Origin of the sequence: Sulfitobacter sp. SH22 (genome assembly GCF_965641905.1) — a bacterium.
Taxonomy (GTDB): domain Bacteria; phylum Pseudomonadota; class Alphaproteobacteria; order Rhodobacterales; family Rhodobacteraceae; genus Sulfitobacter.
The window spans coordinates 3,340,001-3,397,671 of the sequence record NZ_OZ282573.1; the positions used below are offsets into that span (position 1 = coordinate 3,340,001).

Genomic DNA, 57,671 nt, shown 5'->3' on the forward strand with positions numbered 1-57,671 from the left:
GCGAAATCTATTTAGGTAGAGCGTCATCCGAATACCCTCGGGGGTAGAGCACTGGATGGGTAATGGGGCCCCACAGGCTTACTGATCCTAACCAAACTCCGAATACCGAGGAGTACTAGATGGCAGACACACGGCGAATGCTAACGTCCGTCGTGAAGAGGGAAACAACCCTGACCTACAGCTAAGGCCCCTAATTCATGGCTAAGTGGGAAAGCAGGTGAGACGACCAAAACAACCAGGAGGTTGGCTTAGAAGCAGCCATCCTTTAAAGATAGCGTAACAGCTCACTGGTCTAAATAAGTTGTCTTGCGGCGAAGATGTAACGGGGCTCAAGCCATGAGCCGAAGCTTAGGATGCATTTATTGCATGGTAGCAGAGCGTAGTGTGACATAATTCCATGTCTCCTTAACCACTTCGGTGGGATTGGAGACGCGGAGTTTTCTGTGAAGCGGGCCTGTGAGGGATCCCGTGGAGAGATCACTAGTGAGAATGATGACATGAGTAGCGACAAAGAGTGTGAGAGACACTCTCGCCGAAAATCCAAGGGTTCCTGCTTAAAGCTAATCTGAGCAGGGTAAGCCGACCCCTAAGGCGAGGCCGAAAGGCGTAGTCGATGGGAACCAGGTTAATATTCCTGGGCCAGATGGAAGTGACGGATCTCGAGGGTAGTTCATCCTTATCGGATTGAATGGGCTGCTTAGAGGTCCCTGGAAATAGCTCCATCGTTAGATCGTACCCTAAACCGACACAGGTGGATAGGTAGAGAATACCAAGGCGCTTGAGAGAACTATGTTGAAGGAACTCGGCAAAATACCTCCGTAAGTTCGCGAGAAGGAGGCCCGGTCTGTACGCAAGTATGGGCTGGGGGCACAAACCAGGGGGTGGCGACTGTTTATTAAAAACACAGGGCTCTGCGAAGTCGTAAGACGACGTATAGGGTCTGACGCCTGCCCGGTGCCTGAAGGTTAAAAGGAGGGGTGAGAGCTCTGAATTGAAGCCCAGGTAAACGGCGGCCGTAACTATAACGGTCCTAAGGTAGCGAAATTCCTTGTCGGGTAAGTTCCGACCTGCACGAATGGCGTAACGACTTCCCCGCTGTCTCCAACATAGACTCAGCGAAATTGAATTACCGGTCAAGATGCCGGTTACCCGCGGTTAGACGGAAAGACCCCGTGCACCTTTACTACAACTTCACACTGGCATTAGGCCGAACATGTGCAGGATAGGTGGTGGGCTTTGAAGCGTGAACGCCAGTTTGCGTGGAGCCTCCCTTGAGATACCACCCTTGTTCTGCTTGATGTCTAACCGCGGTCCGTTATCCGGATCCGGGACCCTGTGTGGTGGGTAGTTTGACTGGGGCGGTCGCCTCCTAAATCGTAACGGAGGCGCGCGAAGGTTGGCTCAGAGCGGTCGGAAATCGCTCGTTGAGTGCAATGGCAGAAGCCAGCCTGACTGCGAGACTGACAAGTCGAGCAGAGTCGAAAGACGGCCATAGTGATCCGGTGGTCCCAAGTGGGAGGGCCATCGCTCAACGGATAAAAGGTACGCCGGGGATAACAGGCTGATACTGCCCAAGAGTCCATATCGACGGCAGTGTTTGGCACCTCGATGTCGGCTCATCTCATCCTGGGGCTGGAGCAGGTCCCAAGGGTACGGCTGTTCGCCGTTTAAAGAGGTACGTGAGCTGGGTTTAGAACGTCGTGAGACAGTTCGGTCCCTATCTTCCGTGGGTGTAGGATACTTGAGAGGAGTTGCCCCTAGTACGAGAGGACCGGGGTGAACGATCCACTGGTGGACCAGTTGTTATGCCAATAGCAGTGCTGGGTAGCTATGATCGGACAGGATAACCGCTGAAGGCATCTAAGCGGGAAGCCCCCCTCAAAACAAGGTATCCCTGAGAGCCGAGGTAGACCACCTCGTCGATAGGCCAGAGATGTAAGCGTAGTAATACGTTCAGTTGACTGGTACTAATGGCTCGATAGGCTTGATTTGATCCAGTAGAAGCAAGACTTAGCAGCGCTCAAGTAGCAAAGCGGTAGTGCATTATACTAATCATTCAAAAGCATACACACATACATAACTGTACTGACTTGGACATTTATTGAATTTATTCGGTTTGGTGGTCATAGCGTAAGCAAAACACCCGATCCCATCCCGAACTCGGCAGTTAAGTGCTACTGCGCCAATGGTACTGCGTCTTAAGACGTGGGAGAGTAGGTCACCGCCAAACCTAATAAGTTCAATAAATGATTATCTCTCTTACGATACAATATACAAAACGCCCGATGTGTTCATTACACAACGGGCGTTTTGCTGTTTAAAGGGCGCTTTTCTAACGCATGCTGGCAGAAGCAGGGACCACCCGTACTCCACTCTTGCGTCCACTGACCCAACAGGCTGGGCGCAAACCGGACGTTCGCTCCAAAATGCACTAAGGCCGGCAGAGCGGACTAAGCAGACCCTTGTCTCATTTTATTCAAGTACTGCTTTCGATCCATACCTGCCGTTCAACCAACAACTGCCTGTGACGATCCGGCCTTCAGCAAGCTGTAATTGGCGTAAAGCGCAGAAGTCCTTAAACCGAACAGACGCAAGTCCGACACCGAACTGACCTATGTCAACCCGATGCCCTTCGCCAAATGCTAACTTAGGCTGGCTCCACACCGGAAGGTAAATGGCCAATGTCAAAGCCAACATCATTTGAGCAACACCACATCATTGGGGGTGGCATCGCCGGGCTGGCAACTGCGGTCTATTTGATCCGTGACGCCGGGGTCGACGGCAACAACATCCACATCTACGAACAGCTCGGCGTTGCAGGGGGATCGCTGGACGGTTCGGGCGATGCAGAGTCCGGGTATATGATCCGCGGTGGCCGCATGTTCGAGGAACACTTCGCGTGCACGTTCGACCTTCTGGACACGATCCCGTCGGTGAATGATCCAAGCATCAGTGTCACAGAGGATATCATGGCATTCAATCGCATGGTCCCCGGATCGTCCAATTGTCGTCTCGTTCGGAACGGGCTGCCAGCAGAGGACCGCTATGACCTAACGCTCACTGCGCATGACATTGTCGATATTAACCGCCTTATCCTGCAGCCAGAAAGCCGGTTGGCGGGGCAGAGCATCGAGGATTGGTTCAAACCTTCCTTCTTCGAGAGCAATTTCTGGCTGATGTGGTCCACGATGTTCTCATTCCAACCGTGGCATGCGCTGACTGAAATGCGGCGCTACCTCCGGCGTTTCATCCATCTTTTTCCGGGTTTTACACGCATCGCCGGCATCTTGCGCACGCGGTATAATCAATACGATTCCCTGATCGTGCCCATCGTCACATGGCTGCGGCATCGCGGCGTCAGGGTCGCCACCGGCGCGCGGGTCACTGATGTCACAATTGAGGGCGCTCGGCAGGACCGTCGTGTCACGGCGCTCGTTCTCGCCGATGAAAGTCGCGTACAGATCAGCGAAGATGACTGTGTCTACCTCACCTTGGGGTCGATGACGGACGCGACCACCCAAGGGTCGAACGACCGCGCACCGGACCTGCAGGATAACGAAGGCGCTGCCTGGACGCTTTGGCGCAAGCTGGCGGCAAAAAACGAAGGATTAGGTCGCCCCGAGGCGTTCTGCGGCAAGGTGAGCAAGACCGAATGGCATTCGTTTACCGTGACACTGGATGGCCCGGATTTCTTCGAGTTCATGGAAGATTTCACAAACAACAGGACTGGCACCGGAGGACTTGTCACTTTTGCGGGTTCAGGCTGGACGCTGTCGATCGTGCTGTTTCACCAACCGCATTTCCAAGGCCAAAAACACGGCACCTACACCTTCTGGGGCTACGGTTTGCGCAGTGACCGGCCCGGCGATTTTGTCAAGAAACCGATGCGGGAAGCGACCGGCAACGAGATCATCGCAGAGCTTTGCGGGCATCTGAAACTCTCCAAAGCGCAGGCCGCTTGGTTCGATGACGCGCGGGTGCTGCCGTGTCGAATGCCCTACATTACCAGCCAGTTCATGCCCCGTCAGCCCGGCGACCGCCCCGATGTGCGCCCCAGCGGTGCGCGGAATTTTGCAGTGATCGGCCAATTCTGTGAACAGCCCCGCGATTGCGTTTTCACGGTGGAATACTCCGTTCGATCCGCGCGCAGCGCCGTGGCTGGGCTAACGGGCCGCGTCGATCCACCGCCCCCCGTCGCCCGCACCGACCTTGACCCGATGGTTCTGATACGGGCGGCGCGTGTCCTGATGGGGGTGTGACCATAGTATTTGTCCACGAATACATTTTGGGCGCGCATCCGACGATTTCTTCGTTTGGTCCCTTTTTGTCTGGCATGAACGTCCGCATCCCGACCCTAACGGTCATCTTGGCGCAATCCAGCATCGGTCAAGTTGGGCTCATTGCTGCCGCTCGCGGCGCGCTGCGCGATCATCCGCTTTGCGCCGTGAAGGCCAACGCCCACGCTCGGCGCTCACGACATTGCATGAGGCGTTTCCTGCCCGTAGCGATGATTCAGGCAGTCGGCAGGTAAAAGGGTGTTGGGGACGGTCCGCCTTTTGCAGCGAACACTTGGCAAGACCAATTTGCATAACAACCGAGATTGATCCGGAAATCTGGGACGTCTTCACCGACCCCGGAGAGTTCGACAGCGCGCTGATCAATCTTGCCCTGAACGCCCGCGATGAAATACCTCGGCTAGCGAGGCCATTGAAATCTGGTTAAGCGCTGTTGCTGCATGGCGGCCGGTGATCCGCTCGAGATCAACCTGCCATACTATCGCCATATATATTTGGGAAAAGGTAGAAGGATAACTTTTTCTTAATGGTCGTGGAGGGTCAGTTGAAAATCCTTGTTGTTGACGATGATCCCAATGTGACCGAATTGCTTCCCGTCATTCTGGCGAATGAAGGTTTTCGGGACGTGCATTGTTTTTTGTCATCGACAGAAGCCTTTGCCGCACTGAAAAGACCGCATTCAACATTTGAATGTCTTATACTTGATATCGACATGCCTGACATGAACGGCATTGAGCTATGCGCGCAGGCCCGGGCCTTGTCCAGCTATCGAAACGTGCCCATCATCATGCTGACCGCACGGCGTGATGAAAAAACGGTCCGCGCCGCCATCAGCGCAGGTGCGAGCGACTACATTACAAAACCATTCGATGTTCTTGAGATCGGCGTGCGTGTTCGCATGTCGGCAAAGCTCGTCCAGGCGCGCCGCGCGCTCGAAGACCGGCTGGAGACGAAAAGCAGCAGTGGTGCCTCTTCAGCAGCGGGCAAACCGAGCGTCACCCGGAATGAGATCATGAATCTATTCGCTGAAGAACTCTACGAGTCGAAACCACCTCGTACCAGCGCCGCCGGAACGAAATAGCCGTACTGGATAACAGAATGTTTCGGTGTCACTGTAACCATTGCGTAGCGTGACATCAGGCAATCAATTTTGACCGAAACCTGAACGCAGTCAGGGCCGTGGGGGCTTTTTTGTACCCCGAGCTTGCTACGTTATTCATCAGAGAGTCAAATGGTGCCCAGGGGCGGAATCGAACCACCGACACGAGGATTTTCAATCCACTGCTCTACCCCTGAGCTACCCGGGCACGCCAATGAAACCAAAGGCTTCTAAGTCCAATTTAATGAAGTGACGTAAAACTATCTGAATAGCATTTCGTCGCTGCATGTTGTGGTCGGGGTGTGACCATCAAACGTCGTTAAACTCAGTCGCAGCTAATCTTACATACGGGGGCGGGTGTCAAGAGCGTCCTGCAGAGTTTTTCCATGATTGGGGAAACATTTAGCACGGGCGAATTATCGACCCAACTGTCAGAGAACCTTCGGCATTTGATAAAGCAATTGGGGGTTGAAAGGAGGGGGCGCATAGGGCCTGAAAATCCCGGGGGGTTTAGTACCCTTTAGGCCCGCCCCCCGCTGTCGCCTGCCTTTGGAAGTGAAGGGCACATCACCTCTGGGCCTTGGCATATTTCCTGAATACTGTAGTGGAAATATGTTGGCCTTCCGGCGGACATGACACAGAACAAGGATCACAGAATGCCCCTAACAATCGACATCGCCCGTTTTACCAACCTCAAAGTCGAAGACCACGGGGACGGGCTTTGGGGTGTCACGTTGAACAGGGCCGCAAAACGCAATGCTCTCGACATTGCGACGATCGAAGAACTGGTTGATTTCTTTTCGGTGGCACCGCGGGCTGGCGTGCGTGCGGTAGTTCTGGCGGGGGAGGGCGATCATTTCTGCGCCGGCCTTGATCTGATTGAACATCACGACGAAGACCGCAGCCCGGCTGATTTCATGCATGTATGTCTGCGCTGGCACGAGGCTTTCAACAAAATGGAATATGGCGGCGTTCCGATCATTGCCGCGTTGCAAGGTGCTGTTGTGGGCGGCGGGCTCGAGCTTGCCAGTTCGGCCCATGTGCGCGTGATGAACGAAACGACCTATTTCGCATTGCCAGAAGGGCAGCGTGGCCTGTTTACAGGCGGCGGTGCCACGATCCGGGTCACTGATCTGGTCGGCAAGTCGCGCATGATCGACATGATGCTGACCGGGCGCGTCTATCAGGGCAAAGAGGCGATGGACGTGGGGCTGGCGCAATATATCGTCGAAGGGTCCAGCTATGATGCGGCATTCGCGCTGGCCCGAAAAGCAGCGCAGAACCTGCCGCTTTCCAACTTTGCGATCTGTTCGGCTGTCAGCCACATGCAAAACATGTCGGCGATGGATGCCGCCTATGCCGAGGCCGTGGTGGCAGGGGTCGTGAACACGCAACCCGATGCCCGCGCGCGGCTGGCGGCCTTTGCAGATAAAACGGCGGCCCGTGTCAGACGTAATGACTAGGGGCGATCAGAGCCCTGCCGCCAGATATTTCTAGTTTCAAACGCCACCTCCAAACGGGGTGGCGTTTTGCTTTTGGGCCGGTGAATCGGCCTTGTGCGGTCAGGGAAAAGCGGGGGGTGCACCTAATAGTTGTGCATGTTGGCGCAGTAAATAGGCAGTCTTACGCTTCGCCTTTTGCGCGCGCGTCTAAAAAATAAGCAAAAAATCATTTTTCGCCCAATTGGTGGGCGGTCGTGTCGATCACGGTCCCGTGTGCCTTTATTCTATCTGGTAAATGCTCAGATTGCAGACACATCCTAGCGTCATGCCGAACTGGCTGCATCGGCGCACAGAGGGCGATCCTGGCAGATACTTCCCCCCGTGCGACGACCACAACAATACTGCTGCGGCCCCTAGATATATTGTTCAGGGCTTTTGCGAAAGTGTGTTTTCCACACCCGAGCACGCAGCAACATCAGGGGATACGAAATGGAATATTCAAAAAAAATAGCGGCTTGCGCGATGACAGCCTTGTTGGGCACCACGTCGATGGCGATGGCCCAAGACTGTGCCGATCCGGTCAAGATCGGCGTGCTGCATTCGCTGTCCGGCACGATGGCGATTTCCGAGACGACATTGAAAGACACCATGCTGATGCTGGTGGACGCGCAGAACAAAAAAGGCGGCGTTCTGGGCTGCCAGATCGAAGCGGTCGTTGTCGATCCGGCATCCGACTGGCCACTGTTTGCTGAAAAAGGTCGCGAACTTTTGACCGTGAACGAGGTCGATGTGATCTTTGGCTCCTGGACCTCTGTGTCGCGCAAATCTGTGTTGCCCGTGCTGGAGGAACTTAACGGTCTGATGTTCTATCCGGTTCAGTACGAGGGCGAAGAATCCTCCCAAAACGTATTCTACACCGGTGCCGCGCCCAACCAGCAGGCGATCCCGGCGGTTGATTATTACCTCGAAGAATTGGGCGTCGAGAAATTCGCGCTGCTGGGCACCGACTATGTGTACCCGCGCACCACCAACAACATCCTGAAATCCTACCTCATGTCCAAGGGCATCGCCGAGGAAGACATCTTTGTGAACTACACGCCTTTTGGCCACTCTGACTGGGCGACGATTGTAGGCGATGTTGTGGCGCTGGGCGAAGACGGCAAACAGGTTGGCGTGATTTCGACGATCAACGGCGACGCGAACATCGGCTTTTACAAAGAACTGGCCGCCGCAGATGTATCCGCAGACGACATCCCCGTCGTTGCCTTTTCGGTGGGCGAGGAAGAACTCTCCGGTCTGGATACCACGAACCTTGTCGGGCATCTGGCCGCGTGGAACTACTTCATGTCGGCTGACACGCCTGCAAACGCTGAATTCATCGAGACCTGGAAGGCGTTCATCGGTGACGACAAGCGCGTGACCAACGACCCGATGGAAGCGCATTACATCGGCTTTAACATGTGGGTGAACGCAGTCGAACAAGCCGGCACCACAGATGTTGATGCCGTGCGCACCGCCATGTACGGCCAGACTTTCCCGAACCTGACCGGTGGCATGGCTGAAATGTTGCCAAACCACCACCTGACCAAGCCGGTCCTGATCGGCGAGATCACAGCAGACGGCCAGTTTGACATCATCAGCCAGACCGATCCGGTTGCGGGCGATGCATGGACAGACTTCCTGCCCGAAAGCGCCGTTCTGACCTCGGATTGGAAAGAACTGGGCTGCGGCATGTACAACACGGAAACAAAGACCTGCGTTCAGCTGACATCCAACTACTAAAACTTGGCAACGGGCGCGGGATTGATCCTGCGCCCGTCTGACTTCTTGACCAAAGGTATCCCATGCTGCGCCATTTCTTGACTCTCTTTATCTGGCTTGGGCTTGCGGGAATGGCCGTCGCTCAAGACCTGCAACCGAGCTTGCAAGCCCATGCTGGTGAAATTGCCGATCCCTCGCGCAGCTCTGTGTCTGTCGCGTTGGATGATCTGGTCGCCTCGGGCGCGCCGCATCTCAGCGATTTTCTGGAGCAATGGCAGGACAAAGGCGTCTGGCAGCGCGATGCGGATGGCGTGTTCTTTTACGCAACCGAGAATGGCGATGATCTGTCCTTGCGCGATATTGATACAGCCCAAGAAACGACGGCCCCCAAATCCGGCTTTTCACAGTTGAAGCCAAACGGCGGGGTGCGGCGATTGATTGGCACTGCACTGGTGCAGTTTCAGCTGACCGACCCCGATCTGGCGCGGCGGACATCCGCGATTGAATCGATTGCCCGCAGGCCGGACGCCAGCCAACTGGCCCCGTTGCTGAAATCCATCGACCCCGAAACCGATGCCACGCTGAAAGCGCGCAAGATCCAGCTGGCGAATTTCATGTCGGCCAGTTTTGCACCCGATACAGGCGACAGGATCGCCGCCATTACATCAATGTCCAGCGACACCTCGATCGAGGCGCGGGCGGTGCTGAACCAGCTTTTGTCGGTCAAAGCGGTCGTTTCGCCGGACGCGCCCAAAGGCAACATTGCCCGCGTTCTGAAATCTGGCCGCGACCTGAGCGAGGCTGACGCCTATGCCCGGTTGGTTGACGCTAAACTCGCCCCGCCAGTGATTTCACCCGCGGCCATGCGGGATGCGCTGGCGGCAAATATTGACGGGGGCCGCGTGGGCGGCATCCCCACTGCGCAGCTTGATACCCAAACCATGCGGGAAAAGGCCTATGCGGCGCTGGCTGCCCAAGGGACCGTTCCGCCACTGGTAAGCCAAGACGCGAAAACAGACGCGGTCGCCGCGCATTCCTTTTACGAGGTGTACGAGGAGCAAGACCCCGCCGTCACGGATGCTGCACGCGCTGCCCTCGATAGTATCGAAACCCGCGTTGGTGCGGCGCAAGCGGTTGATCTGACGCTGGATGCGCTCTCGCTCGCGTCGATCTATTTTCTGGCGGCCATCGGGCTGGCCATTACCTTTGGTGTGATGGGCGTGATCAACATGGCGCATGGCGAATTCATCATGATGGGGGCCTATACCGGCTATGTCGTGCAGCAATTCGTTCCCGACTATACCCTGTCGATCATTGTCGCCCTTCCGCTAGCCTTTGCCGTGACCTTTGCGGCCGGTGTAACGATGGAACGCCTGGTGATCCGCCATCTGTACCACCGCCCGCTTGAAACGCTGTTGGCGACATTCGGGATATCGGTCGCGCTGCAACAACTGGCCAAGAATATCTTTGGCACCCAAGCCCGCCCGCTGACCTCTCCGGGGTGGCTGGATGGCGCGTGGGTCGTGTCGGACGTGATCCAGATCAGCTATATCCGCATTGCGATTTTCGTGATGGCGCTGATGTTTCTGGCGCTAATCCTGTTCGTGCTCAAACGCACCCGACTGGGGCTCGAGGTTCGTGCCGTCACGCAAAACCCCGGTATGGCCGCCAGCATGGGCATCAACCCCGACCGCATCAACATGCTGACCTTTGGCCTTGGGTCGGGGATCGCTGGCATCGCAGGCGTGGCGATTGGTCTGTACGCCAAGGTGACGTCTGAAATGGGGGCCGATTACATCGTGCAATCGTTTATGACCGTGGTCGTGGGCGGGGTTGGCAACGTCTGGGGCACGCTTGCGGGCGCGTCGCTGATCGGGTTCCTGCAAAAGGGCATCGAATGGTTCAACCCGTCCAACACGCTGGCGGCGCAAACCTATATGGTGCTGTTCATCATCCTGTTCATTCAATTCCGGCCCAAGGGCATCGTCGCCCAAAAAGGCCGGGCGGCGGCGGATTGACCCATGCATAAAACATTTATCTCGCAAAACCCGTCTGTCCTTTGGTTCATCGCTTTACTGGGCTTGTTCACCCTTGCCGTGACCGTCGGCTCCGAAGCATTCGGCACCGGGCTCATCTCGACCTCCATGGTCAAAACTTTGGGCAAGACGCTCTGCCTGTGCCTGATTGCCATCGCGATGGATGTGGTCTGGGGGTATTGCGGTATCCTGTCGCTGGGCCACTTTGCGTTCTTTGGCATCGGCGGCTACGCCATCGGCATGTGGCTGATGTATGCCCGCACCGAAGGCATCGTGCTGAGCAGCCTGTCCGGTCAGGCGATCCCGTCGACCAGCCAAGAGATCTCGGACGCCATCGGCAACCAGATATTCGGCGTGGTCGGGAGTTCTGACTTTCCGTGGCTCTGGGCCTTTGCCGATAATCTGTTCCTTCAGCTTTTGATGGTTATCGTCGTGCCCGGCCTGCTTGCATTAGTCTTCGGCTGGCTGGCCTTCCGCAGCCGCGTGACGGGCGTGTACCTGTCCATCCTGACCCAGGCGATGACCTTGGCATTGTCGCTGTGGCTGTTCCAGAACGACAGCGGCTTGCGCGGCAACAACGGCCTGTCCGGATTGCAAAACATACCGGGTTTTGAGGGGTCCTCCCAAGCGGATATCAGCCTCGCGTTCTTCCTTGGCTCTGCCCTTGCACTGGCGCTTGGTTATCTTCTGTTTGCATGGGTTGTGTCAGGTAAAATGGGCAGCGTCGTTCAGGGCATCCGCGACAACGAGGCGCGCGTGCGTTTTCTGGGCTACCGCGTTGAGGGGTACAAACTGTTCATCTTCACGCTCACGGCTGTGATCTCGGGTATCGCAGGGGCGCTGTATTATCCGCAGGCGGGCATCATCAACCCGGCCGAGCTTGCCCCCATCGCATCCATCTATCTGGCGGTCTGGGTCGCCATTGGCGGGCGCGGGCGGCTCTATGGTGCGGTGATCGGGGCGGCCTTCGTGTCGCTGCTGTCCAGCTGGTTCACCGGGGGCGGGGCACCTGCAATTGATCTGGGGTTCTACACGATCTTGTGGACCGATTGGTGGCTGGTGTTGTTGGGCGTGTCATTCGTTTGCGTCACGCTGTTCTTCCCCAAAGGAATCGGCGGATTGTTTGACTATCTGGTGAGGAAACCATCATGAACAACACCTTGCTGGAAGTGTCGGGGGTGTCGGTATCCTTTGACGGGTTCAAGGCGATCAACAGCCTGTCGATCCAGATCGCCGAACCCGAATTGCGCGCCATCATCGGGCCGAACGGCGCGGGTAAGACCACCTTTATGGATATCATCACGGGCAAGACCAAACCGGACGAAGGTGTGGTGATCTGGGGCGAACGCAACATCTCGTTGCTGGGCATGTCAGAGGCTGACATTGCCAATGCGGGCATCGGGCGGAAGTTCCAGAAACCAACGGTATTCGAGGCGCAAACGGTGCGGCAGAACCTTGCCATGGCGTTGAAAAACCCGCGCGGGCCCCTGGCCGTTTTGCTGCACCGCAAGACGCCAGCCAATGCCGCGCGGATCGAAGCGATTGCCGAGGAAATCGGCCTGTCCGACAGCTTGCCCCGCATCGCGGGCGAACTGAGCCACGGGCAAAAACAGTGGTTGGAGATTGGCATGTTGCTGGCGCAGGAACCGCGGCTTTTGCTGGTCGATGAACCTGCTGCGGGCATGACGGTCGAGGAACGGGAAAAGACCACGGATATCTTGAAACGCGCCGCGCAAACCCGTGCCGTCGTGGTGGTGGAACATGACATGGAATTCGTGCGCCGTCTGAACTGCAAGGTCACCGTGCTGCACGAGGGGTCTGTTCTGGCCGAAGGCAGTCTGGATCACGTGACATCCAACCCCACCGTTATCGAAGTTTATCTGGGACGTGGTCATGCTTGAAGTCGAAAACCTTGATCTGCACTATGGTCAAAGCCGCATCCTTTACGGCATGTCATTCACCGCGCCGCAGGGGCAGATCACCACGATGGTCGGCAATAATGGCGTTGGCAAAACCAGTACGCTCAAGGCGATTGCGGGGCGTCACGCCGCATCCGGTGGCACGATCAAGGTGGATGGCAAGCCGGTGCGCCTGAACACTGCGTTTCAGGCCGCCAAGGCTGGCATCGCCTATGTCCCGCAGGGGCGCGAAGTATTCCCGATGATGACCGTGTATGAAAACCTTGAGACCGGATTTGCCTGTTTGCCCAAGGCTGAACATTTCATTCCCGACGAGGTGTTCGACCTGTTCCCGGTGCTGCGCGACATGCAATCGCGGCGCGGTGGTGATTTGTCGGGCGGGCAACAGCAGCAACTGGCCATTGCCCGTGCGCTGATCACCAAACCCAAGGTTTTGTTGCTGGATGAACCGACCGAAGGCATCCAGCCAAACGTGATCGAACAGATCGGCGATGCCTTGCGTCTGCTGCGCAGCAAGGGCGAGATGGCGATCTTGCTGGTCGAACAGAACGCCGATTTCGCCTATGCACTGGGTGACAGTTTCATCGTGGTCGAAGGCGGGCGCAACAGCCCGCGCAAGCTCAAGGAAAAATACTCAAAGGCGGATTTGATCGCGGACCTCGCGCTTTAGGCGCGCGGCCTAGTCATCATCCAGCCCAAGCCCGCCAGCCCCTTTGGCCGAGAGCGCCGATGACGGCACCGTCATTTTCAACGCCAGGCGGTCCAGCCGGTCATATTGATCGCGCGAAACCACTGCGTTTTGGTCTGCCGCATTGTGGGGCGGGTCAGGGGCATGGCGGGTGGGGCTGATCGTGACCTCGGCAATCATTTCCGGCCCGGCACGACCTGCCAAAACCTGAACGCAATCGCCTGACACGCGCAGCCAAGGGGGCGCGCCCAAGCTTACATCAAACGCCGTATCTAGCTGCTTTGCAGCCCGCACGACAAACGGCACCAGCATCAAGGGGCCGTTGATCGGGCCAAGGGACAGCACGCCAAAACCCGGCCCCTCTGGCAAACACGCGAAATCCGACAGCGTGGCACCGACGTGCAACCCACAAACGGGTTCATCTGCATGCCACCTGCCAATCGCGGGGATAACCTGTCGTGACATCGGGGTTTCAAGCTGATGCAAAACGGCATTTGCCCAGTTGAACTGATGCGCCGCCAGCCATGTGGCGGCACTGGCGCATTCCTCGGCCATGCCCCAATCCAGCCCGGCACCCCGCGCCGCGCGCAAGGACAGGGCGCTGATTTCGGGCATCGTCAGCCGGATCTGGTCCGCCGCCGTCACAGGTGCGGTTCCGCATGCAGGTCATCGGGGTAGGGGGCGTTTTGAAACAGGCTGATGCGCACCCAGCGGTCCGATCTGGGGTCAAAGCGCGACGCCCCGAAACACGCCAGCTTGCAGCGCAGCATATCAATCGGCAGCATGTCACCGTCGATCAGGTTGTCGCGGATTTCGGCAAAGGGCCGCGTTGCGGTCAACTGCACGCGACGCACCATCGCCCGATGATGGGGATGCGCCAGCAGCAGTCGCGCCACAGGGGCATCGCCTGCGAAATCGCCAAGCGTATCAAACAGCGCGGCGGCCTGCCGACCGATATCAAGCGGCAACTCGCGCTCGCTTCCCGGTTCTTCAAACCGTTCGCCCAAGCGTGGCTCAAGCTTGTCTTCGGACACATACCAGAACCGGCCAGCGGCCTTGCGATCTGCATAATCGACCGCAAGCGCCCAGTTGTAATTCTTGGCCAGCAACGCCTTGAGCTCATCAACCCGCTGGGTCCCGTCAATGGCAAATGCCGCCGTTTCATCTTCGCTCAGGCAGTCGGCCAACCCGTCAATCAGGTCGCCATGGGGTTCAAGCAACAGCGCCAGCAGGGCCTCTTGTGCTTCGATCCCCAAGACCTTCTGACCCCATTGCCACAGCGCATCCCACGGCTGGTCAGTGCCGCTGTCCCAATCGCTCGCGACATGGGCGGCGATCTGGGCAAGCCCTGCACGCAATGCCCCGAGCCGCGCTTGCTGAAGCGGGTGCACGCTGGTCCAAAGCGCTGCGTTTTGCTGGACGGCAGTCAGCGCCTGAATGAACCGTTCGACCTTGTCTGCCTGGGTCGCTTTCTGGGCGCGCACGCGGGCCAGCGCCTCTTCGCGGACCATCATCCAGTTATTAAGCAAGACCGGGTGGCGCACCAGAAACGGTGCCATGCCAAGCCCCGTTGAATTGCCCACCCCAAGACTGCGCCGCAAGCCTCCCGCAAGCGGCACCGCAGCCGCACCGCCGCGCAGCTGTGCCATGTGGTTTACCAGATCAACGGTAAAGGTGCGGATCAGCCAGACGGTCAGCATCTCTGCCTGAAACGGGGCGGCGGTCTCGGGGCGGTCGGTCAGGCTGTTGTGTGTCGCCGCCCCGAATTTCCCCGACCCGTAAACAGCCGTGGTGCGCATCAGATAGCCCGTTGCGGCCAGATCATCCGCACTGGGTTGGCGACCCTTGGACAGGCATTGAACGACAGTCTCGAACAGCCGCACCGACCGGTTGGCGCGGCTGAGCGTCAGCTCTTTTTGCGTGACACGTCCGGCTTCTTGCAGCGGTACATTCGCCGCGAGCCGGTCAAGGTCCTCCGCATCCGGCACCCCGTCAAACAGGGCAAAGGTCGCATCCCAGGCGGTGGCAATGACCCGATCCGACCGCATGTCGGCAGGCAGATCATGGGCAAAGGCAACGAGGCTATAGGTCCGTTCAGGGCCGATGGCGCGGTACATTGCGCGGCCCACACCGTTTGCATCAATATCAAACACAGGCCGGTCAAATTGCCAGGTCTCGCGCTGCATCCGGCGCAACAGGATGCGCAGGAAAGACAGGCGGGTCGGGTGGGCAAGACCCAGCCGCGCCAATCGCATCACCTGCGCCGGATCACGGCGAAACTGCGCCGCCTGCGGAACAGGGGACAGCGGCGCGCAGGTCATTTTGCGGGGCCAAAGCTGTCGTGGAAAAACCGCGCCCAATTGCCGCCCATCAGCGCGTCTGTATCCGCCTGCGAAAACCCGATGTCGCGCAGGCCCGCCGTCAGGTTGGGCATATCGGCGTTGCCGCCGAACCAGTCGGGCATGGGCGGAAAACCGGGCGCATCGGCGCTGCCTTCGCCATAGTCGATGCGTTTGGTCCAGCGTCCGGTGCGCATCCATTCAACGATGCTGTCGGGTTGATCCTGACACAGGTCCGACCCGATCCCCAGATTGTCGATGCCATAGCGCTCGGCGGTGCGTGCGATCATTTCGCAGAATGCGGCCAGCGTACAGGCACCGCCATTCTTCAGGTGATGCGGGTAGATCGAAAACCCCAGCATGCCCCCCGTGCCCGACAAGGCCCGCAAGACCGTATCAGATTTGTTGCGCAATGCCGCGTGCCAGTCAGCGGGGTTGGCGTGGGTGATGGCAATGGGGCGGGTGGAATGGTCAATCGCCTCAAGGGTGGATCGTTCGCCGGAATGGCTCATGTCGACGACCAGCCCGACGCGGTTCATCTCGGTCACGACCTCGCGGCCCATGCGGGTCAGGCCCGTGTCGTCCTCCTCGTAACAGCCCGTCGCCAGCAGCGATTGGTTGTTATAGGTCAACTGCATAAAGCGCAGGCCAAGACGGTGCAGCACCTCGACAAGGCCGATGTCGTCTTCGATGCAGGACGGATTTTGCGAACCAAAGAAAATCGCCGTGCGCCCGGTTTCGCGCGCCAAAGTGATGTCGTCTGCGGTGAACCCCTGAAAGACCAGATCGGGGTGGCGTTCGAAATGACGGTTCCAGGCTTCGATGTTGAGCACCGTTTCGCGGAAATTCTCGTGATAGGTGATCGTGGCATGGACGGCATCAACCCCGCCCGCGCGCATCTCGCGGAATATCTTTTCGGACCAGTTTGCGTATTGCAGCCCGTCAATGACCGGGCTCATGCGGCGGGCTTTCCTGCGGCGTTGATCCGGGTCAGCAGCGCATCGTCCACAGTGACCCCTTCGGCCTCGATCCGGGTGCGGTTGTCGGCGCGGCGCTGGCCGGGCAGGCGCGCACCGTCCTGATCGGTGATCGACGTGGCAAGGCGCAGCATCGCCGCATGAAACCCGTCCCCACCAAAGCCCGCCGGATCAATCGCGATAAAGAACTGTCCGGTGCCGGGCGGTCCGCCCTTGGTGCCCGAAAAGGGGCTTGCCTCGGTGCTGAGGTTTGCGCCCGACAGCGCGGCGGCCAGAATTTCGACCAACAGACCGACGCCGAACCCCTTGTACCCGCCCGAAGGCACCATCGACCCCGCCAGTGCAGCATCCGCATCCAGGGTCTCATTGCCGTCGGCATCCAGCGCCCAACCCGGTTCAATCGCCTTGCCCTCGCGGCTGCGCAGCAGGATTTCGGATTTGGCGATGGCGCTGGCCGATTGGTCAATCACCAGCATCGCGCCGCCAGCCCCGTCTGGCACGGCGATGGAAAACGGGTTTGTCCCCACAACTGGCTTACTGCCACCGGGGGGCGCGATGGATGCGGGCGCATGGGTAAAGCAAAGCCCGATCAGCCCGTCCTGGGCCAGCCGTTCCGCGTGATGGCCCAGCACACCGCAGTTATACGAATTATGGATGCTCAGTGCCGCAACGCCATTTGCCTTTGCGGCTTTGGTGAAACTGTCCCAGCCCGCATCAATTGCGGCATGGGCAAAGCCGTTATCTGCATCCACGCGAACGGCAGCGGGGCGCGGGATGGTCACCGATGGAATTGCGGTTGGTGATACTTTGCCACACAGCAGATGTTCGGCGTAGATCGGCACATATAACAACCCGTGGCTGCGTATCCCGTCCCTTTCGGCAAGGCGCGTTGAGCGGGCAACGGAACTGGCGGCGGCTTTTGTTGCCCCTGCCTCCATCAGCGTTTCACAGGCCAGCTGTTCTACGGCGTCGAGCGTCAATTTATGCTGCATGATCTCTCCCAATCGGGAGGATAATGACGGTTAATCCCTCTGGATCAATGAAATTGTGACATGGGGGGCGGACGGGGCCTGCCCCGGCTTCAGTCAACCACGGCCATATCGACGGCTTGGGAATTGACCTGCGCCCCCGAGGATCGCAAATGCCCGATCACCGGGCTGACATCCGAATAGTCGCGCCCAAAGGCCACAACGATGTGATCGGTGCCCACCAATGTCGCATTGGTCGGGTCATATTCGACCCAGCCTTGCGCAGCGCCGCACCACGCGCGGACCCACGCGTGCATGGCATCGACGCCTTCCAGCTTGACGCCGCCGGGGGGCGGCAAGGTCCGCAGGAAACCGCTGACATAGCCGGACGGAATACCAAGGGACTGCAAGGCAATGATCATGATATGGGAAAAATCCTGACACACGCCGCGACGCTTTGAAAATGCCTCGGCGGCGTCGGTGTCAACATCTGTCGCGGTCGCGTCAAAGGTCATCGCCCCGTGCAATGCCAGCCCCAGCTGGCAGATGATATCGGCGACGGGTGCCGACAGATCGCAGGTGTCGCGGGCGAAACGGGCGATGTCGGCGTTTGGCAGCAGGCGCGGGGCAGGCCCCAGAAAATGCAGCGGCGAAGCAGGCCCAAGGTCGCGCGACCGGGACAGATCAAGCGCAAGCTGCCCCAGCCCGCTGCCACCTGAATGGTGTCCGGCAGGGGCCATGACGCCGACCCGCGCAGACATGCGGATCACCATTTTCTGATGTTGCTCTGAGTGGGTGACAGAGCTGACGGCATTGCCGAAGAAATCAACGCTATCGTGGCGATTGTCGGGTGGGGGGAAGATGTCGATCAGATGCGCCGTCAGATGTTGCCGGTTCGCAATCTCGCGCGGCAGCACCCGCAAGGCATGACGCCCGTTTCCGGCGGCCTGCGCATAGCGGTGCGAGATGGTAAGGCGGATATCATAGCGCATCGGTCAGACCAGATGTGCTTGGGTCAGGGCATCGGCGATCGACCAGATATCGCGCTGGATTTTCAGCAATACCTTTGGCGTCAGCTCGGCCGGGGTGCTGGCCGCAAGCTGAGTTTCCAGCAACAACGTTTTGCGGGCCACTTCTGACAGGACATGGCTGCTGCTTTGCCCCGGGAGGTCGGAAATATGCCATTTGGCGCGGGACAGATGATAGCGGATCGAGCGGGGGTTCTGGTCGTCGACGCCCAGCATGTCGGCCACCGCAACCGGGTCCGCCAGAATGGAGAATCGCGCGCGATAGGACACCACGCTATCGCCGATCTCGAGCGCCAGATCCAACGCACCGTCGGGCGCGTCGGGCGACAGCAGTTTGGCAAGCAAATGCGCCATGTTGGATGCCCGTTCCAGCGAGATGCCAACGCTTAGAAAGCGCCACCCGTCCGACCGGTACATGTTCTCGTGGACCAGCCCTGCAAATCCGGTGATCTTGCGCAGCAAAACGCTGATCTCTTTGGGGATGTCCTCAAGCGGGACATGGCGGTTTTTCAGGCCGTCGGTTGTTGCAACCAGATCATGCAGCGCCATCATCCCGTCGGGAGAAAACCTGTCCCCGATCCGCCGCGCCGCAACAAGTGCCTGTTCAAGCGGGGATTCGAAGGTGGCGGCCATGGCACCGGAGCTTGCGGCCACACCGCCCATCAGGTGATCGCGCAGATAACGCAACAGCGGTGCATCTGGGTTGCCGCCGTCGTTAATGCGGGCAAAGCAGGCCCTGAACAGCCGCATGTTATGTTCTGCGCGTTCAACGTATCGGCCCAGCCAGAACAGGTTATCCGCCGCGCGGCTGGGCAGGGCAGCCCGTGCCGACAGACGCTGGGTCGAGCCGGACCCTGAGACCAGCAGGCTGGGGGTTTCGACCGTATTGCCGCCGGTGATCCAGACATCGGCCACCTTGCCGCCGCGCTGCATGGCAAAGGCGGTTGCATCATCCCCCGCACTGACCCGCGCATAGCCGCCGGGCATCACCTGCCAGCCTTGTGGGGTGCGGGCCACAAACAGGCGGATGCACATGGGCCGCGCCACCAATGCACCGTATTCATAGGTCGGGGTGGTCGAAAGGGTGATCACCTCTTGGCCGACCAGTTCGCGGCCCGACCGGTTCAGCAGTTCTGTCATCTTGCCCGCTTCTTGCGGGCTTGCGGTTTGGGTATCGGCCATCATCGGTTCGGTGGAAAAGGCGGAGCCGACGATCATCCGGTCCCGGTTGGCAATCACATGGTCGCGTTTGCTTTGCTCGCCGCACCACCATGTCGCGATATTGGGCAGTTTCAGCGCTTCGCCGAAATGCTGGCGGGCAATCTTGGGCAGGAACGCCATCAACGCGCGCGTCTCGAGCACGGCGGCCCCGATGGAGTTGACCATATTGACCCGTTGCCGGGCCAAGGCATCCACCAAACCGGGCGTCCCGATCAGCGATGTCTGGTCCAGCGCAAGCGGATCGGTCAGCGCGCTTGGGATACGGTTCCAGATGACGCTGACAGGTTTCGGCCCTGCAACGGTGCGCACCATAACATTGCCGTCTTGCACGATCAGGTCTTCGCCCTCGACCAGCAGCAGGCCCAGATACCGCGCGATATAGGCGTGTTCGGCATAGTTCTGGTTGCCCTGACCGGGCGAAAGCAGGGCGATTTGCCCGTCTGATTTGCCGCGCAGTTCGAACAATTGTTGCTGAAAGTCGCGAAAGAACCCGGCAATCCGCTGGATATTGGCGCTCGTGAAGAAATTCGGGAAAACCTTGGTCATCGCCACACGGTTTTCGATGGCAAAACCGGCGGTTGACGGTGCTTCGACCAGATCGCTGATGACCCACCATTTGCCATCGGGCCCGCGCCCGATTTCAAAGGACAGCAGGTTCAGGAAATGCCCCGACGCCGGTTCAACGCCGACCATGGGCCGCAGCCACGCGGGGTTCTGGGTCAGCAGGGTTGCGGGCAATTGCCCCGAGGACACCAGTTCGGCGGGGCCATATAGATCGCGCAGCACATAATCCAAAAGCTCGGCACGCTGGATAAGCCCTTCCGAGATGCGCTCGAATTCGTCCTGATCCAGGATCACCGGAACGGGGCTTAGGGGCCAATCACGGTCTTCGGATGCGGTGTCGTTATATTGGCGGAACCGCACACCTGCGTCGTGCAGATATTGGTTGCCGCGTGCAAAACGATGCGCAATGTCCTGATCGCCCAACCCCTGCAAGTGGTCCAGAAACGGCTGCCAGACCGGTTTCACGTTTCCGGCCTTGTCCACCATCTCGTCGCGCGCACCGGCCTGTTGCCGGTATGCGGTCAACAGGTCACGGGGCGCGCTTTGCGTTTGGGAGGTGGGGGATTTTTGCATCTGTTACAAACCGGGACGCCGCCGCAAATCAAGCGTCATGGGGAATTCGGGATGCGGCGTTTCATCAGGCGGGGTGAAGCTGCTGGTCGTATGGCCCATCGGTTCAAACCGCGAAAGACGCCGCGCCTCTGCCTCGTTGCCATTCACGGGGAAGGTATCGAAATTCCGCCCGCCGGGATGCGCCACGTGATAGCGGCAGCCGCCCAGGGAACGCCCCGTCCATGTGTCGTAGATATCGAACGTCAGGGGCGCGTCGACCTCAAGCACCGGATGCAGCGATACCGCAGGTTTCCACGCTTTGAACCGCACGCCGCCAACGCGTTCTTCGGTCTTGGCAGTTTGCTGAAGGGGCACGAACCGCTGGTTCGCCGTCACGCGATAGCGGTCGGGGTTGGGGCCGGTCAGCTTGACCTGCAAGCGTTCCACCGAACTGTCGGTATAGCGCACCGTGCCGCCGATCGCGCCGGTTTCACCCAACACATGCCAGGGCTCTAGCGCCTGACGCAGTTCCAGCGTCATGCCCTCATAGGTGACATCACCGCAGAAGGGGAAACGGAACTCGGCCTGCGCTTTGAACCACGCGGGGTCCAGCGCCATGCCGTGCCCCTTGAGGTCGTCCAGCACGTCCAGAAAGTCATCCCAGATACAGGCGGGCAGCATGAAACGGTCGTGCAGGGTGGTGCCCCAACGGGTCAGCTTGCCGCTGATCGGATGTTCCCAGCAGCGCGTGATGATGGCGCGGATCAAGACCTGCTGGGCAAGGCTCATCCTCGGGTTCGGGGGCATCTCGAAGCCGCGGAACTCGACCAGACCCAGACGGCCTGTGGGGCCATCGGGGGAATAGAGCTTGTCGATGCAAATCTCGGTCCGGTGGGTGTTTCCGGTCACGTCGATCAGGCTGTTGCGCAGCAAACGGTCGGTCAGCCATGGCGGGGGCGGGGTGCCTTCGGCCGGTGGCCAGATCTGGTCCAGCGCGATTTCCAACTCGTACAGCGCATCATGACGCGCCTCGTCGATGCGGGGCGCCTGGGATGTGGGCCCGACGAAGGTGCCCGAGAACAGATAGGACAGGCTGGGATGACGCTGCCAGAACAGGATCAGGCTTTTGAGCAGATCAGGGCGGCGCAGGAACGGGCTGTCGGTGGTGGTTGCCCCGCCAACAACAACGTGGTTGCCGCCGCCGGTGCCGGTATGCCGCCCGTCGATCATGAACTTGTCCGTGCCCAGACGGGTCTGGCGGGCTTCCTCGTAAACCGTTTCGGTGGTGTGCACACATTCCGCCCAGGACGCGGCAGGATGCACGTTGACCTCAAGCACACCGGGGTCGGGGGCCACGCGGATCACGTCGATGCGCGGATCGCTGGGCGGCGAATACCCTTCGATCAACACCTTGCGGCCAATGGTCTTGGCGGCGTTTTCCGTGGCCGAGATCAGTTCGAGGTAATCCTCGAGCGTTTCAACAGGCGGCAGGAACACGCACAGCTTGCCATCACGCGGTTCAACCGAGATCGCGGTGCGCACGGCACCGGTCAGGTCGCCCAGCGTTTGTTCCACCTGCGTCTGGCTGATGCTGGTATCTTCGGTGCGGCTGGCAATCGCCTGAGGGCGCTCCTGCTCAGGCGCGACCAGCGGTGTGCGCGGCTCTGACGGGTCTTGGGGATAGACGAAAGGATAGTCGCTGGCGGGGATATGGGGCAGGGTGCCAAGCGGCAAACGGTAGCCCACAGGGCTGTCGCCCGAAACCAGATACACTTTGCCACGGCGCAGGTTCCAGACCTCTGACATCCAGCGGCTTTCTGCACGGGCCTGCCAGCGTTGAACCGGCAAAACATAGCCCGCAGGCGCGGTCAGCCCGCGTTCAAACACCTTCGCGATGCGGGCGCGTTCTTCGGGGTCTTTCAGCTTGGAATTCTCGGGCGTGACGTTTTCGGGCAGGTTGCTTTCCTTGATGATCCACTCGGCAGGGTCCTCAAAGGCGGGCAGCACGTTTTCACCGGGTACGGACAGGCTGCGCGCGATTTCGACCAACAGCGCCTGTGCGTCACTGGGGCCGACATCTTCGTGCGTGTCCTCGCGCGCCAGCAGATCGACGTCTTTCCAGATCGGATGCCCGTCCTTGCGCCAGAACATCGAGAACGTCCAACGCGGCAGGGTTTCGCCCGGATACCATTTGCCCTGACCGTAATGCAGCAAACCGCCGGTCGAGAATTTATCCTGCAAGCGGCGGATCAGCTTATCTGCCAGCCCGCGTTTGGTGGGGCCAACGGCATCGGTGTTCCATTCGGACCCCTCAAAATCGTCAATCGACACGAATGTGGGCTCGCCGCCCATGGTCAGGCGCACATCGCCCGCCTCAAGCCGTTTGTCGATGTCCTGCCCCAGTTTGTTCAGCGCGTCCCACGATACATCCGAAAACGGCTTGGTGATGCGCGGGTGCTCTGCCGTGCGCCTGACCTGCATATCGAACGAGAAATCGACCTCGGCATAGGATGCGACACCGGCGATCGGCGCGGCGTTCTGGTAATGCGGGGTGGCGGCCAGTGGCACATGGCTTTCGCCCGCCAGCAGCCCCGATGTCGGGTCAAGACCAACCCAGCCCGCGCCGGGCAGATACACCTCGACCCAGGCATGCAGATCGGTGAAATCTGTTTCGGTCCCCGACGGGCCATCAAGGGCTTTCAAGTCAGGTTTCAGCTGGATCAGATAGCCGGACACGAACCGCGCTGCCAAACCCAGATTGCGCAGGATCTGCACCAGCAACCAACTGCTGTCGCGACACGACCCCGAGGCACGGCCAAGGGTCACCTCGGCGGTTTGCACGCCCGGTTCCATGCGAATCTCGTAGTTGATCTCGGACGCCAGTCGGCTGTTGAGCATCACTAGAAAATCGACCGTGACCATCGGATCGCGCGACACCGTCTTCATGAAATCCGACAACAGCGGGCCGACAGGCTCCGCTTGCATATAGATGCTCAGGTCGGGCGCTATTTCATCGCCATATGTAAAGGGGAACTTGGTCGCAGATTCCTCGACGAAAAAATCGAACGGGTTGTAGACCGACATGTCAGCGACCAGATCGACCTCGATCTTGAACTCCATCACCGGTTCGGGAAACACGAAACGCGCCAGCCAGTTACCATAAGGGTCTTGCTGGTGATTCACAAAATGATTTTCCGGCGACACCTTGAGGGAATGCGAAATCACCCGAGTGCGCGAATGCGGGGCAGGGCGCAGGCGGATAATCTGCGGCCCCAGCGTGACCGGACGGTCATATTTGTAATGCGTAAGGTGATAGATACTGGCGGTAATTGACATAAATTGGGTGCTCCTGAAGTCAGCATGGCGACTTGGGTGCAGGGCAGCAACACAATAAGGCTGCCATTCCGGCCACCTGTCGGCAATTTGACCGGATCGCATTTTGCTGGCTGCCGTATTGTGCTGTTGTTTCAGTCGGGTAGCAGGATTTTCAGGGTTCATCCCCAAAGACTGCGTTTCGCCGCTCTGCCTAATTTATCAGCAAAGATGTCCGGCGATTTCATGCCCTCCAAGGTGCCGTTGCGCAGGAAAGTTCAGGGCCGCCAAAAAAATCACCGCGCGCGACCACATCAAACAAAAATTCGAAAAAACCGAAACATCCCCGAACATAGCGCGCAAGACAGAGTCGGTCGCAATGATGGGCCGACAAATTGCGGCCCGCGGGTTTCATGCGAAACCGTGTCTAAGCGCCTGTTTATATGGGGATAATGGTGCTGAAGGGGAGGATTGAACTCCCGACCTCGTCATTACCAATGACGCGCTCTACCACTGAGCTACTCCAGCACGTTGGGCGGCTGATTAGACGCATTCTTAATATGGTGCAAGGGCTATCTGGACCCTGACTGCCCGCTGCGCTAGACAATCGACATGTCACAAGGTACCGCCCCTCCAAAGCCCAAGAACGCCAAGGCCATCCGCGAGGATCGCCTCAAGGCTGCGCTGAAGGCAAATATGGGTCGGCGCAAGGCGCAAGCACGCGCGCGCCGGGCAGAGAAAACGACAGACAACGGCCAAGCTGGCCAAGATACGGAAGGCTGAACGATGGATTCGATTGTGGTCAAAGGCGGCGGCGCGCTGTCGGGACAAATTCCCATCGCAGGGGCCAAGAACGCATGTCTGACCCTGATGCCGGCCTGCCTGCTGTCAGAAGAACCCTTGACGCTGACAAATGCGCCGCGCCTTTCCGACATTCGCACCATGACCGAATTGCTGCGCTCGCTTGGGGCCGAAGTCACCTCCATGCAGGACGGTCAGGTGCTGGCGATGTCCTGCCACGGCGCAATCAACACCCGCGCCGAATATGACATCGTGCGTAAAATGCGGGCGTCCAATCTGGTGCTTGGCCCGCTGCTGGCACGCGAAGGCCATGCACAGGTGTCGCTGCCCGGCGGCTGTGCCATTGGCGCGCGTCCGATGGATATTCACACCGACAGCCTCGAACTGATGGGGGCCCAGATCGACCTGCGCGACGGTTACCTGCATGCCAAGGCGGCGGGCGGAAAACTGAAAGGCGCTGTGATTGATTTCCCCTTTGCCAGCGTCGGGGCCACGGAAAACATCATGATGGCCGCGACATTGGCCAAAGGCACGACGGTGATCAATAACGCGGCCCGCGAACCCGAAATCGTCGATCTTGCCGATTGCCTGCGCGCCATGGGGGCGCAAATCGACGGCGACGGCACCAGCCGTATCGAAATTCAGGGCGTTGACCGTTTGCACGGTGCCACCCACCGCGTCGTGACCGACCGGATCGAACTGGGCACCTATATGCTGGCCCCCGCCATTTGCGGCGGCGAGGTCGAATTGCTGGGCGGTCGCATCAACCTGCTGCAAGCGTTCTGCGAGAAACTGGACGCCGCGGGCATTGATGTGATGGAAACCGAAAAGGGCCTCAAGGTTGCCCGTCGCAATGGGTCGATCCAGGCGGTGAATGTGACGACCGAACCTTTCCCCGGTTTCCCCACCGACTTGCAGGCACAGATGATGGCCCTGCTATGCACCGCGCAGGGTACCTCGGTGCTGGAAGAAAAGATCTTTGAGAACCGCTTCATGCACGCGCCCGAACTGATCCGCATGGGGGCCGAAATCGAAGTCCACGGCGGCACCGCGACAGTGACCGGCGTCAAAAAACTCAAAGGCGCACCGGTGATGGCGACCGATTTGCGCGCCTCGGTGTCGCTGATCCTTGCTGCGATGGCCGCCGAAGGCGAAACCAAGGTCAGCCGTGTCTATCACCTGGATCGCGGCTACGAACATGTCGTGGCCAAACTGCGCGGCGTCGGTGCCAACATCGAGCGGATCAAAGACCAATGACCCGGGATCAGGACGCACGTTTCGAAGACGGCCGCGAGGCACCCTTGAACCTTGGTGCCCTGGATGCCGAGGATCTCAAAGTGATCTCGTCGCTCACCCAAGACGCGGTGTTCCCTGCCTCTGAAATGCGCTGGCACCAGAAGGGCGCGCGTTTCGCCTTGCTGCTGAACCGCGTGCGCTGGGAAGACAACGGAAAAACCCGCCATGCGGCAGAGCGTGTGCAGTCGGTCCTGATGTTCAACAACGTGCAGCGTGTATCGACCCAAGGGGTCACCAAGGGCGACGCCGACACGATCCTGTCGCTGCTCCACATCGAATTCAAAGAAACCGACGCACCATCGGGGGATGTCCTTTTGACCCTCGCCGGTGACGGTGCGATCCGGCTGAGCGTCGAAGCGCTCGAGGTGACCTTGAAAGACGTGACCAAACCCTATGTTGCCCCGTCCCGCAAGCTGCCGGAACATCCGGCCTGACCTGCTTCTCTGGCTCTTAAATATCCAAAAACAACATTCCCTTGCAAAGCCCCGCCCGATATCGGGCAACCGGCTGAAAAGGACATCAAATGCCCCAGTTTCTAGACCATTCCCAGCCTGATTTCGAAGCCGCCTTTACAGCCCTGCTGTCGGCCAAGCGCGAAGAAAGCACGGATGTCGACGATACAGTCGCCGACATCATCGCGCAGGTCCGCGAAAACGGCGATGCCGCCGTGATTGCGCTGACCCAGCAGTTCGACCGCATCGCCCTGACGCCTGACACCCTGCGCATCACGGCTGCCGAGGTCGACGCCGCCGTGACCCAGGTCTCGGCCGAGGACTGCGCCGCGCTGGAGCTGGCCGCCACCCGCATCCGCGATTACCATGCCCGCCAACTGCCCGAAGACGCGGAATGGACGGATGCGGTCGGCGCGACCTTGGGCTGGCGCTGGACGGCTGTGTCGGCTGCGGGTCTCTATGTGCCCGGCGGGCTTGCCAGCTATCCGTCGTCTGTGTTGATGAACGCGATACCAGCCAAGGTTGCAGGGGTGGAGCGTCTGGCGATGGTGGTGCCGACACCTGACGGCATTCTCAATCCGCTGGTCCTGCTGGCCGCGCGCATCGCGGGTGTCGATGAAATCTACCGGATTGGTGGCGCGCAGGCTGTTGCGGCATTGGCCTATGGCACCGCCACAATTCCGCCCGTCGACAAGATCACCGGGCCGGGCAATGCCTATGTCGCCGCAGCCAAGCGCCGCGTGTTCGGCAAGGTCGGCATTGATATGATCGCGGGCCCGTCCGAGATTTTGGTGATTGCCGATGGCGATAACGATCCGGACTGGATCGCCCTTGATCTGCTGTCGCAGGCCGAACATGACGAAAGCGCGCAATCCATTCTGATCACGACTGATGCGAGCTTTGGCAAGGCCGTCGCGGCAGCCGTTGAAAAACGTCTTGAGACGCTTGAGCGGCGCAAGATCGCGGGTGCAAGCTGGCGCGACAACGGGGCGATCCTCACGGTTCCGGATCTGGCCGTTGCTGCCAAGCTCAGCAACCGCATCGCCCCCGAGCATCTTGAGCTATGCGTGGCGGATGTGGATGGTTTGAGCGCGCAAATCACCCATGCCGGCGCGATTTTTCTGGGCCAATGGACGCCCGAGGCCATCGGCGACTATATCGGCGGTCCGAACCACGTCTTGCCGACGGCACGGTCGGCGCGATTCTCTTCGGGGCTGTCGGTGCTTGATTTCATGAAACGCACCACACTTGCCCGCATGACACCCCAAGCCTTGCGCGCGATCGGGCCATCTGCTGAACGGCTTGCCCGCTCCGAAAGCCTCGAGGCCCACGGCCTGTCGGTCACCGCCCGTCTGGGCAAGCTGAATTTGTGACGCCGCGACCAGATTGAACAACCCATTTGGGCGGTCTATGGTCGCCCGAACCTAAGTATGAATTGAGAAGCCAATGTCTCGGATCACGCATATCGTGCTTGACGACGCAAACCTGCCGCCGCCCACGCCCGAGATCGAGCAGGAACGCAAAGTCGCGTTGTTTGACCTGCTCGAAGAGAACGTTTTTTCCCTGCCGCGCAGGGATGACCGCCCCGTGCCTGAAGGGCCCTATCATCTGGGGCTTTCGATCCGGGACAAACGTCTGGTGTTTGATGTGAACACCGAAAAGGATGAAAAAGCGGCGGAATTCCATTTGTCGCTGGGGCCGTTCCGGCAGGTCGTCAAAGACTATTTCCAGATTTGCGAATCCTATTTCGAGGCGGTCAAGAAATCCGCCCCCGCACAGATCGAAACCATCGACATGGCCCGCCGTGGCATCCACAACGAAGGGTCGCGGGTGCTCCAGGAGCGTCTGGAAGGCAAAGCCGAGATTGACACAGACACGGCACGACGTCTTTTCACCCTGATCTGCGTCCTGCATTACGGCGGATAGATGGTCGAAAAACTGCCCCAATCGGTGCTGTTTTGCTGCGATCACAACGCGGTCCGGTCCCCTATGGCCGAAGGGTTGATGAAAAAGTTCTACGGCACGGGCACCTATGTCCAATCCGTCGGCGTCATGAATGATCTCGAGATTGACGGCTTTTCAATCGCCGTTTGTCAGGAGCTGGATGTCGAACTGTCGCGCCACCGGTCGCGCAGCTTTGACGAGATGGAAAACTGGGGCGACGATCTAAGCTCGTTCGATCTGGTCATCGCGCTAAGCCCCGCCAGCCAGCGCCGCGCGTTGGAACTGACGCGTTTCTATCACCTGGCTGTGGAATATTGGCCAATCCTTGATCCCACAGGGTTGGGCGAAACCCGCGAAGCAAAGATGGCGCAATACCGCGCGGCCCGCGACCAGATCAAAGACCGGCTGATTGCCCGTTTCGGAGAGCCGACCTGCCCCGATAGTTAAACCTCAAGGGCGGCAGTTCACGCCGCGCTGCACAGGGTTTGCGCCGTGTTGCCATAGGCTTTCCATGCGGCCCAGAAAGCATTGTCGCTGGCGCGGTCGGATTGGCGTGCCTGTTGCAGAATATGGGGGTCTTTGAACACCTGAACGCCGCGGCGCTGGTCTGATGCCGAAAGCTCGCGGTCTGCAACCGCCTGGATGCAGCCACAACGCGCCCGGCTGGCCTGCTTGCGCCCGGCCGCCAGACAGGCCGAATTGATCGGTCCGGTGGCGAATAAAACCGCCCCGCCACCATAGCCGCCGCTGGGGTTATAGCCGCGCGGCCCGCCACAGGCTGCCAAAGCGGACAGCGCACAGATCATCGTAAGAATTCGTACCATTCGAGTGCCCCATTTTTGGCGCGCCGGGTTGATCCCGTTTGCTGGCCTTCTGCTGTGGCAACTATGCAGGAAAACAAAGGAGGGGGCAATTCACGAATGGTTTGTCCTGCCGCGCTTAGCGATCACAGAAACGGGAGCCGGTTTCTTTGCAGTGCTTAGCGGCATTTCCAGTGTTTTCGGCTGCGTCCAAAGGTATGCGCAGCGCCGTTTTCGCTGATGCGGCACATCGCGTCCATGCTGGGTGCAAGCCAAGCGTTTGTGCCTGTCGCAGGCGAAAAATCGATTTCTGCCGCGCAACAGCCCAATCATCCGCACGCAAGGCCAATCCGCCCCATTGACCAGCGCTCAAATCCGCACCATATCCCTCAACATGACACCACTTTCACACATCCGCAATTTCTCCATCGTCGCCCATATCGACCATGGTAAATCCACGCTCGCTGATCGCCTCATCCAAGAGACGAACACAGTCGCCTTGCGCGATATGAAAGAGCAAATGCTAGACAGCATGGACATCGAACGCGAACGGGGCATCACGATCAAGGCCCAGACCGTGCGGATCGATTATACCGCGCTTAACGGCGAGAATTACGTTCTCAACCTGATCGACACCCCCGGTCACGTCGACTTTGCCTATGAGGTGTCGCGGTCCATGCGCGCCGTCGAAGGGTCTTTGCTGGTTGTGGACAGCACCCAGGGCGTCGAAGCGCAGACTTTGGCCAACGTGTATCACGCGCTGGATGCGGATCACGAGATCGTGCCGGTCCTGAACAAGATCGACCTGCCCGCCACCGATTGCGACCGTGTGGCCGAACAGATCGAAGACGTGATCGGCATCGATGCCTCAGAGGCGATCCGCGTGTCGGCCAAGACCGGTGTCGGCATTGTCGAAACCCTCGAGGCCGTCGTGCACCGTCTGCCTGCCCCCAAGGGTACGCTGGACGCGCCGCTGAAAGCGATGCTGGTTGATTCGTGGTACGACAGCTATCTGGGCGTGATCGTTCTGGTGCGCATCATGGATGGTCAGCTGAAAAAGGGCGACCGCATCCGCATGATGCAGAACGGGTCTGTGCACCACGTTGACCGCATCGGCGTGTTCCGCCCTGCGATGACCGAAATTGACGTGCTGGGACCGGGAGATATCGGCTTTCTCACCGCGTCGATCAAACAGGTCCGCGACACCCGCGTCGGTGATACCATCACCCACGAGAAAAAAGGCTGTGACAAGGCATTGCCGGGCTTCAAGCCTGCGCAGCCTGTGGTGTTCTGTGGCCTGTTCCCCGTGGACGCTGCCGAATTCGAAGACCTGCGTGACAGCATCGAAAAACTGGCGCTGAATGACGCGTCTTTCAGCTTCGAGATGGAAACCTCGGCCGCACTTGGTTTCGGCTTCCGCTGCGGTTTCTTGGGCCTGCTGCACCTCGAGGTGATCCGCGACCGGATCGAACGCGAATATGACATTGACCTGATCACCACCGCGCCGTCGGTTATTTACGACATCCACATGAAAGACGGCACCGTCACGCAGTTGCACAACCCTGCCGACATGGTCGATCTGACATTCGTGGACCACATCGAAGAGCCGCGCATCAAGGCGACGATCCTTGTGCCCGATGACTATCTGGGCGACGTTCTCAAGCTGTGCCAGGACCGTCGTGGCATCCAGATGGACCTGACCTATGCGGGCAGCCGCGCGATGGTGGTCTATGACCTGCCGCTGAACGAAGTGGTCTTCGACTTTTACGACCGTCTGAAATCGGTGACCAAGGGCTATGCGTCCTTTGACTATCAGATGATTGGCTACCGTCAGGACAATCTGGTGAAAATGTCGATCCTTGTGAACGACGAACCTGTGGATGCCCTGTCAACCATGGTCCACCGCGACCGCGCCGAAACGCGCGGCCGTGCGATGGTCGAAAAGCTCAAAGACCTGATCCCGCGCCACATGTTCAAGATCCCGATCCAGGCGGCCATCGGCGGCAAAGTCATCGCCCGCGAGACACTGTCCGCGATGCGCAAGGACGTGACGGCGAAATGTTATGGCGGCGACGCCTCGCGCAAGCGCAAGCTGCTGGACAAGCAGAAGGCCGGTAAGAAGAAGATGCGCCAGTTCGGTAAGGTGGATATCCCTCAGGAAGCTTTCATCAGCGCACTGAAAATGGACGGGTAAAAAGCACTTAAGGTCAGCAGCTTTTAGCTGCTGACCTTAAGTGACGGTGGGAGGCAGCGTATTGCAAAGCAATGCGCGTTCCCACTGGGTGCGAAGGTGATTAACGTTTTTCTACGAATATCTCCTTTTTATTGCGAGAGCGGCTCGTTCGATCTCTGGAAACAGCGCACTTTCAGTTATTCCGACTTGGGCTAGCTCTTTAATAAAACGTGGTTTGGATTCTTCTGAAATATCTATGATCTCAAAGTCAATGTGCTTCATATTGCTATTGTTAGGTTGGTCGGCTTTGTTGCACAAATCGGGTGAAGGACGTTTTTCCCCTTCCCCCAGACGGACTTAGCTTACAGGCTCAGTGATGGGTATGCCAAGAGCGGTGTAGCGGTTGAGGACGGCGATACGGACTTGGATTTCCGCGACCTGCCTTTCGAAGTCCCTGGCCATTAGCGATTGGCCGAGTAGTTTTATACAATGCATCTTCGTTTCGACGCGGCTTCGGCGATGGTATCCACTCCAGCGTCGCCACAGAGTGCGACCCAAGTATCGCTGCGCACTGACCGCGTCATTTCGGGCAATAGCTCCGGCGCTCGTCGGTTTCCAGGGCTTGGCATTCTTGCGTGGCGGGATCACTGCATGGGCCTCTCTGGCGGCAATCGCCTCGTGGCATTTACGCGTGTCATACGCCCCATCTGCGGTGACGCTGCCGATGTCTTGATCGGGCGGGATTTGGTTCAGAAGTTCGGGCAGAATGGGAGCGTCTCCGACGTTGCTGCTGGTGACCTCAACCGTCCGAACCTCCAGTGTTTCCTCATCGATTCCAATATGAATCTTGCGCCAGATGCGTCGTTTGGAGACACCATGCTTACGGGCATTCCATTCGCCCTCTCCTTCGGCTTTGATACCGGTGCTGTCGATGAGCAGGTTCAGCGGTCCTTTGGACCCGCGATACGGCAAGCTCACGTTCAGTGTTTTCTGACGTCGACATAAGGTGCTGAAATCCGGCGCGGCCCAATCCAGCCCGACCAGTCGCAGCAGGCTCTGGACGAACCCAGTTGTCTGTCGAAGCGGCAGGCCAAACAGGACTTTCAGCGTCAAGCAGGTCTGAATGGCGGCGTCACTGAATTGTTGCTGCCGACCGCGCTTGCCGCTTGGCGGCGGCGTCCAAACCATCTCTGGATCAAACCAGATCGACAACGATCCACGTTGCTTCAAGCTGTCATTGTAGGATGACCAATTCGTGGTCTTATATTTGGTAGGGGTCCAACTGCTCATGCCTTCCAGTTATCACGCTGGATTCATACAGTGAATCCCATCCGAGGATTTGTGCAACAAAGCCCTGCTGCGCTATAAGTTGCCTGATCATTAGATGTTCGGCGGATTTATGGTTCTGATTTCGAAAGATGGAAGGGGAGACTTTGTGTTCTTTGCTGGAATGGCCTCTAAAAAATAATTGGGTATTAGGATATTCGTTTTCGAGGTGGGCCAGTTTTCGAATGAAGCCCTCAAGACTGGTAATTGGCTTTGGCATTATATCTCCAAGGTTCATATCTCACATAAGAAGCTGAATTTTCTTTTTTTCTGAGTACAGCCAAGAATTGTGGCATTTGAAAGGGAAGTCTAGCGCTCATTGAGCGTTTCCTAGTGAGCAGGCTGCCCAAAACCCACACCTACCCCCCTCAACCACCTCAACGCGTGGTCTTCACCCACCCAAAGCCACAAATTCCCCACGCCGGGTCGCCCGATGGACCGATGAATGCGGCCACGCGTCGGGGCGCTCGACAAACCCATGTTTGACGGGGTTCCAATGGCAATACCCCACATGGGCTGCAAAATCTGCTTCGTCCCGGATGAAATGCTCCCAAAACCGCCGCTGCCAGATGCCTGCGTCGCCTTTACGGCGTTTGCTCGGGCTTTGCGGTAGGGTGGGGTTGAACCCCACCCTACGCACCTCGCGGGTGAATCGCGATTTGATGGCACCCCACCGGACCGAAAAATCCGCATCACCGCACGGCAGCGTCCATACCGTGTGCAGATGGTCCGGCAGCACCACAAAGGCGTCGATCTGAAAGGGGCGTTCGGCCATCGTGATCCGCACGGCCCTGCGCAGCGCGGACACCTCGCGCAGCAGCAGGTCAGACGCTCGGTCAGCTAGACAGACGGTGAAAAAATAGGTGCCTCCGGGCACATGGATGCGGCGGTATGCGCTCATGGTTTCAGGCTCTATGATTTTGGTTAACAACCCATTGCGCCCCGCACAGCGCCGCCCTAAACCTCACCCCATGACATGCCCCCTTTGCACAGCAGATGCCCCGCTCGTTTCCGTCCCCGTCACTGGCGGCCCCGCTGACGCGAGCGTCGATATTTGCGGCCTCTGCGCTGATCCGCAAACGCCAGCCGATCACTTCCGTCCCCTCGCGTCGACGATGTGGACCGAGGATGCAGCGTTTCAGGTCTATGCGGCGCGGACGCTCAAGCGGCTGGATACCGATTGGTCGCGCGATCTGCTGGAACAGTTGTATCTGGATGACGAAACCCAGATCTGGGCCGATAACGTGGCCGCCCCGACGGATCACAAAGACAGCAACGGGGTGCCGCTAAGCCAGGGCGATACGGTCGTGTTGATCAAGGATCTGCCCGTCAAAGGCGGCGGTTTTACGGCCAAGCGTGGCACGGCGGTGCACCGCATTTCACTGGTGCAGGACAACCCGGCCCATATCGAAGGGCGCGTCGAGGGCCAGCGGATCGTGATCCTGACCGAGTTCGTCAAAAAGCGTTAGGCGCGGTAAAACAGATAGCGCTTGGCATCGACGCTGTCGGGGCCTTTGATCGGGTCAAAGCCTTCCATCGGATCTTGGGAAATGATCAACCCGCCGGGTGCCATCAGGGGGGCGATATGTTGGCTCATTTTTGTGCTTAGTGCTGTGTCATGGTCTGCGACGCCGATGCCCAGCTCATAATGGACAAGGGCAAGCCGGACCCCTGCGCGCGCCAGTTGTTGCAGCATTTCATCTGCGTCGCCTTGCAGAAAATCGCTGCGGGGGGGCACGCAGGACGGATGGGCATTCATTTCGCGGTCGATGACCCAGATGCGGCGATCCGGCAGTTGTTGGCGTAGGTGGTCAAAGGTGCGCCCGTTGCCCAAGCCCAGTTCCAGCACGTCGCCTTTGATGTCCGCAATCTGGTTTGCGGCCCAGTTTAATCCATCGATTTGCGCGCTCAACCGGCGGCGCATTGATTCAAGTCTGCTCATGCGGTGTGTCCTTTTCGGGTCTGGAAAGGTCGGCGGGCGTGGCACCCCCGTCCAACAGCGTGGTAAGGCAGCTTTGACTGAAATCCCAGATATCTTCGTCATGCACCAGATGGTGGGTCAGAAAACCCATGGGTTCGGTCGCATCGGTGATGCCCTGCCTGCGGTCTTGCAGCAGTTTCACCATATGCGCGACCAGTTCATCCGTGGGCGCAAGCCCGCGAGTGCCACGCCAGAAAATCGGGTCGATATGGGTATTGATCTGCGCAAGTCCGGGTGCGGCCCATGTGTTCTTGCGCGGCAGGTATGTCGACACCCCGACATAGCCCAAGGCCGCAAGATCGGGCAGCAGCGCGCTGTCCAACCGGTTCCACGGCGGCACAAAGATCGGCAGGAAGTGATCTGCAAACAGCAGTTTCATCCGGTCAATGGCACGGCCCGCATCGCCAAGCGCTGCCTCGCGGGGGTGGCCGAATTCGGCTTTCTTGTGCCCCTCGGGGGCGTGGCTGACATGTTGCCATCCATGAACGAGCGGGATCACCTGATCCTGATCCGCACAGAACTTTGCCAATGACGGCTGCGCCAGCTTCGGAATAACGGCGGCATGGACGGGCAGGCCCAGCGTGTTTGCAAGCGCTGTCAGGCGGTCCAGCGCTGGCGTGGGTTCCACCGCGTCATCATCGCGCCACCAGATCGGCAGGGGGCGCTGCTCTGCGCGCCAGAGGGCCAGTTCCGAATTCAGGGGGGACCAGTCAATTTTCATCGCTGTTCCCCGCGCATTGCTAGCGTGATGCGCACAGTTTCGACGGCCCCGTCAAAACCGTCGATGCGCGGGGCCCGTCGGGGTGCATCCAGCACCGCTGTCACGGCCCCCAGCAGGGTTTCCGCCGACAGGTTGGAATTGCGCAGAACGCCGATGCCGTCCAGTTGCGCCAAAGCGTCGGCGCGCAGGCCTTGTTCGACTTCGCTGCCTGCATCAAAGGGGATGAACACCGCCGCTGCACCGCTTTGCAGGATATCCAATGCGGTGTTGTAGCCACATAAGGACACCGACGCTGCGGCATGATACAGCATCTGCCGGAATTCAGGGCGTGCGGGTTCGATGATCACATTTGCAGGCGCGTCCCGCATCAAATCACCGCTGCGCTTTGCGGCGTCTTGCCCGCCCAGCAACAGCCGCCACTGCCGCTGATCGGGATCCAGTCTGGCGGCAGCAAGGGCCGCGTCAAACACATGTTGACCAACGTCACCACCGCCCGCGCTTACGATGATCTCTCCCGCGCCCAGCCCGTCCGGATGGGCCGCAGCGGGCGGGGGGGCGACATATCCGGTATAGCGCAGCTTGGCCTCCAAGGCATCCGACACGGGCCAGCTAAGCGACAGCGGCGCAACCTCGGCATCGGAATGCACCAGCACAGCGTCATAGAATTGTGCGACCAGATCATCGGCAAGGGCGGCTTTGGCAGGTTTTGACGGCGGGGCAAGGATATCGCGCACCGACGCGCAGATCAGCGGTGGGTGGGGTAGGGCCTTTGCGGCGTCCAGCAGGGCAGTAAACTCTGCCCCAAGGATACGTCTGCCAAAGGGAAACAGTTCGGTTATCAAAACATCGGGCTGGTACGACTGAACGGTCGCGGTCAGCATCTTGATGCGGGCGTCAAACAGGGCTGGTTCGGCCTCGGCTCCATCGCCATCCAGCAGCCGTGCGAAATTCACCCCGTCAGACCGGAGCGGCGGGAGCTGGACCATCTTGATCCCGTCACTGGTCAACTGGGATGCGGCCATGCCGCCGGTGACAACGACCGTATCATGCCCTGCGCTTTGGTAGGCGCGCGCCAGCGTCAGGGCGCGGGCCAGATGGCCGGTCCCCAGCAGATGCGTGACGATGATGCAAACTTTCATAGGCGGTGGTCCAGTCGGATTTGGTCGGGGGATGCCTGCCATCCGGTTGGGTAAATCTCTATCAGATATAGGCGGTTCCGTTTGACCTGAAAGGGGGGATCGCCCTTGAAATCCCAGCCCAAGGCATGGGCCAGCAGAACCCGCATGACCCCGATATGGCACACAGCGACGGTATTGCGGGTCAATCCGTTGGCCCAAGGCACCAGCCGGGACCGCAGATGTGCGGGGCTTTCGCCGCCGGGGGGCGTGTAATCCCAGCCCCAATATTCAATGTCGCGAAACCCGCTGGACGGATCCGCTTTCAGGTCAATGCCACGCAGGCCTTCCCATGCGCCCCAGTCCATCTCCATCAAGGCGGGGCTGGTCTGCGGCGGTCTGCCTGCGACCAGTTCGGCGGTTTGCACTGCACGGGCCAGCGGGCTTGAAGCCAGATCGGCACTGTCCCACGGCGCGGGCAGGGACAGACCGGCAAGCTGCGCGCGGGCATCGTCGTCCAGCGGAATATCGGTGCGCCCCTGAATGCGGCCTGCGCGGTTCCAGTGGGTGTGGCCGTGGCGCAAAAGGGCAAGCTGGATCATCGGTGAACTCCGCAGGTCGCAAGGGCGGCAAACAAGGTCTCAGCGGCGGCGGGTAGCAGGTGGTGCGCTGCCACATGGGCCTGCGCCTGCGTGCCACGCCGTTGCCGAAGCGCAGGATCGGACAGCAACCCTTGCAGCCGCGCGGCGAGCGGGGCGATGCCGTCCTCGGGCTTGGGGTAATCACCGGGGGCCAGCACATCGCGCACACCGGGTCTGTCCTGCGCCACCACGGGCAAGCCGGCGGCCTGCGCCTCAAGATAGGCAAGGCCAAAGGCCTCGTTCACCCCCGGCCAGAACAACAGCGACGAGGTGCGATAGACGCCTTCCAAGGCGACTGCATCCAGCTGGCCCAGAAACTGCACCGCCGGCCCGAACGGTGCCATCAGGCGTTCAACCTTGGCGCGCGCCCGCCCGTCCCCTGCAATGCGCAGCGACCAGCCATCGTTTGGCAACTGCGCCAATGTGTCGGCGATGATCTGATAGGACGCCAGCTTGTCCCCCTCGCGCATCATCCCAACGGCCAGCATTGGGCCAACCGGCGCAACCGCCGTGTCGACGCTGTCGCGCAACAGAAAGGGCGGCAGGTGGATCAACCGCTGGCGTCCGGCGCGGTCCCGATGCAGCGTTTCGGCATCGCGGTGGGTGAAATAAAAGATGACATCCGCAGCATCGCTGGCAGCTTCGGCCGCTTGGGCGAAGGCGGCCCAAGGGCCTGACAGACGTTTGCGGGCGCGTGTCGCCTCGATCAGCAGATAGGGAATGCCCAAGGCCCGCGCGACCGAGGGGCCGATCAGATCGGGGGCCTTGTAGTAGTTGTGGTAGGTGACCCAAGCCCGCCAGCCTTCGGTCTGGCCCAACACCGTCAGGCGGGCGATTTCTGCTTGCGCTTGTGCCAACAGATCGCGTTGCAGGGCCGCATCGCCCGCGCCGTCACGGGACCGCAACGTACTGGCCATTGTCACTGTCGCCCCGCCATATTCAAACGCCGCAATCAGGGCGCGTGCCATTGCACGGTCCCCCGACGGGTTCGGATGATCGGGGGCCTTTAGCGGGGCATAGAACGCAAGGCGCATCAGGCCGTCAGGGCCAGCATCGCCCCAAGCCGCTGGTGAAGCTGGCGAATGCCGGGGGCCATGGTGAATTCGGCGTGCAGGCGCGTGTGCGCGGCCTCGGCCAGTCGGGGGCCAAGATCGGGATCGGCGGCGAAATCTTGCATCGCCCCGGCCAGCGCGGGGGGGGCATCGTCACTAAGAATGCCGCTGACGCCGCTGTCGATAAATTCGGGGATCGCGGATACAGGGGTGCTGAGGATCGGGAGCTTCTGGCTTGCGGCTTCCATCAAGACATTGGGCAAACCGTCGCGGTCGCCATCCTTGGCAATGCGCGACGGCAGAACGAAAAGATCGGCCTTGCGCATTTCGGCAATCACCTCGGGCTGGTCACAGGCACCGCGCCAGATAATGCGGTCGTTGATGCCGTGATCGCGGGCGCGTTTTTTCATCTCGTCCGACAGGGTGCCGCCGCCAATATGGGTCCAGTGCCAGTCCAGCGTCTTTGGCAGCAGCGCCAGCGCGTCGATCAGATTGTCAAAACCCTTTTTCTCGACCATGCGGCCAACAGACATCATCTGGAAGGGGGCGGCTTGGCTGCGCGTTGCGCGTGTCGGTGCGTCAGGAAACCGCGACAGGTCGAGCCCGTGATAGACCAGATCAATCCGGCCGGGGTCAGCGGCCAGATCACGCAGATGTTTTGCGCCAAATTCGGTGCAGGTCGCCCCGAAAGCAGCCCCGTGCGTGGCCGGGTCCAGCTTTTCGCGCAATTCCCATTCCGGCGATGTCCAGATGTCCTTGGCATGGGCCGAAAAGCCCCACGGGAGATCCCGCAGGATCGCCGCATAGCGCGCGACCGAGGACGGGGTATGCAGGAAATGCGCATAAATCCCGCGGGTGTCAGCGGGCAGTTCATGGGCCATCACGCAGGCCTGCCCGAAACGGCGGCGGCGGTTGGGAGTGTCATCGCGGGCCAGATCACGCTCGAATGCATCAAGCGCTTGGGCATAGCCGGGCATGGATTGCGCGGCCTCGCGGGCTGCGGCAACGCGGGCCGGATCATCGCGCAGGTATTCGGGAAGATAGCGCACCTTTGCGCGCAGACGGTCATGCAGCGGGTGGGTTTTAACGTCGGTCGGGTGGCGCAATGACCAGATGTCAAAGCGCAAACCGGCCTCTTCAAGGGCGACAAGCTCTTGGGCGATAAACGTCTCGGACAGGCGCGGCCAGCCTTTGACGACAACCGCAAGAGGGGTCTGGGTCATTCCGCGTCATCCATCAGGATGGCGGCGCGTTCTATCACCACTTTCAAACCGTCAAGGATACCATCGGCCCCCGCTTCGGAGGGTTTGTTCTGCTGCGGCAAATGCCGGATCGCGGCAATCATCGCGTCTGCAGTCATGCCATCGCGTTTTTCATCCAGCATCCGCACAAGGCCCAGCTCTTCGGCGCGGCTGGCCCTGATCCACTGTTCCAGACGCGGGACGGTGCGCGGCACGATCACGGCACGTTTGTCAAAAGACAGCACCTCGCAAAAGGTGTTGTAGCCGCCCATGCACACAACGCCCTCGGCCCCGACGAACAAGGCTTCGATCCGGCTGTCAAAGCCGACAGCCGTGACCCGCCCGTTCAGTTTCTCAACGCGTGCATCAAAGGCGTCGCGCACATCACCTGACAGGAAGGGGCCGTAAATCAGAACCGCATTGGGGGCAAGATCGGGGTCTTTTTCATAAGCTTCCAGCACCAGTGACACCATGGCAGCCCCGTCGCCGCCGCCGCCCGGTGTGATCAGCACATAGGGGTGTTCGGGAAGATCAACTTCGTCGCTGGTTTCACGGCGCAAATAGCCGGTCCAGTGCATCCGGCTGCGGGTTTTGTCCGACAGGGCCAGCCCTTTGGTCGGGTCATAGATATCGCGGTCGCCATAGACCCAGATTTCGTCATAAAAGTTTTCGGTCGCTTCAATCGCGTTCTTGCGGTCCCATTCAGCGGCCAGCACCTTGGGTTCATCCAACACATCGCGCAGGCCCAGAACTGTTTTGGCTTTGCCATGGTCGCGCAGGAATTCGAGGCTGGGGATCAGTTCGCCGCGAAAGCCCGATGGTTCCTTGTCCACGATCAACAGGTCGGGTTCATATTTTTCGATGGCGGTTTTGATCAGCCCCGACCGAAGCGCGGTGATTTCGTCGATATCCAGCCCCAGGGTCTGCGACACATAGGTCCCGTCAGCCAGTTTGGTTACACCGGGCAAACGAATATGGTCAACGCGTTCGGGAAATGTAAACCGCCCCGCCACAGGGGAGCCGGTCAATATGATCGCTGATGCAGTATCATCGCCTGCGGTCAGGGCGGCGGCCAATGCGCGGGACCGGCGCAGGTGCCCCAACCCGAACGTATCGTGGCTGTAAAACATGATCCGGTGCGAAAGCTTCCCTGCAAGCGCGGGTTTTTTGGGCAATTGGCTCATTCGCCGGTCCTAACTTGGTTTGAAAGCCTTACGTCACAGATCTTAACCTGTTTTGCGAAAGAACCCTCAAATGTCAAAAACAACTTCGCCGCTACGGGTGAAACTGGATGATCTGTTGTGGCAATTTGTTCAATGTTTCAAACTCTGTGCGTAATGCGATCAGCTGGACACGGCAATTGCCGGATGTGAGGTTGAACATAGGTGGTCCTTTTTCGGGGCGCGCGACGCCAGCGCGCTGATAATTGCTAGCATGATCAAACAGTTCTTGCACCTTGGAAATATACCGAAGCCGCTCGTGCGTGGCCTGTTGAGGTGGGGGCAGATCGCATGATTGCAATAGCATTGGCGCTGGCATAGCGTCTTTTGAGCCATTTTCGGTCAAGCGAGGCATTATGCGGCACCTGTTTTTATCACTTCTTTTGTCGTTCATGCTGGCCGCAATCGGTCACGAGGCAACCGCGCAAGGGTTGCAATCGCTGTTTCCGTCCGCGCAATCGACAGCCAGCGCGGATGACACCCGCATTGAGGAGGTCATCAAACAGGCCGCCGAAAACGGTGTGGGCGTGGTGGTGATCGACAGCACGGGCAAACTACTTAATCAGGTGGATGCACCCGCTGCGACGTCGGCAAATGGCGGTCTTGATAATCCGGAGGCTGACCAGGAACATTCGGCCTTGATGCAGCTTCAAGAGCGCACGAACGGGTTTCGCCGCGCCTTGATTACCCGCATCGTGCAATTGCCGGACGCAATCAACGAAGTGCTGTACATCTTGCGTGCTGCCAGCCCGGACGGCACGCTTTGGGCCTTTGGCAAGGCATTGCTGATTTCGCTGGGGCTGTTCGGCATCGGGGTGATCGTCGAACGAGAGGTCTTTGGCAAACGCTTCGCCCGAAGCTTTGTCACGGCCCGCGTCATGGATAATCCGGTCGGTTATGCCGAAAAGATGCCGTTTCTGGTGTTCCGGTTTTTTATGGGCGTTATCGGTATTCTGGTGTCGATGGCTGTTGCCTATCTGCTGGGCTGGATCATCTTTGGCGGGCTGGAAGACACCGCCATGCAATTTACCGTCACCCTGATCAACATCGGCTATTTCATCTGCCGGTTTTTTGCCGGGCTTTGGCGGATGATCCTGTCCCCTTTCCTCGCGCAATACCGCATTCCGGTTTTCAACGACCGCGATGCGAAAAGCTTGCATCGCTGGCTATGGATTCTGGCAAGCCTTGATACCTGCGCGATCCTGTTCGGCATGTGGATCGCCGAACTGGGCCTGAACTATGACGTCTACGCCTTTATCGCGTCTTTGATGTCCGCTTTGATCGTGCTGGCCAATATCTTGATGGTTTATGTAAACCGACGCGCCATTTCAAACGCGTTGCGTCACGGCAAGCCCGCCGATGAAGTCAGCTTTGTCGCGCGGCTGTTGTCGAAAGTCTGGGCCCCTGCCATTGTTGTCTATGTGCTGTTTGCCTGGGTCGAACTGACCTATGATCTGGTGCTGGAAAACCCCAGCTCGATCCCGTTGATCGCGGGGGCCTACGGGATCATCGTGTCGATCATTGTCGTTTACGGGGTCATCAACTTTGGTATCGAACGCGGCTTTGCGCGGGCCCGCAACATGCGCCGGCTGAACGAGATCAGGGATGAACAGGCCGCCGTCCGCGATGCCGCCGGACAGGCCGGAGAACCCGGCGACGCAGCATTTGATACCAACGAGGCCGCGCGGCTTGCTTTGGCCGAAGAACAGGCGCGTGCAAAGATTCTGCCCCGCCGTTCGCTGAATACATTCGAAGCGCTGGCCAGACGGGTCGCAGCCATTCTGGCCTTTGTCGCGGGGGCCTATGCGTTCTTTTTCATATGGGACAATGAAAGCGCGCAAATGGTCGAAAGTCTGGCAGACCGTTTGCTGGATATTATGGTCATCCTCTTTATCGGCTATGTCGTGTATCACGCCTTTCGGATCTGGATCGACACCAAGATCGAGGCAGAAGCCGGTGACCAGCCCGAAGCCGAACTGGGCGACGAGGGCAGCGGCGCTTCCTCTGCCAGCCGCCTTGCCACGCTGCTGCCGTTGTTTCGCAATTTCATTCTGATCGTTGTGGTGGTCACGATTGTGCTGATTGTCCTGATGGAATTCGGCATCAATGTGGGTCCCTTGTTCGCAGGTGCCGGTATCGTGGGCGTCGCGGTGGGCTTTGGCTCGCAGGCGCTGGTGCGCGATATTTTCGCGGGTGCGTTCTTTTTGTTCGACGATGCGTTTCGCAAGGGCGAATATCTGGATGTGGGCGGGGTCAAAGGCACGGTCGAAAAGATATCAGTGCGGTCCTTTCAACTGCGGCACCATCTGGGGGCGTTGCACACCATACCATTTGGCGAATTGCAGGTCATGACGAATTATTCGCGCGACTGGGTGATCATGAAACTGCCGTTGCGGGTGACCTATGACACAGACGTTGAAAAAGTCCGCAAGCTGATCAAGAAACTGGGGGTCGAGTTGCTGGATGATCCGGTGATCGGCGAGAATTTCATCCAGCCGCTGAAATCCCAAGGCGTGATTGAAATGCAGGATTCAGCGATGATCATCCGGGTCAAGTTCATGACCAAACCCGGCGATCAATGGCTGGTCCGCAAACGGGTCTACGAGGAAATCCGGTCGCTGTTCGAGCGCGAAGGCATCCGCTTTGCCCATCGCGAAGTCACGGTGCGTCTGGCTGATGGCAAGGTCGACAGCCTGAGCGACCAGGAGCGCAAGGCGGTCACTGCGGCGGCTCAAGCCTCCATCGAGGAAGACATGATGGATGCGCCTGAACCAGGTGGGGATGATCGTTAACATATCTGTGATTGAAATGTGTCTGATGCGGCCTAGGTGAAGGCCCAGCTTTAACAGGAGGTTCAAATGACCCATTCCAGACGCCAGTTTCTAGCCACATCTGCTGCTGCGGCAGGTGTGATCACCATGTTGCCCTATGCCGCGCAGGCGGCCGCCCACGGTGGCCACATGTTCCCGGTCAAGGGGGGCGAGGTCAAAGTCCATCCCGTCGATCACGCATCCTTTGTGATGGAGACACCGGTCGGGGTGATCTATAACGATCCGGTAGGTGACGCCGCAAACTATGCCGATTTCCCGGCCCCTGATCTGATCTTGATTACCCACGAACATGGCGATCACTATAACGCGGACACGCTTGCCGCTGTAGTCGGCCAGAACACACAGATCATCGCAAACCCGGCTGTATTTGAAATGCTGCCCGATGCGTTGAAGGCCCGGGCCACCCTGTTGGCCAATAGCCATGTCGCGATGTTCAATGGCGTGATTATCGAGGCGGTTCCGGCGTATAACACCACCGAAGAGCGCAAGAATTTCCACCCTATGGGGCGCGACAACGGCTATGTCGTGAACCTGCCGGAATTCCGCGTGTATATTTCGGGCGATACAGAAGGCACGCCAGAAATGCGCGCCTTGGAGAACATCGATCTGGCATTTGTCTGCATGAACCTGCCGTTTACCATGGATGCAGAGGCCGCAGCCGCTGCGGTGTCGGAATTCAAGCCGTCGTTTGTCTATCCCTACCATTTCCGCGGGCGTGACGGTGGCACGCAGGATCCGGCAGAGTTTGCCAAGATGGTTGCACAAGGTACCGAAGTTAAGATTGCGGACTGGTACTGATTTTTCCGGTTTCCGGTTGCCTTTGGCAACCGGACCGATGCGGGGGGCCAACCCCCCGCGCCCCCCGGGATATTTTCGAGCCAGAGAAGGGGCTTTAGTTTTTGTAGGGGTCCAGGCAGGCACGCAACCCGTCGCCCAGGAAGTTGAAGGCCAGCACCACCACGATGATCGGCAGCATCGGGATGGCCGTCCACCAGTAGATTTCGATGCTCGCCAGATTTTGCGCATCGTTCAGCATGACGCCCCAGCTGACAGCCGGTGCGCGCAGGCCGAGCCCCAGAAAGCTGAGGGCGGTTTCACCGAGGATCATCGCGGGGATAGACAAGGTTGCACTGGCGATCAGGTGTGACATGAAATTTGGCAGCAAATGTTTGCGGATCACCCGCGAAGGTCTGGCCCCCATCATTTCCGCCGCTTTCACATATTCCTCTTCGCGCAGGCTCAGGAATTTGGAGCGGACAGCGCGGGCGAGGCCGGGCCAGTCCAGAATTCCAAGTATGATCGAGATGATAAAGAACACCGAAACCGGACCCCAGTTGGACGGTACGGCGGCTGAAAGCGCCAGCCAGAGGGGCAGTTCGGGGAGCGAGCGCAGGATTTCGATCATGCGGTTGACGATCCAGTCGGTCTTGCCGCCGAAATATCCCGCCAGCGCGCCAAAGAAGATCCCCAGCACAAAGGAAACGGTTATCCCGATCAGGCCAACGGTGAGCGACAGTTGTGCGCCGAACAATATCCGGCTGAACACATCGCGGCCCAGACGGTCAGACCCCCACAGGAACACGGTCGCGCCTTCGGGGGCACAGAACAGGTGGGTGTCGGAGGGGATCAGCGCGAAAATATGGTAGGTTTCGCCCTTGCAGAAGAACTCAAGTTTGCGCGGTTTGGTCTCATCCGTTTCGTAGACCCAGCGGAAGTTGACCAGATCAGCGGTGCCTGTCGTTTCATAGACATAGGGGCCGATGAAATCACCTTCGTGCCAGAAATTGATGCTTTGTGGTGGCGAATACAGATGTTCGGCATTGCGCTCGTTGGGGGTGTAGGGCGCAATGAAACCGGCAATCGGCAGGATCAGATAGCAAAATGCCAAGAACAGCCCTGACACCAGCGCCAGCTTGTGGCGGCGGAATTTGCGCCACATCAGCCGGGCAACCGAGGCATCCATATCCGAGCGTTCTGGCGCAGAGTGATCGACGACATCCACCCAGGGGGTCGTGTCGATAAAGCGGTTATCGGGTTGAGTTGCCATTATCCACGCGCCCCATAGCGGATGCGCGGGTCAAGCAGGACCAGCAGCATGTCAGAGATCATCGTGCCGATCAGCGTCAGCAAGGCCACGAACATCAGGATAAAGGCCGCAAGGAACTGATCCTGGGATTTGAGCGCGATCAGCAGCGACGGGCCGATGGTTTGCAGGCCCAGCACAACCGATACCAGAACCGAGCCCGAGATCATCGCAGGCAGCAGGTTGCCGATGTCGGCGACAAAGGGGTTGAACGCCATGCGCAGGGGATATTTCGCCAGCAGTCGCGCGGGGGCCAGTCCCTTGGCTTTGGCAGTGTCGACATAGGGTTTGCCCAATTCGTCCAGCATGTTCGCCCGCAGCCGCTGCATCATGGCGGCAGCGCCGGCGGTACCGATCACAAAGGTCGGGACAATCAGATGCAGCAGGATCGACTGGACCTTGGCCCAAGACATCGGTTCGCCCTCAAGTTCCGGTGCCATGAGCCCGCCAATGGGCAGGTCGAAATAGCGGTGCCCGTAATAGAACAGGATCAGCGCCAGCAGAAAGTTCGGCGTGGCAAGGCCAAGGTAGCCGATAAAGCCGGCGGTATAATCGACCCATGTTTCGGATTTGGCCGCCGCCAGCACGCCCAGAGGCAAGGCGATAAGATACACAAACAAAACCGCAGCAAGGTTCACCAACACCGTCATCCACAGGGCGTTGCCGACGATTTCAGCAACGGGGCGGTCGAATTCAAAGGACCAGCCGAAGTTCCCCTGCAGCAGCCCTGCGTATCCTTGCGGGCCCGGTGCTGCACCTGCCCAGATCAGATATTGTTTCCAGATCGGCTGGTCGAGCGCATATTCGTGGCGCAGGAATTCGGCCTTGGCCACACCTTCGACCTGACCTGTGGCGCGCAGTTCGGCAATCTGGTTAGACAAATAGTCACCCGGCGGCAGGTTGATGATGACAAAGACCAAGACGGACACAACCGCGAGGGTCAGGAGCATGGTGATGAAACGCCAGACTGCGTATCTAAGAAAGATCATCGGCTTACCTGTACTAGTGGGTCTTCGAGATAGAATTCATCAATCCGGTGGATGCCGAAATGCGCGCCCGGATCATAGGCCCAGACACCATTTTCTGGCACATTCTTGAGCCGGTTGGACACGACAATGGGTTGCGGCGCTTCGGATAGAATGCCGATGGCGAATTGCTGGTCGGCGTGGATTTCAAGCATCCGGTCCCAGATTGCTGTGCGTTCTTGCGTATCATCGGTGCGGGTCCAGCTTTCTGCCAGATCCATCAGTTCTTGGGCGGGTTGCAGATCGGGGGCTTCGCCCGATTGGCCCATGGTCTGGTAATATTGTCCCCACATCGGCCAGGCAAAGAATTCCTGATTGGTCGGGGCCAGATATTTGGGCGATGTTGCCGGGCCGGGGAGGCCGTTATCCCAACCGAACCAGACGGCGGCCATCGTCGTGCCTGCGTAGATGCGATTGCGCAGGATGTCGCGGTCCAGCGGGCGCATGATCAGACGGATACCAAGGTCGCGCCAGGTATCGGTGATGATCGCCAGTGCGTTTTCTTCTTCGCTGCGTTCGCCAGCTGTTTCCACGACGAATTCCATCGGCCGGCCATCGGGCAGTTTGCGCAGACCCGATGGCATGCGTTCGGTCAGGCCCATCTCATCCAGCAGCGCGTTTGCAGCGTCGATGTCCAAGGCAGCCCATGCGTGCAAATCGGCCTCGTCGTACAGCACGCTTTGGGACAGGGCGGTCATCCCGCCTTCTTTGGCAAGGCCGAAATACAGCGCGCGGTTGATCATGCGGCGGTCGATACCAAGGCTAAGCGCGCGGCGGAACCGCACATCGCGCATGACGTCGCGCCAGACCGGATCGGCAAAATTCAGGTTCGGATAAATCGCGATCTGGCTGGCCGCACCATTGGCCCACAAAAAGACCTTGTATTTACCGCCGTCCACTTCGCCTTTTTTCAGGATCGAAATGTCAGGGAAATCCAGCCCGCGCGCCTGAAGGTCTACCTCGCCTGCGTTGGCCTTGGCCGCGATCAGGCCGCCGCCGACAACGTCCATGTTCACGACGTCGATATAAGGCAGCTGGATGCCGCGGCTGTCGATGCGGTGGTAATAGGGGTTTTTGACGAATAACTGGCGTGACCCGTCGCTGTCGCTGGTGTTCAGCCACGGCTGCAATGTCGGTTGTTGCGGGTTGTCGAATTTATACATGTTGTCGCGCTTGTTGTGCAGCGCGGCCCAGCTTTTCACCCTTGCGTCATCGACTTCGTCCGCAAGCTTTTCGGGATCGGCGAAATCGGCGTGAAACTGTTTCAGGTAATGGGCGGGGCGATAGATAAAGGGCGGGCTGGCCTGTGCCAGCAGGTGCAGGAAATCGGGGTTCGGATCGTCCCATTCAAACACGACCGTGAGCGGGTCGGGGAAGGTGACCCGGCCCAGTTTGTTTTCGACAAACATGAAATCAGGGGGGCCGCTGGGGGTGATCTCGGCGTTGTTGACGACGTTATCCCACCAGTATTTGAAATCATCCGACGTAAAGGGGGCACCGTCTGACCAGCGATGGCCGTTGCGCAGGTGCAGCGTATATTTGCGCCCCTGTTCCACATCGACGGATTTCAGAATGTCGGGGGCCAGCGAATAATCCGGCTGATACCCCACCAGCCGCGCATAGCCGTAGACCACCATCTGCCGCACGTCTTTGGACCGCGACACCAAGGTGCGCAACGTGCCACCTTGCGTGCCGAAACTGCGCCCCTTTGCGGCCAGATCGACGATCAACGGCTCTTGGGGCAGGCGGCTCTCGATCGGGGGCAGGTTGCCGCTGTCGACCTCTTGCGCCCAGAACGAGCTTTCTTGCAACGGCGGCAAGGTCGTCTGCGCCCAAAGTGGCGTGGCGACAAGCGACAGGGCGAGGGCGAGCTTACGCATGGCATCTGACCTTGTGACCGGGTTCGAGTTCACGCAAAGCGGGGGCCTGCATGCCTTCAAAACGGTATTCTTCCGGCCACAGCTGCGGGGAACCGGCCCCCTTGGCCACCAGATCCAGATCAATGGGGCGGTTGATGTCAGGCTCTGGCTGGGCCGCGATCAACGCTTTGGTATAAGGATGCTGCGGATTGTAAAACAACGTATCGGGGGGGGCCTGTTCCACGATGACACCTGCACGCATGACGGCGACTTCGTCCGCGATGCGCGCGACGACGGCCAGATCATGGCTGATGAACAGATAGCTCAGGTTGGCGCGTTCGCGGATGTCTTCGAGCAGGGTCAGGATCTGGTCCTGCACCGATACATCTAGGGCCGAGGTCGGTTCGTCACAGATCAGCAATCTGGGGTCCAGCGTCAACGCCCGCGCAATCGACAGGCGTTGCCGTTGCCCGCCCGAAAACGCGTGGGGAAAGCGGCGCAGCATGTTTGTGTCCAGACCAACCCAGCTTAACATCTCGGCGGCCTTGTCGCGCCGGTCAGCGGCTGACCCGATGCCGTGAATTTCCATCGGTTCTGTCAGCGCATCCTGAACCCGCATTCTGGGGCTGAGCGATGAATAGGGGTCTTGGAAAACCATCTGCGCCTGACGCTGAAACAAGGTGCGCTCGGTGCGGTCCATGTTGTGAATTGAAATCGGCTCCGCGCCCTTGTCGGGACGGAACAACACCTCGCCGCCTTCGTCAGGTGTTTCCGCGCCCATTGCGATGCGGGCACAGGTGGTTTTGCCCGATCCGCTTTCGCCGACGATGGCCAGGGTTTTGCCCCGTGAGACCTGCAAGTCCACGTTCTGGCAGGCGGAAACGGTGACCGGTTTGCGCCATCCGCCAGCCCGCATCGCATAGGTTTTCGACACGTTGCGCAGTTCAAGGATGACATCATCACGGACAGGCGGGCGGGCAGGGGTGGCAACCTGCGGGATCATCGGTGCCGCGGCAAACAGCTTGGCCGTATAGGGGTGCGCGGGGGCGTCCAGAACATCTTTGGCAAGGCCGCTTTCCATGACGCGGCCCTTGTTCATGACAACGACCTGCTGGGCCATATTGGCAACCACGCCCAAATCATGGGTGACAAGGATCACGCCCATGCCGGTGTCTTTTTGCAGGCTGCGGATCAGCCCCAAGACCTGCGCCTGCGTGGTCACGTCAAGCGCTGTGGTAGGTTCATCCGCGATCAGCAGTTCTGGCTTGGCGACCATGGCCATGGCGATCATCGCGCGCTGGCGCATCCCGCCGGACATTTCGAACGGATAGCTGCGCCAGGCCCGCACAGGATCGGCGAACCCCACCTGTTCGAACTGTTCCAGCACGCAGCGCTTGGCCTCGGCCCGGCCCATGTTGCGATGCAACCGCAAGACTTCGGCCACCTGATTGCCCAAACGGTGCAGGGGCGACAGGGACCGCATAGGTTCCTGGAAAATCATCGAAATCCGGTCGCCTCGGATGGCGCGCATTGCCTTTTCCGGCAGCGACATCAGCTCGGCCGTTCCGGTTGATCCGTGAAACTGGATGGACCCGCGGCGCAGCTGTGCGGCTTCGGGCAGAATGCGCAGCACCGACCGGCATGTCAGGGTTTTGCCCGACCCGCTTTCCCCGACAAGCGCCAGCGTTTCCCCGGCGTTCACGCAAAAACTGACGCCGTCCACAATGGGTGCGGCATCACCAAACCCGACTGTAAGGTCGTTTACTTCCAAAAGGGCAGTCATTCGGGTCCAAACGCTTTAAAACAGATCACTATGTGATAGAGTGAAGCCGATAATCAGGGCGGCGTCTAGGGGCCTTGGTCTTTGGCATAAGGATGCTACCTTGAGGGGTGGCGTAACCCCCGCGCAGCAAGCTGAAAATGAAAGTGATCCGAAAATGAGCCGTTTGGACGTATTTATCAATCGTATGGTGTCGCAGCGCGCCTGCCTGAATCATGCCGTCGAATTAACCAAAGGGCAGCCCGGTCCGGTGTTCGAACTGGGTTTGGGGAATGGCCGCACATTTCATCACATGCGAGAGATCATGCCCGAACGCGAGATTTTCGTTTTCGAGCGCGCAATCGCATCGAATCCCGACAGCACCCCTGCCGAGGATATGGTGTTTCTGGGGGATGTTTATGAAACCCTGCCAGCTGCATTAAAACGGTTCGGCCCCACGGTGCGGCTGATCCATGCTGATCTTGGGGGGCATGATCTGGCGAAAAACGATGCCTTTGCCAAAGCTCTGTCACCCTACATTGAGCCGCTGTTGGACCATGGCGGCATCATGGTTTCCAGTGACCGGATGTATTTCGATCACCTGCAAGAGATTCCCCTGCCAGCGGATGCAATTGAAGGGCGTTGCTTTATCTATCAGCGCGCCTGATGGTTCTGCTTTTTGGCTAAATAGCTGAATATAAACGAAATTAAATGCGCCGAAAGTGGAAAGTCATTTTCGGCGCACTATCCGCTTGCGGGTTGTGAATTCCGACCCTAGGTTCCATCATGACATAGTGAAACCATGTTTCGCATAGTGAAACAATTTCTTGGGAGGGAAATTCATGTCCTTTATCAAAAATCTGTCCTTTGCCGCTGTTCTGGGCGTTGCTGCCTCTGTTGCGGGTGCTGAAACCGTCTTGATCCACGGTGAAGCCGGACCAAACCGTGGCGCACGCGCAAACGCATTGCAGTGGTTCGCCGATCAGGTTGCCGAGCGTTCCGCCGGTGATCTGCGCATGGATATCCAATGGGGTGGCGCGCTGTTCAAGGCAAACGCGGCCGTTCAGTCCATCGCCGATGGCGTTGCCGACACAGGGTCGGTTATTGCCGTCTACTATCCGCAAGAGATGGCCGCCTATGGCATCGCGGATTTGCCTGTAAACAACCCTGATGCATGGGTCGGTATGCGTGCAACGGATGAACTGATGCGCACAAACCCTGCCATCGCCGAAAACCTTGCCGACAAGAACCTTGTCTATATCGGCACATGGACCACCAGCCAGGTCAACATCGGCTGCAAAGGCGATGCAATCCGGTTGGTCGCTGACATCGCAGGCAAGAAAGTGCGCGGCGTTGGCGCATATGGCAAAGTCTTTGGCGAAGAAGGTGCCAACATGGTCAACATGTCGATCTATGACGCGTACCAAGGGCTTGATACCGGTTTGATCGATTGCAGCCAGGGCTATTCCTATGCGGTTGCCGCGCTGAAGCAGGCCGAAGTGATCGACAGCTACACAATGCTGAACTGGGGCCAGGTTGGCGGTTTGGGTATCTTCATGAACAAAGACATGTTCGATTCCCTGACAGCGGAACAGCAAGACGTGCTGACCACCACCGGTGCCGACATGGCCGACGAATTTGGCCGCATGATCACCACAGCCAATGAAAACGCCATTGCATCGATGAAAGAACAGGGCGTCGAAATCATCGAACTGCCCGCAGAAGAGCGCGCAAAGCTGGTTGCGGGCGGTCAGAAGTTTCTGGGCGAATGGGCCGAGACCGCAAAAGCAGCGGGCCTGCCTGCCGACAAGATGCTGGAAGACTACGCCGCAATGATCGCCAAATACACGCAAGAGCGTGATACAAACGGCTATCCTTGGGCAAAAGCCAGCAACTAAACCATAGTTTTGAGGGAGGAGACGGGACCATGTTGGTACCATTAGAGAAAATCCTGCTGGGATTGGGCGCGGTTGCGGTCATCCTGCTGGGGGTCTTGATTACAACCAATGTGGTCGCGCGCGCTGTCTTTTCCTCAAGCGTGCCTGACAGCGTCACCATGGTGCGGGAATTGATGGTCGCGGCCATCCTTCTGCCCCTTGGTGCCGCCACGGCCAACCGCGCCCATATCAGCGTCGCGTTTGTGTCTGACCGGTTCGGGCCGCGTTTGCGGTCCTGGCTGATCGTTCTGGGGTCGGTGATGGGGATGATCGCCTTGGCCGCCCTGATCTATGCCGGTACCCGCGAATTCCTCAGCGTTTGGGAAAAAGGCAGCTTTTTCTACGGCGACCTGAACCTGCCGAAATGGCCCGGACGTCTGCTGTTCATCATCGGCATCGGGGCCTGTTGGCTGCGTCTGGCCGAACTGGCGATCCGCGACATCCGCACAATTCTGTCGGGCGGCATCGTATCGGACGAACAGAACCACACCATCGAAGCATTCGCTGAAAAGGAGGCGCTGTAATGGACGCGTCAACCATTGGTCTTATCGCATTTGGTGCGGTCCTGTTTTTGCTGGCCATGCGCGTGCCTATTGCCTTTGCGCTGGCATCGGTCGCGACAATCGGCACCTTCTTTATCTTTGCGTTCCGCACCGGCACCTTTATGCCCGAACGCGCCATTCGTGCCACCACGTCGATGGTGTTCTCGAATTCCTTCGATCTGATCCATTCCTATGATCTGTCGATGATCCCGCTTTTCGTGGCGCTGGGCCATATCGCCTATCGCGCCGACATCACGACCAAGATTTACCACGCGGCCAAGGTCTGGCTGACCCGCTTGCCCGGCGGTGTCGCAATGGCGTCCGTCATGGGCTGCGGCGGCTTTTCGGCCATCACCGGCAGTTCGATCGCCTGCGCATCGACGATGGGCCGGATTTGCACGCCTGAAATGCTGCGCATGGGCTATGACCCGCGTCTTGCCACCGCATCGGTGGCGGCAGGGGGCACGCTGGGGTCGCTGATCCCGCCGTCTGTCTTGTTCATCATCTACGGTATCTTTACCGAAACCTCGATCTCGTCCCTGTTTCTGGCGGGTGTGTTGCCGGGCCTGTTGACGCTGGCGGGGTTCATCCTCGTGATCGCGGTCTGGGTCTGGTATTCACCTGAAATCGCCCCCCCAACCGACGTGCGCTATTCCTCGTCTGAACGCTTTCGGGCCGCGATTGAGAGCTGGCCCGCGGTCATGTTGTTCGTGCTGATCATCGGCGGCATCTATGGTGGTATCTTTACCGCGACCGAAGCGGCGGCTGTCTGCGTGGTCGCGGCGACATTGATCGGCTTTGCCCAAGGCAAGCTGAACCTGCAAGGTCTGTGGGACGCGGTCAAGGAAACCTGCATCCAGACCTCGGCGATCTTTTTCATCGCGGCGGGTGCCAAGATTTTCGTGGCCTTTATCGCGCTGACCAATGTTGCGCCGATGATCGTGAATGTTGTGTCTGATGCGCAGCTTTCCGTGGTGGCCCTGATGATCGCGATTGCGGTGATCTATCTGGTGCTGGGCATGTTCCTTGATCCCATCGGCATCATGGTTCTGACCCTGCCGCTGATGATCCCGCTGGTTGAAAGCTATGACCTGAACCTGATCTGGTTCGGTGTTGTGGTGATCAAGCTGCTTGAGATCGGCCTGATTACACCGCCTGTGGGCCTGAACGTCTTTGTGATCGCCAACGTGGTCGGCAAGGACGCCCCGATCGACAAGATCTTTGCCGGGATCACACGGTTCCTCAGTGTGGACTTTATCGTGCTGATCCTGATCATGTCCTTTCCGATGATTTCCTTGCTGATCCCCTTGGGCGCGCGATGACCACAGAAGGAACAGACCGCAAGTTTGCAAACACCCTTGCCCGGGGGCTGGCCGTCTTGCGCGCCTTTCGGGCAAGCGACAGCGGTCTGACCCATGCGCAAATCTCCGAACGCACGGGCCTGCCAAAGCCGACGGTTTCGCGGCTGACCTATACCTTGTGCGAACTGGGGTATCTCAGCCACGGCGGGCGCAATGACCGCTTTCGCCTGGGGCCGTCGGCCATTGCGTTGGGCTCGGTCGCATCGGTTGCGGTCAATTTCCTTGATCTGGCGTCCGAGGCGATGCAGCAATTGGCCGATGATACGGGCACGCTGGCGCTGGTGGCGGTGCGCGACGATTCTAAGATGCTGCTGGTGCGCACATGGCGTCCGCGCAACGCATCGACCATCTGGCTTGAGCCGGGGCACCGGATTCCGGTGTTTGGGTCGTCCTCTGGCATGGCCGTCGTGGCGTCACTTGGCGAAGAACGCTTTGCGCAGTTGACGCCCCAAAAGGATATGCGAGAGTTCCGGTCGGAGGGATATTCGCAATTGATCGGGCAAGGTTTCACATATGCACCCAAGGGTACGCGCTATGCACGCACCATAAATGCCGTAAGCGTCCCCTATTTCGCCGAGGAATTCGGCGAGCCGGTGGCGTTTACCTGCGGGGCCATGCCCGGTGATCTGTCCGATGAACGTATCCGAGACGAAGTCGGCCCTGCGCTGCGCGAACTTGTACGCGCGCTGGAACAACGCACAGGCCGCACCCCGGCGCTCAGCCGCCGCGACTAAGGTGAATAGACAGGAAATTGACAGATGAGCGATAAAATCAACTACACCCGCAAAGGCGACATTGCCGTGTTGCGCATTCAGAACCCGCCGGTAAATGCATTGTCGCATGCCGTGCGCGAAGGTCTGGTTGCGGGCATAGCCCAAGCCGAAGCCGACGCAGGCGTTAAAGCGGTGGTGATCGTCGGCGAAGGCCGCGCCTTTATCGCTGGTGCCGATATCACCGAATTTGGCAAAACCCCGCTGGAACCCTATCTGCCCGATGTCTGCAAGCGGATCGAAGCCTCGCCGCTGATCGTTGTCGCGTCGATGCATGGCGTGTCCTTGGGCGGGGGGCTCGAGATCGCATTGTCGGCGCATTACCGCGTTGCGCAGCCATCGGCCCGTGTCGGCCTGCCCGAAGTGCATCTGGGCCTGATCCCCGGTGCCGGTGCCACGCAGCGTCTGCCGCGTTTGGTCGGTGTGGATGCATCGCTTGATCTGATCACCTCGGGCCGTCAGGTCAAAGCGGACGAAGCATTGCAACTGGGCATCATCGACAAAATCGTCGAAGGCGACCCCGAAGAGGTCGGTCTGGCCTATGCGGAAACTCTGGTTGCCGAGGCAGCACCACGCCGTGCGGTCAGCGAAATGCCTGCCGCGCAAGCGATTGACTGGGATGCCGCCTATGACGGCACGCTGAAAAAAGGCCGCGGCCAGATTTCCCCCGCCCACGCGGTGCGCGCTGTTCAGGCTGCGTCCGAGCTGCCGTTCGACGAGGGGATGCTGGCCGAACGCAAGATCTTCATGGACCTGATGGAAACCGATCAACGCCAGGGCATGATCCACGCGTTTTTCTCGGAACGTGCAGTGGGGAACCTGCCAGAGCTGAAAGGCGTCACGCCGCGCGGATTGCAGTCGATCGGGATCATCGGCGGCGGCACAATGGGCGCTGGCATCGCCACGGCGGCGCTGCTGGCCGGGTTCAACGTCGTGCTGATCGAAATGACGGCCGAGGCTGCCGACGCCGCACGGGGCCGCATCGCCGGCAACCTGTCGGGGGCGCTGAAGCGGGGCAAGATCAGCCAGATGAAATACGACGCGATGACCACCACCGCGCTTGAAGTGTCGATCAACTATGACAGCCTTGCCTTGGTTGATCTGGTGATCGAAGCCGTGTTCGAAGACATGGACGTCAAGAAAGACGTGTTCGGCAAGTTGGACGCGGTGTGCAAACCCGGTGCGATCTTGGCGTCGAACACATCCTATCTGGACATTGACGAAATCGCCGCCAGCACCTCGCGGCCTGAAGATGTGATCGGGCTGCACTTCTTCTCGCCCGCGCATATCATGAAACTGCTCGAGGTGGTTGTGGCCGACAAGACAGCACCCGACGTCGTCGCAACGGGCTTTGCGCTTGGCAAGGCGCTGAACAAGATCACGGTTCGGGCCGGCGTTTGTGACGGCTTTATCGGCAACCGCATTCTGGCGACCTACCGCACCGCTGCCGATCACATGGTACTGGACGGCGTGCTGCCCTATCAGATCGACAAGGCGCTGGTTGATTTCGGCTTTGCTATGGGGCCCTTTGCTGTGGGCGATCTGGCGGGGCTTGATATCGGCTGGGCCACGCGCAAACGCAAGGCGGCCACACGTCATCCGGCTGAACGCGTGCCGACATATCCTGACAAAATCTGCGAAGGCGGTAACTTTGGCCAGAAGACCGGCAAGGGCTATTATATCTACGAGGCAGGCACCCGTGGCGGCATTCCGAACCCCGACGTGCCCGTCTTGATCGAGGCCGAGCGCAAGGAGCGGGGCATCACCCCGCGTGATTTCACAGATGCCGAAATCGTGCGCCGCTATATGGCCGCGATGGTGAACGAGGCCGCAAAACTGCTGGGCGAAGGCATCGCGAAGCGTCCCCTCGACGTCGATATGGTGCTGCTGTTTGGCTATGGCTTCCCGCGCTATTGGGGTGGCCCGATGAAATGGGCCGACCTGCAAGGGTTGCCCGCGTTGCTGGCCGATATCGAAACCTACGCCAAGGAAGACGCATGGTTCTGGGAACCGGCACCGCTGCTGAAACAACTGGTGGCGGAGGGTCGCAGCTTTGACGATCTGAACAAAGAAGCCGCTCAATAATTGAACAAGGGCGCAATGCCCGAACGACATAAACCGGAGGAAAGATTAATGGATCTGAGCTATAGCGACGAAGAAAAGGCATTCCGCGCCGAAGTGCGCGCCTTTCTTGAGGAAAAACTTCCCAAGGAAATGAGCGATAAAATTCGCAAAGGCGAAGAGCTGGGCAAAGCGGGACAAGAAGAATGGCACGCCATTCTGAACGCCCAGGGCTGGCTGGCCCCGAACTGGCCCAAGAAATTTGGCGGTGCCGAATGGAACGCCGTTCAGCGCCACATTTTCGAGGAAGAAGCCGCCGCACATTATGCCCCGCGCATCGTGCCGTTCGGTCTGTCGATGCTGGCCCCCGTGCTGCAAAAATTCGGCTCGCAAGAGCAGAACGATTACTGGCTGCCCCGCATCCTGTCGGGCGAAGACTGGTGGTGTCAGGGTTATTCCGAACCGGGTGCCGGTTCCGA

The 57,671-nt window shown here is 59.2% G+C and carries 47 protein-coding genes, 2 tRNA genes and 2 rRNA genes (2 of these 51 running past the window's edge); 27 read left to right on the top strand and 24 right to left on the bottom strand.

Annotated elements, in window-relative coordinates:
* The 4 genes from ACSQ13_RS18305 to ACSQ13_RS18320 form a co-directional block, all read left to right on the top strand.
* Window positions 1–1,992 (top strand): 23S ribosomal RNA (locus ACSQ13_RS18305); it begins 885 nt to the left of the window's first position.
* Window positions 1,993–2,115: 123 nt separating this feature from the next.
* A 5S ribosomal RNA gene (gene rrf / locus ACSQ13_RS18310) occupies window positions 2,116–2,230 on the top strand.
* Window positions 2,231–2,681: 451 nt separating this feature from the next.
* Complete coding sequence (locus ACSQ13_RS18315; protein ID WP_295512980.1) at window positions 2,682–4,259, top strand: oleate hydratase; 1,578 nt, start codon at window positions 2,682–2,684, stop codon at window positions 4,257–4,259.
* 580 nt (window positions 4,260–4,839) lie between these two features.
* Window positions 4,840–5,376: a response regulator gene (locus tag ACSQ13_RS18320; RefSeq protein WP_176251336.1), complete on the top strand. Its 537-nt coding sequence runs from the start codon at window positions 4,840–4,842 to the stop codon at window positions 5,374–5,376.
* Window positions 5,377–5,527: 151 nt separating this feature from the next.
* Here the strand turns inward: ACSQ13_RS18320 and ACSQ13_RS18325 are convergent.
* A tRNA-Phe gene (locus ACSQ13_RS18325) sits at window positions 5,528–5,602 on the bottom strand.
* A 448-nt stretch (window positions 5,603–6,050) separates the two neighbouring features.
* Between ACSQ13_RS18325 and ACSQ13_RS18330 the strand changes: the two genes are divergently transcribed.
* The 6 genes from ACSQ13_RS18330 to urtE all read left to right on the top strand — a co-directional run bounded on the left by ACSQ13_RS18330 (window position 6,051) and on the right by urtE (window position 13,222).
* Entirely contained in the window at window positions 6,051–6,857 is an 807-nt protein-coding gene (locus tag ACSQ13_RS18330; protein WP_295511317.1) for a crotonase/enoyl-CoA hydratase family protein, read from the top strand.
* Window positions 6,858–7,358: 501 nt separating this feature from the next.
* Window positions 7,359–8,618 (top strand): urea ABC transporter substrate-binding protein, encoded by a 1,260-nt coding sequence (urtA, locus tag ACSQ13_RS18335; protein WP_375708116.1) that lies wholly within the window; start codon window positions 7,359–7,361, stop codon window positions 8,616–8,618.
* A gap of 62 nt (window positions 8,619–8,680) precedes the next feature.
* Window positions 8,681–10,615 carry an urea ABC transporter permease subunit UrtB gene (gene urtB / locus ACSQ13_RS18340; RefSeq protein ID WP_295511320.1) on the top strand — a complete coding sequence of 645 codons (1,935 nt, stop codon included), beginning with the start codon at window positions 8,681–8,683 and terminating at the stop codon, window positions 10,613–10,615.
* Window positions 10,616–10,618: 3 nt separating this feature from the next.
* Complete coding sequence (urtC, locus tag ACSQ13_RS18345; RefSeq protein WP_176251186.1) at window positions 10,619–11,785, top strand: urea ABC transporter permease subunit UrtC; 1,167 nt, start codon at window positions 10,619–10,621, stop codon at window positions 11,783–11,785.
* Window positions 11,782–12,534, top strand: a complete 753-nt coding sequence (urtD, locus tag ACSQ13_RS18350; RefSeq protein WP_176251187.1) for an urea ABC transporter ATP-binding protein UrtD — start codon at window positions 11,782–11,784, stop codon at window positions 12,532–12,534. Before urtC ends, urtD begins: the two co-directional genes overlap by 4 nt.
* Complete coding sequence (gene urtE / locus ACSQ13_RS18355) at window positions 12,527–13,222, top strand: urea ABC transporter ATP-binding subunit UrtE (RefSeq protein ID WP_176251188.1); 696 nt, start codon at window positions 12,527–12,529, stop codon at window positions 13,220–13,222. The genes urtD and urtE overlap by 8 nt, the downstream gene beginning before the upstream one ends.
* Window positions 13,223–13,231: 9 nt before the next feature.
* Here the strand turns inward: urtE and ACSQ13_RS18360 are convergent, their stop codons facing one another.
* The 8 genes from ACSQ13_RS18360 to ACSQ13_RS18395 form a co-directional block, all read right to left on the bottom strand.
* Entirely contained in the window at window positions 13,232–13,885 is a 654-nt protein-coding gene (locus ACSQ13_RS18360; RefSeq protein WP_295511326.1) for a DUF3726 domain-containing protein, read from the bottom strand.
* Window positions 13,882–15,561: a hypothetical protein gene (locus ACSQ13_RS18365; protein ID WP_295511329.1), complete on the bottom strand. Its 1,680-nt coding sequence runs from the start codon at window positions 15,559–15,561 to the stop codon at window positions 13,882–13,884. Before ACSQ13_RS18365 ends, ACSQ13_RS18360 begins: the two co-directional genes overlap by 4 nt.
* The gene (locus tag ACSQ13_RS18370) at window positions 15,558–16,538 is read right to left on the bottom strand and encodes a membrane dipeptidase (RefSeq protein ID WP_176251191.1); all 981 of its coding nucleotides are present in this window, start codon (window positions 16,536–16,538) and stop codon (window positions 15,558–15,560) included. The genes ACSQ13_RS18365 and ACSQ13_RS18370 overlap by 4 nt, the downstream gene beginning before the upstream one ends.
* Complete coding sequence (locus tag ACSQ13_RS18375; RefSeq protein WP_295511332.1) at window positions 16,535–17,548, bottom strand: Ldh family oxidoreductase; 1,014 nt, start codon at window positions 17,546–17,548, stop codon at window positions 16,535–16,537. The genes ACSQ13_RS18370 and ACSQ13_RS18375 overlap by 4 nt, the downstream gene beginning before the upstream one ends.
* A gap of 89 nt (window positions 17,549–17,637) precedes the next feature.
* Window positions 17,638–18,516, bottom strand: a complete 879-nt coding sequence (locus ACSQ13_RS18380; protein WP_295511333.1) for a transglutaminase family protein — start codon at window positions 18,514–18,516, stop codon at window positions 17,638–17,640.
* A gap of 3 nt (window positions 18,517–18,519) precedes the next feature.
* Window positions 18,520–20,910: a circularly permuted type 2 ATP-grasp protein gene (locus tag ACSQ13_RS18385; RefSeq protein ID WP_176251194.1), complete on the bottom strand. Its 2,391-nt coding sequence runs from the start codon at window positions 20,908–20,910 to the stop codon at window positions 18,520–18,522.
* A 3-nt stretch (window positions 20,911–20,913) separates the two neighbouring features.
* Window positions 20,914–24,225 carry a DUF2126 domain-containing protein gene (locus ACSQ13_RS18390; protein WP_295511338.1) on the bottom strand — a complete coding sequence of 1,104 codons (3,312 nt, stop codon included), beginning with the start codon at window positions 24,223–24,225 and terminating at the stop codon, window positions 20,914–20,916.
* 429 nt (window positions 24,226–24,654) lie between these two features.
* Window positions 24,655–24,729 (bottom strand) — tRNA-Thr (locus ACSQ13_RS18395).
* Between the two features lie 84 nt (window positions 24,730–24,813).
* Here ACSQ13_RS18395 and ACSQ13_RS18400 point away from each other — a divergent pair.
* From ACSQ13_RS18400 to ACSQ13_RS18425, 6 genes are all read left to right on the top strand, one after another.
* The gene (locus tag ACSQ13_RS18400) at window positions 24,814–24,984 is read left to right on the top strand and encodes a hypothetical protein (RefSeq protein ID WP_295511340.1); all 171 of its coding nucleotides are present in this window, start codon (window positions 24,814–24,816) and stop codon (window positions 24,982–24,984) included.
* Window positions 24,985–24,987: 3 nt separating this feature from the next.
* Window positions 24,988–26,259 carry a UDP-N-acetylglucosamine 1-carboxyvinyltransferase gene (gene murA / locus ACSQ13_RS18405; protein WP_176251197.1) on the top strand — a complete coding sequence of 424 codons (1,272 nt, stop codon included), beginning with the start codon at window positions 24,988–24,990 and terminating at the stop codon, window positions 26,257–26,259.
* On the top strand, window positions 26,256–26,732 hold the full coding sequence (locus ACSQ13_RS18410) for a DUF2948 family protein (RefSeq protein ID WP_295511343.1): 477 nt from the start codon (window positions 26,256–26,258) through the stop codon (window positions 26,730–26,732). Before murA ends, ACSQ13_RS18410 begins: the two co-directional genes overlap by 4 nt.
* A gap of 89 nt (window positions 26,733–26,821) precedes the next feature.
* Window positions 26,822–28,123, top strand: coding sequence for a histidinol dehydrogenase (hisD, locus tag ACSQ13_RS18415; protein ID WP_295511345.1), 1,302 nt, complete (start codon window positions 26,822–26,824; stop codon window positions 28,121–28,123).
* Between the two features lie 73 nt (window positions 28,124–28,196).
* The gene (locus ACSQ13_RS18420; RefSeq protein WP_176251200.1) at window positions 28,197–28,676 is read left to right on the top strand and encodes a UPF0262 family protein; all 480 of its coding nucleotides are present in this window, start codon (window positions 28,197–28,199) and stop codon (window positions 28,674–28,676) included.
* Entirely contained in the window at window positions 28,677–29,141 is a 465-nt protein-coding gene (locus ACSQ13_RS18425; protein WP_176251201.1) for a low molecular weight phosphatase family protein, read from the top strand.
* Window positions 29,142–29,158: 17 nt separating this feature from the next.
* On the opposite strand, the gene ACSQ13_RS18430 is transcribed toward ACSQ13_RS18425, so the two are convergent.
* A complete protein-coding gene (locus tag ACSQ13_RS18430) occupies window positions 29,159–29,518 on the bottom strand; it encodes a hypothetical protein (RefSeq protein WP_255200255.1) in 360 nt (119 codons plus the stop codon).
* Window positions 29,519–29,888: 370 nt separating this feature from the next.
* On the opposite strand from ACSQ13_RS18430, the gene lepA reads away from it, so the two are divergent.
* Window positions 29,889–31,688 (top strand): translation elongation factor 4, encoded by a 1,800-nt coding sequence (gene lepA / locus ACSQ13_RS18435; protein WP_295511349.1) that lies wholly within the window; start codon window positions 29,889–29,891, stop codon window positions 31,686–31,688.
* 336 nt (window positions 31,689–32,024) lie between these two features.
* Here the strand turns inward: lepA and ACSQ13_RS18440 are convergent, their stop codons facing one another.
* Both ACSQ13_RS18440 and ACSQ13_RS18445 read right to left on the bottom strand, forming a co-directional pair.
* Window positions 32,025–32,957, bottom strand: a complete 933-nt coding sequence (locus ACSQ13_RS18440) for an IS5 family transposase (RefSeq protein WP_435988115.1) — start codon at window positions 32,955–32,957, stop codon at window positions 32,025–32,027.
* Window positions 32,958–33,384: 427 nt separating this feature from the next.
* Window positions 33,385–33,894, bottom strand: a complete 510-nt coding sequence (locus ACSQ13_RS18445) for an REP-associated tyrosine transposase (protein ID WP_295508264.1) — start codon at window positions 33,892–33,894, stop codon at window positions 33,385–33,387.
* A 70-nt stretch (window positions 33,895–33,964) separates the two neighbouring features.
* Between ACSQ13_RS18445 and ACSQ13_RS18450 the strand changes: the two genes are divergently transcribed.
* Window positions 33,965–34,462: an alkylphosphonate utilization protein gene (locus ACSQ13_RS18450; protein ID WP_295508267.1), complete on the top strand. Its 498-nt coding sequence runs from the start codon at window positions 33,965–33,967 to the stop codon at window positions 34,460–34,462.
* On the opposite strand, the gene ACSQ13_RS18455 is transcribed toward ACSQ13_RS18450, so the two are convergent.
* The 8 genes from ACSQ13_RS18455 to ACSQ13_RS18490 all read right to left on the bottom strand — a co-directional run bounded on the left by ACSQ13_RS18455 (window position 34,459) and on the right by ACSQ13_RS18490 (window position 41,319).
* Entirely contained in the window at window positions 34,459–34,935 is a 477-nt protein-coding gene (locus ACSQ13_RS18455) for a class I SAM-dependent methyltransferase (protein WP_295508270.1), read from the bottom strand. The two genes, ACSQ13_RS18450 and ACSQ13_RS18455, sit on opposite strands and share 4 nt — an antisense overlap.
* A complete protein-coding gene (locus tag ACSQ13_RS18460; RefSeq protein ID WP_295508272.1) occupies window positions 34,922–35,695 on the bottom strand; it encodes a polysaccharide deacetylase family protein in 774 nt (257 codons plus the stop codon). Before ACSQ13_RS18460 ends, ACSQ13_RS18455 begins: the two co-directional genes overlap by 14 nt.
* Complete coding sequence (locus ACSQ13_RS18465) at window positions 35,692–36,834, bottom strand: glycosyltransferase family protein (RefSeq protein WP_176251208.1); 1,143 nt, start codon at window positions 36,832–36,834, stop codon at window positions 35,692–35,694. Before ACSQ13_RS18465 ends, ACSQ13_RS18460 begins: the two co-directional genes overlap by 4 nt.
* On the bottom strand, window positions 36,831–37,412 hold the full coding sequence (locus ACSQ13_RS18470; RefSeq protein WP_295508277.1) for a histidine phosphatase family protein: 582 nt from the start codon (window positions 37,410–37,412) through the stop codon (window positions 36,831–36,833). The genes ACSQ13_RS18465 and ACSQ13_RS18470 overlap by 4 nt, the downstream gene beginning before the upstream one ends.
* Window positions 37,409–38,485: a glycosyltransferase family 4 protein gene (locus ACSQ13_RS18475; protein WP_295508280.1), complete on the bottom strand. Its 1,077-nt coding sequence runs from the start codon at window positions 38,483–38,485 to the stop codon at window positions 37,409–37,411. Before ACSQ13_RS18475 ends, ACSQ13_RS18470 begins: the two co-directional genes overlap by 4 nt.
* Window positions 38,485–39,726 carry a glycosyltransferase family 4 protein gene (locus tag ACSQ13_RS18480; RefSeq protein WP_295508283.1) on the bottom strand — a complete coding sequence of 414 codons (1,242 nt, stop codon included), beginning with the start codon at window positions 39,724–39,726 and terminating at the stop codon, window positions 38,485–38,487. Before ACSQ13_RS18480 ends, ACSQ13_RS18475 begins: the two co-directional genes overlap by 1 nt.
* On the bottom strand, window positions 39,723–40,928 hold the full coding sequence (locus tag ACSQ13_RS18485; RefSeq protein ID WP_176251211.1) for a glycosyltransferase family protein: 1,206 nt from the start codon (window positions 40,926–40,928) through the stop codon (window positions 39,723–39,725). The genes ACSQ13_RS18480 and ACSQ13_RS18485 overlap by 4 nt, the downstream gene beginning before the upstream one ends.
* A gap of 91 nt (window positions 40,929–41,019) precedes the next feature.
* Window positions 41,020–41,319, bottom strand: a complete 300-nt coding sequence (locus ACSQ13_RS18490; RefSeq protein WP_295508287.1) for a hypothetical protein — start codon at window positions 41,317–41,319, stop codon at window positions 41,020–41,022.
* Window position 41,320: 1 nt separating this feature from the next.
* Between ACSQ13_RS18490 and ACSQ13_RS18495 the strand changes: the two genes are divergently transcribed.
* Together ACSQ13_RS18495 and ACSQ13_RS18500 are read left to right on the top strand one after the other, a co-directional pair.
* Window positions 41,321–43,756 carry a mechanosensitive ion channel domain-containing protein gene (locus tag ACSQ13_RS18495; protein ID WP_295508289.1) on the top strand — a complete coding sequence of 812 codons (2,436 nt, stop codon included), beginning with the start codon at window positions 41,321–41,323 and terminating at the stop codon, window positions 43,754–43,756.
* Window positions 43,757–43,822: 66 nt separating this feature from the next.
* Entirely contained in the window at window positions 43,823–44,593 is a 771-nt protein-coding gene (locus tag ACSQ13_RS18500) for an MBL fold metallo-hydrolase (protein ID WP_176251213.1), read from the top strand.
* 94 nt (window positions 44,594–44,687) lie between these two features.
* Here ACSQ13_RS18500 and ACSQ13_RS18505 read toward each other — a convergent pair whose 3' ends face one another.
* The 4 genes from ACSQ13_RS18505 to ACSQ13_RS18520 are packed head-to-tail and all read right to left on the bottom strand — an operon-like array spanning window position 44,688 to window position 50,545.
* Window positions 44,688–45,842: an ABC transporter permease gene (locus tag ACSQ13_RS18505; protein ID WP_295508292.1), complete on the bottom strand. Its 1,155-nt coding sequence runs from the start codon at window positions 45,840–45,842 to the stop codon at window positions 44,688–44,690.
* Window positions 45,842–46,867: an ABC transporter permease gene (locus ACSQ13_RS18510; RefSeq protein ID WP_176251215.1), complete on the bottom strand. Its 1,026-nt coding sequence runs from the start codon at window positions 46,865–46,867 to the stop codon at window positions 45,842–45,844. Before ACSQ13_RS18510 ends, ACSQ13_RS18505 begins: the two co-directional genes overlap by 1 nt.
* On the bottom strand, window positions 46,864–48,783 hold the full coding sequence (locus ACSQ13_RS18515) for an ABC transporter substrate-binding protein (RefSeq protein WP_295508296.1): 1,920 nt from the start codon (window positions 48,781–48,783) through the stop codon (window positions 46,864–46,866). The genes ACSQ13_RS18510 and ACSQ13_RS18515 overlap by 4 nt, the downstream gene beginning before the upstream one ends.
* A complete protein-coding gene (locus tag ACSQ13_RS18520) occupies window positions 48,776–50,545 on the bottom strand; it encodes an ABC transporter ATP-binding protein (protein WP_295508298.1) in 1,770 nt (589 codons plus the stop codon). The genes ACSQ13_RS18515 and ACSQ13_RS18520 overlap by 8 nt, the downstream gene beginning before the upstream one ends.
* A gap of 154 nt (window positions 50,546–50,699) precedes the next feature.
* Here ACSQ13_RS18520 and ACSQ13_RS18525 point away from each other — a divergent pair, with 154 nt between their 5' ends.
* The 7 genes from ACSQ13_RS18525 to ACSQ13_RS18555 form a co-directional block, all read left to right on the top strand.
* A complete protein-coding gene (locus tag ACSQ13_RS18525; protein ID WP_176251218.1) occupies window positions 50,700–51,188 on the top strand; it encodes a class I SAM-dependent methyltransferase in 489 nt (162 codons plus the stop codon).
* Window positions 51,189–51,363: 175 nt separating this feature from the next.
* Window positions 51,364–52,419, top strand: a complete 1,056-nt coding sequence (locus tag ACSQ13_RS18530; RefSeq protein ID WP_295508300.1) for a C4-dicarboxylate TRAP transporter substrate-binding protein — start codon at window positions 51,364–51,366, stop codon at window positions 52,417–52,419.
* Window positions 52,420–52,448: 29 nt separating this feature from the next.
* Window positions 52,449–52,982: a TRAP transporter small permease gene (locus ACSQ13_RS18535; protein WP_176251220.1), complete on the top strand. Its 534-nt coding sequence runs from the start codon at window positions 52,449–52,451 to the stop codon at window positions 52,980–52,982.
* The gene (locus ACSQ13_RS18540) at window positions 52,982–54,322 is read left to right on the top strand and encodes a TRAP transporter large permease (RefSeq protein WP_176251221.1); all 1,341 of its coding nucleotides are present in this window, start codon (window positions 52,982–52,984) and stop codon (window positions 54,320–54,322) included. Before ACSQ13_RS18535 ends, ACSQ13_RS18540 begins: the two co-directional genes overlap by 1 nt.
* Window positions 54,319–55,095 carry an IclR family transcriptional regulator gene (locus tag ACSQ13_RS18545; protein WP_176251222.1) on the top strand — a complete coding sequence of 259 codons (777 nt, stop codon included), beginning with the start codon at window positions 54,319–54,321 and terminating at the stop codon, window positions 55,093–55,095. The genes ACSQ13_RS18540 and ACSQ13_RS18545 overlap by 4 nt, the downstream gene beginning before the upstream one ends.
* A gap of 24 nt (window positions 55,096–55,119) precedes the next feature.
* Window positions 55,120–57,216 carry an FAD-dependent oxidoreductase gene (locus ACSQ13_RS18550; protein WP_295508311.1) on the top strand — a complete coding sequence of 699 codons (2,097 nt, stop codon included), beginning with the start codon at window positions 55,120–55,122 and terminating at the stop codon, window positions 57,214–57,216.
* 48 nt (window positions 57,217–57,264) lie between these two features.
* Window positions 57,265–57,671, top strand: partial view of an acyl-CoA dehydrogenase family protein gene (locus tag ACSQ13_RS18555; RefSeq protein WP_176251224.1) — the beginning only. 799 nt of this gene lie beyond the right edge of the window; only the first 407 of its 1,206 coding nucleotides appear in the window; the start codon lies at window positions 57,265–57,267; its stop codon lies beyond the right edge, outside the window.

Coding starts and splice junctions, on each gene's coding strand:
- ACSQ13_RS18490 (WP_295508287.1), bottom strand. CDS start 41,319: ATGCCTCGCTTGACCGAAAATGGCTCAAAAGACGCTATGCCAGCGCCA.
- ACSQ13_RS18445 (WP_295508264.1), bottom strand. CDS start 33,894: ATGAGCGCATACCGCCGCATCCATGTGCCCGGAGGCACCTATTTTTTC.
- ACSQ13_RS18425 (WP_176251201.1), top strand. CDS start 28,677: ATGGTCGAAAAACTGCCCCAATCGGTGCTGTTTTGCTGCGATCACAAC.
- urtC (WP_176251186.1), top strand. CDS start 10,619: ATGCATAAAACATTTATCTCGCAAAACCCGTCTGTCCTTTGGTTCATC.
- ACSQ13_RS18545 (WP_176251222.1), top strand. CDS start 54,319: ATGACCACAGAAGGAACAGACCGCAAGTTTGCAAACACCCTTGCCCGG.
- ACSQ13_RS18530 (WP_295508300.1), top strand. CDS start 51,364: ATGTCCTTTATCAAAAATCTGTCCTTTGCCGCTGTTCTGGGCGTTGCT.
- ACSQ13_RS18485 (WP_176251211.1), bottom strand. CDS start 40,928: ATGAGCCAATTGCCCAAAAAACCCGCGCTTGCAGGGAAGCTTTCGCAC.
- ACSQ13_RS18505 (WP_295508292.1), bottom strand. CDS start 45,842: ATGGCAACTCAACCCGATAACCGCTTTATCGACACGACCCCCTGGGTG.
- ACSQ13_RS18460 (WP_295508272.1), bottom strand. CDS start 35,695: ATGAAAATTGACTGGTCCCCCCTGAATTCGGAACTGGCCCTCTGGCGC.
- ACSQ13_RS18495 (WP_295508289.1), top strand. CDS start 41,321: ATGCGGCACCTGTTTTTATCACTTCTTTTGTCGTTCATGCTGGCCGCA.
- ACSQ13_RS18480 (WP_295508283.1), bottom strand. CDS start 39,726: ATGACCCAGACCCCTCTTGCGGTTGTCGTCAAAGGCTGGCCGCGCCTG.
- ACSQ13_RS18520 (WP_295508298.1), bottom strand. CDS start 50,545: ATGACTGCCCTTTTGGAAGTAAACGACCTTACAGTCGGGTTTGGTGAT.
- ACSQ13_RS18370 (WP_176251191.1), bottom strand. CDS start 16,538: ATGAGCCCGGTCATTGACGGGCTGCAATACGCAAACTGGTCCGAAAAG.
- urtB (WP_295511320.1), top strand. CDS start 8,681: ATGCTGCGCCATTTCTTGACTCTCTTTATCTGGCTTGGGCTTGCGGGA.
- ACSQ13_RS18375 (WP_295511332.1), bottom strand. CDS start 17,548: ATGCAGCATAAATTGACGCTCGACGCCGTAGAACAGCTGGCCTGTGAA.
- ACSQ13_RS18430 (WP_255200255.1), bottom strand. CDS start 29,518: ATGGTACGAATTCTTACGATGATCTGTGCGCTGTCCGCTTTGGCAGCC.
- urtD (WP_176251187.1), top strand. CDS start 11,782: ATGAACAACACCTTGCTGGAAGTGTCGGGGGTGTCGGTATCCTTTGAC.
- ACSQ13_RS18450 (WP_295508267.1), top strand. CDS start 33,965: ATGACATGCCCCCTTTGCACAGCAGATGCCCCGCTCGTTTCCGTCCCC.
- murA (WP_176251197.1), top strand. CDS start 24,988: ATGGATTCGATTGTGGTCAAAGGCGGCGGCGCGCTGTCGGGACAAATT.
- urtE (WP_176251188.1), top strand. CDS start 12,527: ATGCTTGAAGTCGAAAACCTTGATCTGCACTATGGTCAAAGCCGCATC.
- ACSQ13_RS18525 (WP_176251218.1), top strand. CDS start 50,700: ATGAGCCGTTTGGACGTATTTATCAATCGTATGGTGTCGCAGCGCGCC.
- ACSQ13_RS18315 (WP_295512980.1), top strand. CDS start 2,682: ATGTCAAAGCCAACATCATTTGAGCAACACCACATCATTGGGGGTGGC.
- ACSQ13_RS18465 (WP_176251208.1), bottom strand. CDS start 36,834: ATGAAAGTTTGCATCATCGTCACGCATCTGCTGGGGACCGGCCATCTG.
- ACSQ13_RS18385 (WP_176251194.1), bottom strand. CDS start 20,910: ATGCAAAAATCCCCCACCTCCCAAACGCAAAGCGCGCCCCGTGACCTG.
- ACSQ13_RS18455 (WP_295508270.1), bottom strand. CDS start 34,935: ATGAGCAGACTTGAATCAATGCGCCGCCGGTTGAGCGCGCAAATCGAT.
- ACSQ13_RS18440 (WP_435988115.1), bottom strand. CDS start 32,957: ATGAGCAGTTGGACCCCTACCAAATATAAGACCACGAATTGGTCATCC.
- ACSQ13_RS18400 (WP_295511340.1), top strand. CDS start 24,814: ATGTCACAAGGTACCGCCCCTCCAAAGCCCAAGAACGCCAAGGCCATC.
- lepA (WP_295511349.1), top strand. CDS start 29,889: ATGACACCACTTTCACACATCCGCAATTTCTCCATCGTCGCCCATATC.
- ACSQ13_RS18475 (WP_295508280.1), bottom strand. CDS start 38,485: ATGCGCCTTGCGTTCTATGCCCCGCTAAAGGCCCCCGATCATCCGAAC.
- ACSQ13_RS18535 (WP_176251220.1), top strand. CDS start 52,449: ATGTTGGTACCATTAGAGAAAATCCTGCTGGGATTGGGCGCGGTTGCG.
- ACSQ13_RS18330 (WP_295511317.1), top strand. CDS start 6,051: ATGCCCCTAACAATCGACATCGCCCGTTTTACCAACCTCAAAGTCGAA.
- ACSQ13_RS18365 (WP_295511329.1), bottom strand. CDS start 15,561: ATGACCTGCGCGCCGCTGTCCCCTGTTCCGCAGGCGGCGCAGTTTCGC.
- ACSQ13_RS18540 (WP_176251221.1), top strand. CDS start 52,982: ATGGACGCGTCAACCATTGGTCTTATCGCATTTGGTGCGGTCCTGTTT.
- ACSQ13_RS18420 (WP_176251200.1), top strand. CDS start 28,197: ATGTCTCGGATCACGCATATCGTGCTTGACGACGCAAACCTGCCGCCG.
- ACSQ13_RS18500 (WP_176251213.1), top strand. CDS start 43,823: ATGACCCATTCCAGACGCCAGTTTCTAGCCACATCTGCTGCTGCGGCA.
- ACSQ13_RS18410 (WP_295511343.1), top strand. CDS start 26,256: ATGACCCGGGATCAGGACGCACGTTTCGAAGACGGCCGCGAGGCACCC.
- ACSQ13_RS18390 (WP_295511338.1), bottom strand. CDS start 24,225: ATGTCAATTACCGCCAGTATCTATCACCTTACGCATTACAAATATGAC.
- ACSQ13_RS18510 (WP_176251215.1), bottom strand. CDS start 46,867: ATGATCTTTCTTAGATACGCAGTCTGGCGTTTCATCACCATGCTCCTG.
- ACSQ13_RS18550 (WP_295508311.1), top strand. CDS start 55,120: ATGAGCGATAAAATCAACTACACCCGCAAAGGCGACATTGCCGTGTTG.
- urtA (WP_375708116.1), top strand. CDS start 7,359: ATGACAGCCTTGTTGGGCACCACGTCGATGGCGATGGCCCAAGACTGT.
- ACSQ13_RS18470 (WP_295508277.1), bottom strand. CDS start 37,412: ATGATCCAGCTTGCCCTTTTGCGCCACGGCCACACCCACTGGAACCGC.
- hisD (WP_295511345.1), top strand. CDS start 26,822: ATGCCCCAGTTTCTAGACCATTCCCAGCCTGATTTCGAAGCCGCCTTT.
- ACSQ13_RS18380 (WP_295511333.1), bottom strand. CDS start 18,516: ATGCGCTATGATATCCGCCTTACCATCTCGCACCGCTATGCGCAGGCC.
- ACSQ13_RS18515 (WP_295508296.1), bottom strand. CDS start 48,783: ATGCGTAAGCTCGCCCTCGCCCTGTCGCTTGTCGCCACGCCACTTTGG.